Below are 57671 nucleotides of genomic sequence, written 5' to 3' on the forward strand. Positions count from 1 at the left end.
GCGACAATCGCCGGCTTCAGGCGGGCGAAATCGTCGGCGGGCGCGACGGCGGCCGGCGTCGCTGCGGGAGCGGCGGGCGGCTCGGGAAACAGGCGGTTGACGGCGAGGGACATTCCCCGGATGGCAAAGATGAGCAGCAGCAGAAACGCCAGCACAAAGCCCATGCCGAGAAACATCAGGGTGAAGCCTTCGCCTAACAGGATGGCATTGTCAGTCATTTATACATCTCAAATAGGGGCACGATGACGCGCTGTCTGACAAGGTTTCTGGCGTTTCCGGCTAAGGAGCAGGGTGGATTTCCCTCTGCCGCTCCCGGCATGGGACCCTGATTCGTTCTTCACCTGTCAGTTCAACGTGCCATCGTGCGTATGGGTTAAATCATCATGCCGAACACGATGCTGGCGATGACCAGCACAATACCGCCGCCCAAACGGGAGGAGATTTGCGCATAAGAGATAAGGTTCATACGGTTACAGGCAGAGAGAACTTCCAGGTCGCCGGAGCCGCCGCGGTTGGCCATACACAGGCCTGCAGTGATGGCCGATTCTATTGGGAAGAAGCCCATCAGCCAGCCACCGATCGCCGCGCCGAGCACCGCACCGATAACGATAATGGCGGCGATAACAACGTTAGCGAAGGTGATGGCGTTGATAATTTCCTGTAGGTCGGTGTAGCAGACGCCGACCCCGACCATCAGCACCCACAGCAGCTGTTTGGAGAAGAAATCAGACAAGCGTTTAGCACCGGCTTTGATTTCCGGTGAGCACAGCCCGGAGGCGTTCAGCGCGGCGACGATCAGCACCATCCACGCGAAATAGTGAATAGCCACACCGCCAATGCTGGGCAGAATTTTCTTCGCCACGACGTAGGCCAGCAGGAAGCAGGTAGTGGACAGCACCAGACCGACGGCGGTTTCGCGATGGGTGATTTGTCCCGCTTTCTCATCTTCTTCCACTTTGAACGAGGCTTTACGCACCAGTTCCCCTTCGCCGCTCAGCCAGGCGTGTTTTTTGCCGATGATATCGAGGACGGCGGCAAAGACGATGGCGAAGATGTTAGCGATGGTCAGAATAGCGATAGCGGTTGAGTAATACTCTTCGCGAGAACGACCGGTGACGGAGTGGTAAATCTCCGACAGGGGGACCGCGCCCGCGCCGTTGCCGCCACCCATGATCGGCAGGACGTACAGCATCATGATGCGATCCACTGGAATACCGAACACCAGGCCGATAGCGATGCCAAAAATAGACTCGCCGACAATGCCCATCAGGATAGTTGGAATATAGCCGAGCAGTGATTTCAGCAGCAGGCGGCGGTTTACCGACAGAATTGCTCCGGTAATTAATACCGCGATGAATAAGTTAAGGAAGTTACTCTTATCCATAACGTTGCTGATAGCATCGATTTCTTTCTGCGTAAAAATACCGGCATAGACAAAATAAGCCGCCACCAGGAAAATCATCACCGGAGCGCCACCGATATATTTGTTGAATATTGGCAGGCGCTTGCCAATTTCCCCGAATATAGCGCCGATAATAAACATGATGGCAAAGCCGCCGACGATATCGGTGGGTAAAGCGTTATAAAAATGTGAAAGTAATAGTGTAATTAACGCAAATGCGTAAAGGGGGAGCGGCATGCCGAAGATTTTAAATCCCAGCAGATCGCTAACGCCCTTTTTCTCCGTCGCCGGAGCCTGACTCATGTTAGTCATAAACGTTATCCTGTTTATTGATGGAGTAGTAAGACCGGCGCATAGTAATAAATAGATCCAGGGGTAAGGTGTGATTATCTTCACTGAATACTCGTGTTTTTTATTAATTTAATTGTTTTTATGATTCTGAATTAATTAACAACATAAAAACCATAAAGCCAATTAAGCCACGAGAAAAACTGTGGCTTAAATACAAGAATCCATAGCCGAACGCTGGCGAAATACAGTTCGTTTTGAAATGACGAAGCGCTAAAAAATGACACTGATATTAAAACGCGTTCAACTATTAAAAGATAAACCGCGGCGAGAGGCGATCGATCGGTTTCTCCGCCAGCATCAACTGTCGTTAGAGGCCGACTGCGAAATGGCGATTATCGCCGAGTATCAGCAGCGGCTGGTCGGCTGCGGTGCTATCGCCGGCAATGTGCTGAAATGCATCGCCATCGATCCCTCGCTGCAGGGGGAGGGGCTGAGCCTTAAATTACTGACCGAGCTCCTGACGCTGGCCTATGAGCTGGGGCGCAGCGAACTGTTTTTGTTCACTAAACCTTGCAATGCTGCGTTATTTTCCGGCGCCGGCTTCTGGCCGATAGCCCAGGCGGGCGACCGCGCCGTGCTAATGGAAAATAGCCGCGAACGACTGACTCGTTACTGCCGACAGCTGGCGATGTACCGTCAGCCGGGAAGAAAAATCGGCGCTATCGTGATGAACGCCAATCCATTCACCCTCGGCCACCGCTGGTTGGTAGAACAGGCGGCCAGCCAGTGCGACTGGCTGCATCTGTTTGTGGTCAAAGAAGATGCGTCCTGCTTTTCCTATCACGATCGCTTCAAGCTCATTGAACAGGGGATTACCGGCATCGATAAGGTGACGCTGCATCCCGGTTCGGCGTATCTGATCTCGCGGGCGACGTTCCCCGGCTATTTCCTGAAAGAGCAAGGGGTGGTTGATGACTGCCACAGCCAGATTGACCTGCAGCTCTTCCGCGAGCGCCTGGCCCCGGCGCTGCAGATTACCCATCGCTTTGTCGGCACCGAGCCGTTGTGTCCCCTGACCCGTAATTACAACCAGCGCATGAAGTCACTACTGGAAGCGCCAGGCGACGCGCCGCCCATTGAAGTAGTTGAGCTTGCGCGAATCGAAAAAAATGGTGGACCCGTGTCGGCCTCCCGAGTGCGCGAACTCTATCGACAGCGCAACTGGCAGGCGGTCGCGGCGCTGGTGCCGCCGGGGACCCTCTCTTTTCTGATGCAACTGGCGGAAAGCGAACATCAAACCGCCTGATTTTTATGCCCTAACTAAGGATTTTCCCCTATGGAAATGAAGATTGACGCCTTGGCCGGCACGCTGGAGTCCAGCGATGTGATGGTCAGGATTGGACCGGCGGCGCAGCCGGGCATTCAGCTGGAAATCGACAGCATTGTGAAACAACAGTTTGGCGCTGCGATTGAGCAGGTAGTGAGAGAAACGCTGGCTCAGCTTGGCGTGAAACAGGCCAACGTGGTGGTCGATGATAAAGGCGCGCTGGAATGTGTTTTGCGAGCTCGCGTACAGGCCGCGGCGCTGCGCGCGGCGCAACAGACCCAATTACAATGGAGCCAGCTATGAAACCACGTCGCAGTATGTTGTTCATCCCTGGCGCCAATGCCGCCATGTTAAGCACGTCATTCGTCTACGGCGCCGATGCGGTGATGTTCGACCTGGAAGATGCCGTTTCGCTGCGCGAGAAAGATACCGCTCGTCTGCTGGTGTATCAGGCGCTGCAGCATCCACTGTATCAGGATATCGAAACCGTGGTGCGCATTAACCCGCTGAATACGCCGTTCGGTCTTGCCGACCTTGAAGCGGTAGTCCGCGCGGGCGTGGATATGGTGCGTCTGCCGAAAACCGACAGCAAAGAAGATATCCATGAGCTGGAAGCGCATGTTGAGCGGATTGAACGCGAGTGCGGCCGGGAAGTGGGCAGCACCAAGTTAATGGCGGCGATCGAGTCGGCGCTGGGCGTGGTGAACGCGGTGGAAATCGCCCGTGCCAGCCCGCGTCTGGCGGCGATCGCGCTGGCGGCCTTCGATTACGTGATGGATATGGGCACCTCCCGCGGCGACGGTACTGAACTGTTCTACGCCCGCTGCGCTGTACTGCATGCCGCCCGCGTTGCCGGCATCGCCGCCTATGACGTGGTGTGGTCGGATATCAATAATGAAGAGGGCTTCCTGGCGGAAGCGAATCTGGCCAAAAACCTCGGCTTTAACGGCAAATCGTTGGTTAACCCACGACAAATTGAACTCCTGCATCAGGTCTATGCCCCGACGCGCAAAGAGGTCGATCACGCGCTGGAAGTGATTGCCGCGGCGGAAGAAGCCGAAACGCGAGGTCTGGGTGTGGTATCGCTGAACGGCAAGATGATCGATGGACCGATTATCGACCATGCTCGCAAAGTGGTGGCGCTCTCGGCTTCCGGTATTCGTGATTAAGGGGAATAAGATGAAAGAGACAGTAGCAATGCTTAATCAGCAGTACGTGATGCCGAATGGACTGACACCTTATGCCGGCGTAACGGCGAAAAGTCCCTGGCTGGCGAGTGAGAGCGAAAAGCGCCAGCGCAAAATCTGCGATTCGCTGGAAACGGCGATTCGTCGCTCCGGCCTGCAAAACGGCATGACCATCTCGTTTCACCACGCGTTTCGCGGCGGTGACAAAGTCGTCAATATGGTAGTGGCGAAGCTGGCGGAAATGGGTTTTCGCGATCTCACCCTGGCGTCCAGTTCGCTGATCGACGCCCACTGGCCGCTGATCGAGCATATTAAAAATGGCGTGATCCGCCAGATCTACACCTCCGGCCTGCGCGGCAAGTTGGGCGAGGAGATCTCCGCCGGTTTAATGGAAAACCCGGTGCAGATCCACTCCCACGGCGGTCGCGTACAGCTGATTCAAAGCGGCGAGCTGTCGATTGATGTCGCGTTTCTCGGCGTTCCTTGCTGCGATGAGTTTGGCAACGCCAACGGCTTTAGCGGTAAATCACGCTGCGGTTCGCTGGGCTACGCGCGCGTCGATGCCGAGCACGCTAAATGCGTGGTGCTGCTCACCGAAGAGTGGGTGGATTATCCTAACTATCCGGCCAGTATTGCCCAGGATCAGGTGGATCTGATAGTCCAGGTAGATGAAGTCGGCGATCCGCAAAAAATTACCGCGGGTGCCATCCGTCTGACCAGCAACCCGCGCGAGCTGCTGATCGCCCGCCAGGCGGCGAAAGTGGTTGAGCACTCCGGTTACTTTAAAGAGGGTTTCTCGCTGCAGACCGGTACCGGCGGCGCCTCGCTGGCAGTAACTCGCTTCCTTGAAGATAAAATGCGCCGTAACGGCATTACCGCCAGCTTCGGCCTCGGCGGTATCACCGGGACGATGGTCGATTTGCACGAAAAAGGGTTGATCAAAACGCTGCTCGATACCCAGTCCTTCGATGGCGACGCGGCGCGTTCGCTGGCGCAGAACCCGAACCATGTCGAGATCTCCACCAATCAGTATGCCAGCCCGGGCTCCAAAGGCGCCTCCTGCGAGCGCTTAAACGTGGTGATGCTCAGCGCGCTGGAAATTGATATCGACTTTAACGTTAACGTGATGACCGGTTCTAACGGTGTGCTGCGCGGGGCGTCCGGTGGCCATAGCGATACCGCCGCCGGTGCGGATTTGACCATTATTACCGCGCCGTTAGTTCGCGGCCGTATTCCCTGCGTCGTGGAAAAGGTGCTGACCCGCGTCACGCCGGGGGCCAGCGTGGATGTGCTGGTCACTGACCACGGCATTGCGGTCAACCCGGCACGTCAGGACCTGATCGACAATTTGCGCAGCGCAGGCATTCCGCTGATGACCATTGAGGAACTGCAGCAGCGTGCTGAGCTGTTGACTGGCAAGCCGCAGCCGATCGAATTCACCGATCGGGTGGTGGCGGTGGTGCGCTATCGCGACGGTTCGGTCATCGATGTGATTCATCAGGTGAAAAACAGCGACTAAACGCAGAGGGGAAAGGCCATGAGCGACGTGTTAATTAATCCTGCGCGTGTGCGGCGCGTGAAGCCACTGAGTGCCGAAGAGGTGGTCAGCGCGGTAGAGCGCGCGCTGTTGACCGAAGTTCGCCTGACCCCAAAGCCCGGGTTGGTGGATATTCGTAACGCTGGCGCGCACTGGGATATGGATCTGGCCTCGTTTGAGGCCAGCACCGCGGTGGTGGCTCCGTGGATGGAGAAATTTTTCATCATGGGCCACGATACTGCGGCGGTCGCGCCGGAGCAGGTATTGATGATGCTGCGCCCGGTAGGGATGGCCTGTGAGAACGATATGCTGGAGGCCACCGGCGGGGTGAATACCCATCGCGGGGCGATCTTCGCTTTTGGCCTGCTCAGCGCGGCGGCGGGCAGGCTGGTGTCGAAAGGTGAGCCGATAGAGCAGCACCGGCTTTGCGACCAGGTGGCGCGCTTCTGTCGCGGCATGGTTATGCAGGAGTTGTCTTCTGCTGGCGGGGAACGGCTCAGTAAAGGCGAGGCTCATTTTCTGCGCTATGGTCTCTCCGGGGCCCGCGGCGAGGCGGAGAGCGGTTTCCTGACGGTGCGTACCCAGGCCATGCCAGTCTTTACCCGCATGATGGAAGAGACCGGCGACAGTAATCTGGCGCTACTGCAAACCCTGCTGCATCTGATGGCGTNGAATGATGACACCAACCTGGTCTCGCGCGGCGGGCTTGCCGGGCTGAACTTTGTCCAGCAGGAGGCGCAGCGACTGCTGTGGCAGGGCGGCGTGCTGGCGGACGGCGGGCTGGAGGCGCTGCGACAGTTTGACGATGAGCTGATTGCCCGCCATCTCAGCCCTGGCGGCAGCGCCGATCTGTTGGCGGTGACCTGGTTTTTATCCGCGTTTCCCGCCGGCGCGCTTTTCCCGCTGTAACCCACTGCAATACCGCCTTCGCCCGCACTGTACGGGCGAGGGCGCCATCATTAGCCTTCCCGGTTGTCATCCGGTAAACACGGAATCGCGGCACAATCGTATAGTTTTTACTGATATCGTCCGCCGTTTGTCATAAATTTCTAATTATCGGCGTTTTTGAGTAGCGGCCCGCTGACGGGCTGGTTACTCTGAAAACAATTTACGTAATGTTAACAAAAGAGAATAGCTATGCATGATGCACAAATCCGCGTGGCCATCGCCGGCGCGGGCGGCCGGATGGGACGCCAGTTAATTCAGGCTGCATTGCAGATGGAAGGCGTGGCGCTGGGCGCGGCGCTGGAGCGTGAAGGGTCAAGCCTGGTGGGCAGCGACGCCGGCGAGCTGGCGGGCGCCGGCAAAGCGGGCGTCGCGGTGCAGAGCAGCCTGGCGGCGGTAAAAGATGATTTCGACGTGTTGATCGATTTTACCCGCCCGGAAGGCACGCTGAACCATCTGGCGTTTTGCCGCGAGCACGGCAAAGGGATGGTCATCGGCACCACCGGTTTTGACGACGCTGGCAAACAGGCGATTCGCGATGCCGCGCAGGACATTGCCATTGTCTTCGCCGCTAACTTTAGCGTTGGCGTCAACGTCCTGTTGAAGCTGCTGGAGAAGGCGGCGAAGGTGATGGGCGACTATACCGACATCGAAATTATCGAAGCGCACCACCGGCATAAAGTGGATGCGCCGTCAGGCACCGCGCTGGCGATGGGCGAAGCGATCGCCGGGGCATTGAACAAAGATCTTAAGGACTGCGCGGTCTACAGTCGTGAAGGCTACACTGGCGAACGCGTCCCGGGCACCATCGGCTTCGCGACCGTTCGCGCGGGGGATATCGTCGGGGAGCATACGGCAATGTTTGCTGACATCGGTGAGCGTATTGAAATCACCCATAAAGCGTCCAGCCGCATGACCTTTGCAAATGGCGCCGTTCGTTCAGCATTATGGCTGAAAGACAAGAAAAATGGCCTGTTTGATATGCGTGATGTGCTGGATCTGAATAGTTTATAACGATTATTACCCATCGTGATGTGGTTATTGCTATCAATAAGTTATTGATGCAAGGGGCAATATTTTGTTGCCCTTTTTTATTTTTGCGAATTACGGTGTATTTCTTAAGTCTAATGCGTAAAAAATACAATATTAGCGTGTTTTTTAGTGAATTAAATGTAAATTTTGACCATCTGGTCCACTTTTTTGTCGATCATCCCTCTGTTTTACACTCTTCCACATCCGCAAGCGTTTTCTCAGCCAGGTTTGTTGATCTTTTTGGCGTAAAAATCACGTGTTACGCACCAGTGGCGTAAAATGACATTAAAAATATCCGCTTTAAGTTGACTTTTATCCGACATCTCTCCAGAATGCCGCCGTTTGCCAAAAATCTGCGGGCAACAGATTTGCATTGATTCAGATCGTGTTTATGAATTAATATGCAAATAAAGTGAGTGGATATTCTCTGGAGGATGTTTTGATTAAGTCAGCGCTATTGGTTCTGGAAGACGGAACCCAGTTTCACGGTCGGGCCATCGGGGCAACCGGCACGGCGGTTGGGGAAGTCGTTTTCAATACTTCAATGACCGGTTATCAAGAAATCCTCACTGATCCTTCCTATTCCCGCCAAATCGTCACTCTTACTTATCCTCATATTGGTAATGTCGGCACCAACGCCGCCGATGAAGAATCTTCTCAGGTACATGCGCAGGGTCTGGTTATTCGCGACCTGCCGCTGATTGCCAGCAACTTCCGCAGTACTGAAGACCTCTCTTCTTATCTGAAGCGCCATAACATCGTGGCGATTGCCGATATCGATACCCGCAAGCTGACGCGTCTGCTGCGTGAGAAAGGGGCGCAGAACGGCTGCATCATCGCGGGCGACAGCCCGGATGCCCAGCTGGCGCTGGAAAAAGCGAAAGCGTTCCCGGGCCTGAACGGCATGGACTTGGCGAAGGAAGTGACCACCGCAGAAACCTATAGCTGGACGCAAGGCAGCTGGACCCTGGCGGGCGACCTGCCGGAAGCGAAAGCGGAAAGCGAGCTGCCGTTCCACGTTGTGGCATATGACTTCGGCGCGAAACGCAACATCCTGCGCATGCTGGTTGACCGCGGCTGCCGCCTGACGGTGGTGCCGGCGAAGACCTCCGCCGCGGACGTGCTGGCGCTCAATCCGGACGGTATCTTCCTCTCCAACGGCCCTGGCGACCCGGCGCCGTGCGATTACGCTATCGAGGCGATTGAAAAATTCCTTGAGACCGATATTCCGGTATTCGGCATCTGCCTTGGCCATCAGCTACTGGCGCTGGCGAGCGGTGCCAAGACCATTAAGATGAAGTTCGGCCACCACGGCGGCAACCACCCGGTGAAAGATATTGATAACAACGTGGTGATGATCACTGCCCAGAACCATGGTTTCGCCGTAGATGAGGCGACGCTGCCGGCCAACCTGCGCGTGACCCATAAGTCGCTGTTCGACGGCACCCTGCAGGGGATCCATCGTACCGACAAACCGGCGTTCAGCTTCCAGGGGCACCCTGAAGCGAGCCCGGGGCCGCACGATGCCGCGCCGCTGTTCGACCACTTTATCGAGTTAATTGAGCTCTACCGTCAGTCCGCGAAATAATCAGAACCTGTTTATGTTCTGCTGTGCTCGGGAATACGGCGTTAAAAATTTGTTCAAAATGCTCATTTACGTTTTGTAAACTGCGCTTTCTCACAAATTTTTTCCTTGTCTACCCATCGCTCGCGACGACCATAAACAGGTTCTTCGGAGAAGAAAGCAATGCCAAAACGTACAGACATAAAAAGTATCCTGATTCTGGGCGCGGGCCCGATTGTTATCGGTCAGGCGTGTGAGTTTGACTACTCCGGCGCCCAGGCCTGTAAAGCGCTGCGCGAAGAGGGCTACCGCGTTATCCTGGTGAACTCTAACCCGGCGACCATCATGACCGACCCGGAAATGGCCGATGCCACCTACATCGAGCCGATTCACTGGGAAGTGGTGCGTAAAATCATCGAAAAAGAGCGCCCGGATGCGGTGCTGCCGACCATGGGCGGCCAGACGGCGCTGAACTGCGCGCTCGAGCTGGAGCGTCAGGGGGTACTGGCTGAATTCGGCGTGACCATGATTGGTGCCACCGCCGATGCGATTGATAAAGCCGAAGACCGTCGCCGTTTCGATATCGCAATGAAAAAAATCGGCCTCGACACCGCGCGCTCTGGTATCGCCCACACGATGGAAGAGGCGCTGGCGGTTGCCGCCGACGTTGGTTTCCCGTGCATCATCCGTCCGTCCTTCACCATGGGCGGCACCGGCGGCGGTATCGCCTATAACCGCGAAGAGTTCGAAGAAATTTGCGAACGCGGCCTGGATCTCTCTCCGACCAACGAACTGCTGATCGATGAATCGCTGATCGGCTGGAAAGAGTACGAGATGGAAGTGGTGCGCGATAAGAACGATAACTGCATCATCGTCTGCTCCATCGAAAACTTCGACGCCATGGGGATCCACACCGGTGACTCCATCACCGTTGCCCCGGCGCAGACCCTGACCGACAAAGAGTACCAGATCATGCGTAACGCCTCGATGGCGGTGCTGCGTGAAATCGGCGTCGAAACCGGCGGCTCTAACGTGCAGTTCGCGGTTAACCCGAAAAACGGTCGCCTGATCGTTATCGAAATGAACCCGCGCGTCTCCCGCTCCTCGGCGCTGGCCTCTAAGGCCACCGGCTTCCCGATTGCTAAAGTGGCAGCCAAGCTGGCGGTAGGTTATACCCTTGACGAGCTGATGAACGACATCACCGGCGGCCGCACCCCGGCTTCCTTTGAACCGTCCATCGACTACGTGGTCACTAAAATCCCACGCTTTAACTTTGAAAAATTCGCCGGCGCCAACGACCGTCTGACCACCCAGATGAAGTCTGTCGGCGAAGTGATGGCGATTGGCCGTACCCAGCAGGAATCCTTGCAGAAAGCGCTGCGCGGTCTGGAAGTGGGCGCTACCGGCTTCGACCCGAAAGTGAGCCTCGACGATCCGGAAGCGCTGACCAAAATCCGCCGCGAGCTGAAAGATGCCGGCGCTGAGCGTATCTGGTATATCGCTGACGCGTTCCGCGCGGGCCTCTCGGTTGACGGCGTCTTCAACCTGACCAACATCGACCGCTGGTTCCTGGTACAGATTGAAGAGCNGGTCCGTCTGGAAGAGAAAGTGGCGGAAGTGGGCATCAACGGCCTCGACGCTGACTTCCTGCGCACCCTGAAGCGTAAAGGCTTTGCCGATGCGCGTCTGGCGAAGCTGGCGGGCGTGCGGGAAGCGGAAATCCGCAAGCTGCGCGACCAGTATGACCTGCACCCGGTCTACAAGCGCGTGGACACCTGCGCTGCGGAATTTGCTACCGATACCGCCTACATGTACTCCACTTATGAAGAAGAGTGTGAGTCCAACCCGTCCGTTGACCGCGATAAAATTATGGTCCTCGGCGGCGGCCCGAACCGTATCGGGCAGGGTATCGAATTCGACTACTGCTGCGTACACGCCTCGCTGGCGCTGCGCGAGGACGGTTACGAGACCATCATGGTCAACTGTAACCCGGAAACCGTCTCTACCGACTACGACACCTCCGACCGTCTGTATTTTGAGCCGGTGACCCTGGAAGACGTGCTGGAAATCGTGCGCATCGAGAAGCCAAAAGGCGTTATCGTCCAGTACGGCGGCCAGACCCCGCTGAAGCTGGCTCGTGCCCTGGAAGCTGCCGGCGTGCCGGTTATCGGTACCAGTCCGGACGCTATCGACCGGGCGGAAGACCGTGAGCGCTTCCAGCACGCGGTTGACCGTCTGAAGCTGAAGCAGCCGGCGAACGCCACCGTCACCGCCATTGAGCAGGCGGTAGAGAAAGCGAAAGAGATTGGCTACCCGCTGGTGGTGCGTCCGTCTTATGTGCTCGGCGGCCGGGCGATGGAGATCGTCTATGACGAGCAGGATCTGCGCCGCTACTTCCAGACCGCGGTCAGCGTCTCCAACGACGCGCCGGTGCTGCTGGATCGCTTCCTCGACGATGCGATTGAAGTGGATGTCGATGCCATCTGCGATGGCGAAATGGTGCTGATTGGCGGCATCATGGAGCATATCGAGCAGGCAGGCGTCCACTCCGGCGACTCCGCCTGTTCCCTGCCGGCCTACACCCTGAGCAAAGAGATTCAGGATGTGATGCGCGAGCAGGTGCAGAAGCTGGCCTTCGAGCTGCAGGTTCGCGGCCTGATGAACGTCCAGTTCGCGGTGAAAGATAACGAAGTTTATCTGATTGAGGTCAACCCGCGTGCGGCGCGTACCGTACCGTTCGTCTCCAAAGCCACCGGCGTACCGCTGGCGAAAGTGGCGGCGCGCGTGATGGCCGGTAAGACACTGGCGCAGCAGGGCGTGACCAAAGAGATCATCCCGCCGTACTACTCGGTGAAAGAGGTGGTCCTGCCGTTCAATAAATTCCCGGGCGTTGACCCGCTGTTAGGGCCAGAAATGCGCTCCACCGGGGAAGTGATGGGCGTCGGCCGCACCTTTGCCGAAGCGTTCGCCAAAGCGCAGCTGGGCAGCAACTCGACCATGAAGAAACAGGGTCGCGCGCTGCTCTCCGTCCGCGAAGGCGATAAAGAGCGCGTGGTTGACCTGGCGGCGAAGCTGCTGAAGTTTGGCTTCGAACTGGATGCGACTCACGGTACGGCGATTGTGCTGGGTGAAGCGGGCATTAACCCGCGTCTGGTGAACAAGGTGCATGAAGGTCGTCCGCACATTCAGGACCGCATCAAGAATGGCGAATATACCTACATCATCAACACCACCGCAGGTCGCCAGGCGATTGAAGACTCCAAGCTGATTCGCCGCAGCGCGCTGCAGTACAAAGTGCATTACGACACCACCCTGAACGGCGGCTTTGCCACCGCGATGGCGCTGAACGCTGACGCCACCGAGAAGGTGATTTCGGTTCAGGAAATGCACGCGCAAATCACTAAATAAGCTTCCCGGCCTGGCCGGATAGCAACAATCCTGGGCTGACGACATCGTCAGCCTATTTTTTTTGGCCGCAGCCATCTTCAGAGAGTTCTGCTTTTAACCCCCTGTCGGGTCAGGCTAACTATAGTTAGCACCATAACGATACCTATTGATGAAAAGACAGGAGGATACAATGCGGAACAATATTCTGGTGGCATCCGCACTGGCAGCGACGGCAATCATGTTCGTGGCCGGCTGCTCATCGAATCAGTCAATCAAAACCACCGACGGCAAGACCATTGTCACCAGCGGCAAACCGCAGGTGGATGATGACACCGGCCTTGTCTCATACAAAAATGCCGAAACCGGCCGCGTGGAGCAGATTAACCGCGACCAGGTGAAGTCCATGGACGAGCTGGATAACTAAGGCCTGACGTTTACCCTCAGGGCGCGCGTTGCGTAAGCCATCGCGACATAAATCACAGTTATCATTGTAAGCGGTTCGCTTAACTGTCTACACTCTTGCTGATTACGACAAGAGCAAACGCAGGCCAATCAATGATTCTGATAATTTATGCGCATCCTTATCCGCAGCATTCTCATGCGAATAAGCGAATGCTTGAACAGGCAGGGACGCTTGAAGGCGTAGAGATACGCTCCCTCTATCAACTCTATCCCGACTTTAATATCGATGTTGCCGCCGAGCAGGCGGCGCTGGCCCGTGCCGATCTGGTTATCTGGCAGCATCCTATGCAGTGGTATAGCGTACCGCCGCTGCTCAAGCTGTGGATGGACAAGGTGCTGTCGCACGGTTGGGCCTATGGCCATAACGGTATTGCCCTGCGCGGTAAATCGCTGATGTGGGCGGTCACTACCGGCGGCGGTGAAAGCCACTTTGATATCGGTTCGTTTCCCGGTTTCCCGGTGCTGGCGCAGCCTCTGCAGGCAACCGCGCTTTACTGCGGGATGAAGTGGCTGCCGCCGTTCGCTATGCACTGCACCTTTATCTGCGATGATGAAACGCTGCAGGCGCAGGCCCGCCGCTATCGTCAACGCTTAATCGACTGGCAGGAGGCACACCAGAATGGATAGCCATACGCTGATACAGGCGTTGATTTACCTCGGCGCCGCGGCGCTGATTGTGCCCATCGCCGTCCGTCTGGGGCTTGGGTCAGTGCTGGGCTATCTCATCGCTGGCTGTATTATCGGCCCGTGGGCGCTGCGGCTGGTGACCGATGCCGAGGCGATTCTGCACTTTGCCGAGATTGGCGTGGTGCTGATGTTGTTCGTCATTGGTCTGGAGCTCGATCCGCAGCGCTTATGGAAGCTACGCGCCTCGGTGTTTGGCGGCGGCGCACTACAGATGGTGGCCTGCGGGGTGTTGATCGGCCTGTTCTGCATGCTGCTGGGCCTGCGCTGGCAGGTGGCCGAGCTGATTGGTATGACTCTGGCGCTTTCTTCCACAGCCATTGCTATGCAGGCGATGAATGAGCGCAATCTGACGGTGTCGCAGATGGGGCGCAGCGCCTTTGCGGTGCTGCTGTTCCAGGATATCGCCGCGATCCCGCTGGTGGCGATGATCCCGCTGCTGGCGGCCAGCGGCGGCGCCACTTCGCTGATGGCTTTTGCCCTCTCCGCGCTGAAAGTGGCCGCAGCGCTGGCGCTGGTGGTGGTCCTTGGGCGCTATCTGACCCGCCCGCTGCTGCGCTTTGTCGCCCGTTCCGGCCTGCGCGAAGTGTTCAGCGCCGTGGCCCTGTTCCTGGTCTTCGGCTTTGGCTTATTGCTGGAAGAGGTGGGGCTGTCGATGGCGATGGGGGCGTTTCTCGCCGGGGTGCTGCTGGCCAGCTCCGAATATCGTCATGCGCTGGAGAGTGATATTGAGCCGTTCAAAGGGCTGCTGCTGGGGCTGTTCTTTATCGGCGTCGGCATGTCGATTGATTTCGGCACCCTGGTCACCCATCCGCTGCGCATTGTGATTTTGCTGGTCGGTTTCCTGGCGATAAAAATGCTGATGCTGTGGCTTATCGCCAGGCCGCTTGGCGTACCGCGCGCCCAGCGCCGCTGGTTTGCGGTGCTGCTGGGGCAGNGGAGTGAGTTCGCGTTTGTGGTGTTTGGCGCCGCGCGGATGGCGGATGTACTGGACGGCGAATGGGCAAAAGCGTTGACCCTGGCGGTGGCCCTGTCGATGGCGGCAACCCCCATTCTGCTGGTGCTGCTGACCCGTCTGGAGAAATCGTCCAGCGGCCAGGCGCGTGATGCTGACGAGATTGATGAAGAGCAGCCGCGGGTGATTGTTGCCGGCTTTGGCCGCTTCGGGCAGATTGCCGGGCGATTGCTGCTCTCAAGCGGGGTGAAGATGGTGATCCTCGATCATGACCCGGACCATGTCGATACCCTGCGCAAATTTGATATGAAGGTTTTCTACGGCGATGCCACCCGGGTCGATCTGCTGGAATCGGCCGGGGCCGAAAAGGCGGAAGTGCTGATCAATGCCATTGACGATCCGCACGTCAGCCTGGAGCTGGTGGCGAGGGTAAAAGAGCATTTTCCGCATCTGCAGATCATCTCCCGCGCCCGCGATGTCGATCATTACATTCAGCTGCGCCAGGCTGGCGTCGAGGCCCCGGAGCGTGAAACCTTCGAGGCGGCGCTGAAGTCCGGCCGAATGACGCTGGAGGCGCTGGGGCTCGGCGCCTATGAAGCGCGCGAGCGGGCCGATCTGTTCCGTCGATTCAACCTGCAGATGGTCGAAGAGATGGTGGCGATGGCGGAAAACGATGCCGCGTCGCGGGTGGCGGTCTTCAAGCGGACCAGCGATATGCTGACCGGCATCATCAACGAAGATCGTCATCATCTGTCGCTGGTGCAGCGTCATGGCTGGCAGGGTACGGAAGAGGGCAGGCACACCGGGGATATCGCCGATGAGCCGGAAAATAAGCCCTCAGCCTGAGGCTGACCAGTAACATTTTGTTTTCGTTTGGATCCTCTTCTGGCGGCCCACGGTGTGAACGTGGGCTTGCCAGCAAATCAGAAAATTTTCTTATTCTTTACCCTCCGGCCAGTCGACGAAGTTGTACGCTTTCCGTATAGTGGCGACAATTTTTTGCACTCGGGAATGAATGAATGATCAGTCTGATTGCGGCGTTAGCGGTAGATCGCGTCATTGGTATGGAAAACGCCATGCCATGGAACCTGCCTGCCGATCTCGCCTGGTTCAAACGCAACACGTTAAATAAGCCGGTGGTGATGGGGCGTCTGACCTGGGAATCCATTGGGCGCCCATTGCCGGGGCGTAAAAATATCGTGATCAGCAGCAAACCCGGCAGCGACGATCGCGTGCAGTGGGTCTCCTCCGTAGAAGAAGCAATTGCCGCCTGCGGCGATGTGGAAGAGATTATGGTGATCGGCGGCGGCCGGGTGTATGAGCAGTTCCTGCCGAAAGCGCAGAAGCTCTACTTGACCCATATTGATGCGGAAGTGGAAGGCGATACCCATTTCCCGGATTACGATCCGGACGAATGGGAGTCGGTGTTCAGCGAGTTTCATGACGCCGACGCGCAGAACTCCCATAGCTACTGCTTTGAGATCCTCGAACGCCGTTAAGCGGGCAGGATAGCGATAAAAAAACCCCGGTCGAGTCTGGCGTGACCGGGGTTTTCTTTTGCATGAATTGCGCGACGATGGCGCACTCAGTATCTCGTCATGTTTCCCATCGCGGGCTTCGTCTTCCTGGAGCGCTGCCCAAGGCTACAAATGGCAAGGAAATGTAGGTCGGGTAAGGCGTAAGCCGCCACCCGACAAAACGACGCCGCAGGTAGCCCGGATAAGGCGCAACGCGCCGCTATCCGGGAAGAGTCAGGACGCGACGGCTTCGCCTTCGTCGAGGCTTTTCTGCCGGTTTGACGGCTGGGTGAAGTACTGCTTATCTTCCCAGCGCAGGCAGGTGAGTTCCCCGCCCCAGCAGCAGCCGGTATCCAGGGCGTAAATCCCCTCCGGCGTGCCGCGTCCCTCCAGCGAAGCCCAGTGGCCAAAGGCAATGCTGTAGGCATTGCTGACCGGGCCGGGAATGGCAAACCACGGCTTCAGCGGCGCCGGGGCGTCCTCGGGCGCTTCCTTCGAATACATATCCAGCTGGCCGTTCGGGAAACAGTAGCGCATGCGGGTAAAGGCGTTAGAGATAAAGCGCAGGCGCGCCAGGCCGCTCAGCTCGTTGCTCCAGTGGTTCGGCATGTCGCCGTACATGGCATCGAGGAAGAAAGGATAGGAGTCGCTGGAGAGCACTGCTTCAACATCGCGCGCGCACTGCTGGGCGGTCTCCAGATCCCACTGCGGGGTAATGCCGGCGTGGGCCATCACCAGCTTTTTCTCTTCATCCACCTGCAGCAGCGGCTGGCGACGCAGCCAGTTGAGCAGCTCATCGGCATCCGGCGCTTCCAGCAGTGATTTCAGACGATCCTTCGGCTTGTTGCGGCTGATACCGGCAAAGACCGCCAGCAGGTGTAAGTCATGGTTGCCCAGCACCAGTCGTACGCTGTCGCCCAGAGATTTGACATAGCGCAGGACCTCCAGCGATCCCGGGCCTCGGGCCACCAGATCGCCGGTCAGCCACAGCGTATCTCTCCGCGGATCGAATTCAACCTGCGCTAATAATGCGATCAGTTCATCGTAGCAACCGTGAACGTCGCCAATAAGGTATGTTGACATTGTTTTAATGAATGAGCGTTGGAACTGCGAGACGGAAAACAGGGATCTCAATACGGAACGGCGCGCCGTCGATATCGATCATCTCATAATGACCCTGCATGGTTCCCAGCGGCGTTTCAATCACTGCGCCGCTGGTATATTGATATTCACCGCCGGCGGGAATATGCGGTTGCTCGCCGACCACCCCTTCACCCTGAACTTCAGTCTCACGACCGTGGCCGTTAGTGATGAGCCAGTAGCGGCCAAGCAGCTGAACCTGACTCCGCCCCAGGTTGCGAATGGTGACGGTGTAAGCGAAGACGTAGCGCTCTTCTTCCGGGGAAGACTGCGATTCGATATAGACGCTCTGTACCTGGACACACATCCGGGGCGAATGAATCATGGTTAGCTCTCCTTCGTTGGCAGATTGTCAGACAGCCAGTTGGCCATCAGGCAGTACTGCGCCACGGAAATATTTTCGGCGCGCATGGCCGGGTCGATGCCCAGCTCGGTCAGCACTTCCACGCTGAACAGATTGCCGAGACTGTTGCGGATAGTCTTGCGGCGCTGGTTGAACGCTTCGGTGGTGATGCGGCTCAGCACCCGGATCTCTTTGACCGGATACGGCATGGTGCTGTGCGGCACCAGGCGTACCACCGCGGAGTCGACCTTAGGCGGCGGGGTAAACGCGCTCGGCGGCACTTCGAGTACCGGGATCACCTGGCAATAATATTGCGCCATCACGCTTAACCGACCATACGCCTTACTGTTCGGTCCGGCAACCAGACGATTCACCACTTCCTTCTGCAGCATAAAGTGCATATCGGCGATGGCATCAGTATAGCTGAACAGATGGAACATCAGCGGGGTCGAGATATTGTACGGCAGGTTGCCGAAGACGCGCAGCGGCTGGCCCATTTTCTCCGCCAGTTCGCCAAAGTTCATGGTCATCGCATCCTGCTGATAGATGGTCAGCTTTGGACCGAGGAACGGATGCGTCTGCAGGCGAGCCGCCAGATCGCGGTCCAGTTCGATGACGGTCAGCTGGTCAAGGCGTTCGCCGACCGGCTCGGTCAGGGCCGCCAGGCCGGGGCCGATTTCAACCATCGCCTGGCCTTTCTGCGGGTTAATCGCCGAGACGATGCTGTCGATCACAAACTGATCGTTGAGGAAGTTCTGCCCGAAGCGTTTACGGGCTAAATGGCCCTGATGGACTCGATTATTCATTGGGTATTAACAATCATTTTGATGGCGAGATTAAGCGCCGTGATAAAACTGCCGACGTCCGCTTTTCCCTGGCCCGCTAATTCCAGTGCGGTGCCGTGGTCGACGGAGGTACGAATAAAAGGTAAACCGAGCGTAATGTTCACGCCGCGGCCAAAGCCCTGGTATTTTAGCACGGGCAGGCCCTGATCGTGGTACATCGCGAGTACCGCATCGGCATGATCAAGATATTTTGGCTGAAAGAGGGTGTCTGCCGGCAGCGGACCGCTGAGGTTCATCCCCTTTGCGCGCATCTCTTCCAGCACCGGAATGATGGTGTCTATCTCTTCTGTTCCCATATGGCCGCCTTCGCCAGCGTGCGGGTTAAGCCCGCAAACCAGCACATGCGGCTGGGCAATGCCAAATTTCGTGCGCAGGTCGTGATCGAGAATGGTGATGATCTCGCGCAGTAGCTCGGGGGTAATCGCTTCGCTGATGGCTTTCAACGGCAGATGGGTGGTGACCAGCGCCACCCGCAGCTCCTCGGTCGCCAACATCATCACCACTTTGCTGGCCTTCGCGCGCTCTTCAAAGAACTCGGTATGACCGGTAAAGGCGATACCGGCGTCGTTGATGTTGCCTTTATGCACCGGGCCGGTCACTAACGCCGCAAACTCGCCGCTAAGGCAACCGTCGCAGGCGCGCGCCAGCGTCTCCACTACGTAGGCGCCGTTTTGCACATTCAGTACGCCGGGCTCCGCCGGGACGTTTAGCGGCACGTTCAGCAGCGTCAGGGTACCGGCGCGCTGAGGAACAGGAGGTTGCGCGGGATCGTAAGGGAGGAGAGATAAAGGAAGACCGAGCCGCTTGGCTCGGTCAGTTAACAGGGCGCCATCGGCGCAAATCACCAGCTCAGCTGGCCAGTCGCGCTGGGCAAGCTGCACGACCAGGTCAGGGCCAATCCCGGCGGGTTCGCCGGGAGTGATAACAACTTTACGGGTTTCAGGCATCGATATTAGTTGCTCAGAATTTTAACATACGCACTGGCGCGCTGTTCCTGCATCCAGGTTGCCGCTTCTTCAGAGAATTTGCGGTTCATCAGCATGCGGTAAGCACGATCTTTCTGCGCGGCGTCGGTTCTGTCGACCTGACGGCTATCCAGCAGTTCGATCAGATGCCAGCCAAAGGAAGAGTGCACCGGTCCGCTGGTCTGCCCTTTGTTCAGACGCATCAGCGCATCGCGGAACGCCGGGTCAAAGATGTCCGGCGTGGCCCAGCCTAAATCACCGCCCTGGTTTGCCGAACCCGGATCTTCCGAATAGGTTTTCGCCGCTTGAGCAAACGTGATTTTCCCGCTCTTAATCTCGGCTGCGATCTGTTCCAGCTTAGCCTGAGCCTGGGCGTCGTTCATGATCGGCGACGGTTTCAGCAGAATATGACGGGCGTGAACCTCGGTAACGGAGATATTCTGGGTACCACCGCGCAGGTCGTTGACTTTCAGAATGTGGAAACCAACGCCGGAACGAATCGGACCGACGATATCCCCTTTCTTCGCCGTGCTTAACGCCTGAGCGAAAATGCCCGGCAGCTCCTGGATACGGCCCCAGCCCATCTGGCCACCCTTCAGCGCCTGTTGGTCAGCGGAGTAGGTGATCGCCAGTTTGCCGAAGTTGGCGCCGTTGCGCGCCTGCTCAACGATGGAGTTTGCTTGCTCCTGGGCCGCGGCGACTTCATCAGAGGGCGGGTTCTCCGGCAGCGGGATCAGGATGTGGCTCAGGTTGAGCTCGGTGCTGGCGTCGTTCTGGTCGCCGATCTGTTTCGCCAGCGCTTCCACTTCCTGCGGCAGCACGGTGATGCGACGACGCACTTCATTGTTACGCACTTCCGAAATCAGCATCTCTTTACGGATCTGGTTACGGTAGGTGTTGTAGTTGATGCCTTCATAGGCCAGACGGCTGCGCATCTGATCCAAGGTCATATTATTTTGTTTGGCGATGTTGGCGATAGCCTGATCGAGCTGGTCGTCAGAGATCTTCACGCCCATCTTCTGCCCCATCTGTAACACGATCTGGTCCATGATCAGTCTTTCGAGGATTTGATGGCGCAGGGTGGCGTCATCCGGCAGCTGTTGGCCAGCCTGACCAGCATTGAGCTTAACCGATTGCATCAAACCATCGACGTCGCTTTCCAGCACGACGCCATTATTGACGACGGCCGCTACTTTATCGACCACCTGGGGGGCAGCGAAACTGGTATTCGCGATCATGGCGATACCGAGAAGCAGCGTTTTCCAGTTCTTCATACTTTTTCCATTTCGATTAACCGCAAATGCGGATGATGTTGTAAACCAGCCGCATCACAGGGAGCTCTGGTACGGTAAAATGTTCGATCGCAGCATCTGCTGGGTGCCGAGGCCGTAGTTAGAGCTCAGACCGCGCAATTCGATATTGATTCCGAAGGTGTTATCGTATTTGCTCTCGCCGCCGTTGTCGTTGCTGTTCCAGCCGTTGACTTTACGTTCGTAGCCAAGACGGATGGCGTAGCAGCAGGAGTTATACTGCACACCCAACATCTGGTTTGCTGCTTTCCGGGTATTAGTATCGTAGTAGTAGGCCCCGACCACGGACCAGCGATCGACAATCGGCCAACTGGCGGTCATCCCCACCTGCGAAATACCCTGTTTATATTGTGCCGCGGTGGAATATGACGGCAGCGTGGCCTGAATATATTCCGGGCTGGCGTAACGATAGTTAAGCTGTACTAAGCGGTTCTCATCGCGACGGTATTCAATGGTGCCGTTACCAGTGGCAACGTTATCCAGACGCGTATCGTACTGGATCCCTCCGCGCAGACCCCATTCATCGGCAATGCGCCAGTAGGTATCGCCGGCCCAGACCAGTGAACCCGTGGTATCGTTGTTCTCCCAGTTGATGTTGTCATCACCGGTGCGTGACTCGGTGAAATAGTAGATTTGACCAACGGAAATATTAAAACGTTCCACCGCGGCGGCATCATACACGCGCGAGGTGAGCCCGGTGGTGACCTGATTAGCCGACGCGATGCGGTCCAGACCGCTATAGGTACGGTCGCGGAACAGACCGGTGTAATCCGACTGCAACAGCGTGGAGTCGTAGTTGCCGATTTCACTCTGATCGCGGTACGGCACGTACAGATACTGCACGCGCGGTTCCAGCGTTTGGGTGAATCCCTCCTGCAGGTCGCGTTCAAAGACCATTTTGCCGTCGACTTTAAACTGCGGCATTACGCGGCTGACGGACTCTTTATAGTCAGTGCCGTTGGCGGCATTGTACTTATCGAGGTTGCTTTGCTGGTAGTGAGTCGCCAGCAGCTTGGCTTCGGTATTCAGACTGCCCCAACCGTTGGACAGCGGCAGGTTGATCGTCGGTTCGAAGTGAACGCGGGTCGCTTCCGGCATGTTGTTATTCGAGTTAACAAAATGGGCAACCTGTCCATAGAGATGGGTATCGAACGGACCGACATCATTCTGGTAGTAGTTGACGTCGAGCTGCGGCTCAGCCGAATAGGAGTTGCTCGATTCGCGGTCAAAGACCTGGAACTGTTTGGTCGATACCGTGGCGTCAAAGTTCTGGTTGACGTAACCGGCGCTGAATTTCTGCGTCGCATAGCCGTCGGTACTGGAACCATATTTCGAGCTGAAGTCGTTGAAGTAGTCAGGATCGCTGACCTTGGTGTAGTCAGCGTTCAGACGCCATACCTGATCGATAACCCCTGAGTGGTTCCAGTAGAACAGCCAGCGGCGGCTGTTGCTGTCGCTCGAGTGGTCGTCTTCGTAGACTTTATCCGACGGCAGGTAGTCGAATTCAGTTAAGCCGCTGCCGAGCTGGGTCAGATAGCGGAACTCGTTTTCCCACATCACGCCGCCGCGTTTGTTCATATAGTGCGGAGTAATGGTGGCATCGAAGTTTGGCGCGATGTTCCAGTAGTACGGCAGGGAGAATTCCACGCCGTTTTTGGTGCTGTATTTCGCGTTCGGGATCAGGAAGCCCGAACGACGCTTATCGCCCACCGGCAGCTGCAGGTAGGGGCTATAGAAAATCGGCACAGAGCCAAGCTTGAAGCGGGCGTTCCAGATCTCGGCAACCTGCTCTTCGCGATCGTGGATAACTTCGCTGCCGACGACGCTCCAGGTGTCGGAGCCCGGCAGACAGGAGGTAAAGCTGCCGTTTTCGAGAATGGTATAGCGGTTTTCACCGCGCTGTTTCATCAGGTCGGCGGTGCCGCGTCCCTGGCGTCCGACCATTTGATAATCGCCCTGCCAGACGTTGGTATCTTTGGTATTCAGATTCGACCAGGCTTTTGGCCCTTTGAGGATCACTTGGTTATCGTCGTAATGCACGTTGCCCAGCGCGTCCACCGTGCGCACCGGCTGCGCCTGGCCCGCGGCCTGCTGCTGATGCAGCTGAACTTCGTCGGCGCGGAGGCGACTATTCCCCTGGTTAATATCGACGTTGCCGGTAAAGACGGCGTTGTCCGGGTAGTTGCCCTTCGCATGATCGGCGTTAATCGTCACCGGCAGATCGCCAGGACGACCTTCCACGAGCGGACGATCATAGCTTGGCACGCCAAGCATACATTGCGTTGCGAGATCGGCAGCGAGGCCTTGTTGGCTATACAAGGCGCTGGCAATCATCGTAGCCAGGAGGCTGGGAATACGTTTTTTCATACGTTGTATTTATTGTTCCATCATCTTGTGACAGCGGCTTGCAAACGGTCAGAGCCTAACTTACTCAACATTATCACGCTAGTGTTAATCCTGCCCGTTTCGAGCCCGAGCGTTAGGCACCCTGTTGAATGACGAGTATGATAAAGCAAATTATAGGCTATGTCCCACAATTGACCGAGGCGCGAGTGCCGGGTAACGTGCGGTCATATTCGAGCTTAACGGCGATAAACAGTTGGGGAGTCTATGCAGTATTTGGGTAAAGTGATTGGCGTGGCAGTGGCTTTGCTGATGGGTGGTGGGTTCTGGGGCGTGGTGCTTGGCTTTCTGGTCGGCCATATGTTTGACCGGGCGCGCAGCCGCCGGTTAAATCTCTTCGCCAATCAGCAGGAGCGTCAGTCGCTCTTCTTTTCCACCACCTTCGAAGTGATGGGGCACCTGACCAAATCCAAGGGCCGCGTTACCGAAGCGGATATTCATGTCGCCAATGTGCTAATGGATCGCATGAACCTGCATGGCGCCTCGCGCACCGCGGCGCAGCAGGCGTTTCGCGACGGTAAGGCCGACAACTATCCCCTGCGCGAGAAAATGCGTCAGCTGCGCAGCGTCTGCTTTGGCCGTTTCGATCTGATTCGGATGTTTCTGGAAATTCAGCTGCAGGCGGCGTTCGCTGATGGCGAACTGCATCCTAACGAACGTGAAGTGCTGTTCGTCATTGCCGACGAGCTCGGCATCTCCCGCGCCCAGTTCGATCAATTCCTGCGGATGATGCAGGGCGGCGCCCAGTTTGGCGGCGGTTCGCAGCAGCGCTCTTATGGCCAGCATGGCGGCAACGCCGGCTGGCAGCAGGCGCAGCGTGGGCCGACCCTCGAAGATGCCTGCAATGTGCTGGGAGTAAAACCGACCGACGACGCGGCGACGGTGAAGCGCGCCTATCGCAAGCTGATGAACGAACATCATCCGGACAAGCTGGTAGCGAAAGGTCTGCCGCCGGAGATGATGGAGATGGCCAAACAGAAGGCCCAGGAGATCCAGAAGGCCTGGGAGCTGATCAAAGAGCAGCGCGGCTTCTGACGTTTCCAGCCCCTCCCGTCCGGCGAGGGGTTTTAACTTTTGACCTTAGCGCGGCGATACAGCCGCCGCGGATGGCCAATTTTTCCGTACAGCATCTCCACTTCCAGAAAACCGGTCTCAACGCCGTGCTCCAGATAGCGACGGGCGGTGGTTTTGCTAAGCCCGGCGGCGCTGACCACTTCATCAACGGAAAAACAGTGCGCTTCCCGGCCGCTAAACAGTCCCTGCACCAGCGCCAGCGTTTTCTCTTCAATCCCCTTGCTGCCGCTATCCACGCGATAGTTCTTCGCCTGCAGTTGATAGAGGGAATCGACGTTTTGCTGATCGACGATTTTCCACTCCCGTTGCTGATCGTAGAACTGGATAAAGCGCTCCAGCGACTGGCTCAGCCGCTTCCATGATACCGGCTTAAGGATATAGTCGAAGGCGCCGTTGCGGATGGCCTGGCTGCAGGTTTCCATATCGCTGGCGGCGGTGATAAAGATCACCGAGCATTGGCTGGTCGCCAGCGCCGGGTCGGTCATCAGCGTGACGCCTTTGCCGTCCGGTAAATAGTTATCCAGCAGCACCAGCTGCGGCGGCGTGGCGTGAAGCAGCTGCCGCGCCTGGGCGAGGGAGGCCGCCATGCCTGCCAGCCGCAGTCGCGGGTGTTTTTGCACAAGCTCGGCGTGCAGGCGCGCCAGTTCGCTCTCATCTTCAATGATTAGCACATCGACCAGGTCATGATGCATCGTGGGCCTCCGGTTGCGGACAGGCGTGCGCGTCGGCCGGGATAAATAGGGTGAAGATCGTTCCCCGCGGCGCGTTATCGGCGACTTCGATGGTGCCGCCCGCCTGAGTGACATAATGTTCAATAAGATACAGACCAATGCCGTGATCGCCACGGGTTTTGGTGGTGACGCCGCGTTCAAAAATGCGCTCGCGGATATCGGGGCGGATGCCGACGCCGCGGTCGGCCACTTCGATAATCAACTCCCGGGCGTTGAGCTGGATCAGGACTTCCACCGGCTCATGCGGCAGCTCGGCACGCTGCGTGGCTTCGATGGCGTTATCCAGCAGGTTGCCGATGATGGAGATCAGCTCGGATTCCATCAGCGACGGCAGGGGGCGGTCGATGCGGCAGGCCGGGTCGAAGCTCAGCGCCACGCCTTTTTCGCGGGCGCGGGTGGCTTTGCCGAGCAGCAGACCGCATAGCGTCGGCGAGTGGAAGTGCGAGGAGATAAAGTCCAGTAGCTCCTGAGCATGTTCCGACTGGGCCTGAATATAGCGGATCGCTTCGTCATAATGGCCCATATGCAGCAGGCCGGAGAGGGTAGTCATCCGGTTGAGCTGCTCGTGGCGCATGATGCGCAGATTGTCGACATAGCGCTTCACCTGGCTCAGCTGGGCGGTGAGGGCATTGATTTCATTGCGGTCACGGAATGTGATCACCCAGCCCTGCAGGGTATTCTCCAGCATAATGCGCACCCGACTGGCGAGCACGGTCAACTGGTTGAAGCGGCACAGCTCATCGTGGGTATCGCGTTCGAGCATGTCGCCGCTGGCGAAAAAGGGCTGCGGCGAAATGACGCTGTCGATCGACTGACCGCGCAGCTGGCGGGCGGGCTGGCTGAGCCCCAGCAGGCTGCGGGCGGCATGGTTTATCACCTCAATACGCCGCTGGCGATCGATGACGATCACCCCCTCAAAGATCGACTCCATCATCGCCTTTTGCTGGCGAACCAGCAGGCCAATTTCCCGCGGCTCGAGCGAAAAAATCTGCTTCTTGATACTGCGGGTAAAGTACCAGGAGAAGATAAACAGGGCGATGAGCAGCAGGACGGCGGCGATAAAAATATTGATCACTTTAGTCAGAGTAATGCTGTCGAGATAGCTGGTGAGGTAGCCGACGGAGACAATACCGATCACTCGCCCTGCGTCATCAACGATGGGCGTTTTGCTGCGCAGCGAGACCCCGAGGCCGCCTTTGCGAATGGTGGTGATGGATTTTCCTTCCAGTACCGCCTGGTTGTCGCCGCCGACCAGTCGGGTGCCGACCCACTCCGGATGGACGGAATGAAACAGATGAACTCCCTGACGGTCGCCGATGACGATAAAGCTGGCGTCGCTATGGGCGGCGATTTGCTGCATAAACGCCTGAATCGCCTGTGGGTCGTGCCGGCTGACCTGTTGACGTAAATTCGGCATCAGGGCTATCTCTTCGGCCTGTATTTTGGCCCGGGCGCTCATCTCCTGATAAAGCTGGCGGCTGGCGTCAAAATAATAATAAATGCCCAGCGCGATAAAAAGGACCGAGAAAAAAGCGACCAGAGAAATAAACAGCTTATATTGAAAAGATAATTTCATAGGCCCCGGACGACGTATTAACCATACCGGCACTCTATCATTTTTCTGTCACGTGACGTAAATGTTAAGGGAAAGTTGNGATCAGCGGCGCAGGCGCGGGCTGCCGCCAGCGGTCGCGGCGGAAATAGGCGGCCGGTGGGAAATAAAAACCATAAAAACCACAGTCATAAATCAGAGATATATCACTCTCGGGCAGTTCAGCGAATAGAAACCATAAAAACCATAGTGACCATTAAAACTTCTTTTTTAATCTGGGAAGCTTCACATTAACGACGCCGCTGTCCCTTTACGCTGAAAATGAATAATAACGACAGGGCTGAATTTATGAGCACCACAGACAATGCATTCTCTGCAACCCTTGAACCGATCGATACGCCGAAAACCACGCTCAAGCAGCGCTGGTGGCATATCATGGATAACTGGAAGGTGGGGATCGTCCCGCTGCCGCTGTTTCTGCTGGCCGGAGGACTGATTGCCCTCGACTGCCTTGGCGGCAAACTGCCGAGCGATATCGTGGTGATGGTGGCCACCCTGGCTTTCTTTGGCTTCGCCTGCGGCGAGTTTGGTAAACGCCTCCCGGTGCTGGGGAAACTCGGTGCGGCGGCGATCTGCGCCACCTTTATTCCTTCCGCGCTGGTCCACTATGGTCTGCTGCCTGACGTGGTTATTGAATCCACGACCAAATTCTATAAATCCACTAACATTCTCTATCTCTATATCTGCTGCATCATTGTCGGCAGCATCATGAGTATGAACCGCACCACGCTGATTCAGGGCTTTCTGAAGATCTTCTTCCCGATGCTGTGCGGCGAAGTGGTCGGCATGCTGGTGGGCATCGGCGTCGGCACGCTGCTGGGCATGGAGCCGTTCCAGGTGTTCTTCTTTATCGTGCTGCCGATTATGGCCGGCGGCGTGGGAGAGGGGGCGATCCCGCTGTCAATGGGTTATGCCGCGCTGATGCATATGGAGCAGGGCGTGGCCCTGGGCCGGGTATTGCCGATGGTGATGCTTGGCAGCCTGACGGCGATCGTCATCTCCGGCTGCCTCAACCAGCTCGGCAAGCGCTTCCCGCATCTGACCGGCGAAGGGCAACTGATGCCGAACCGCAGCCATGAAACCCGCAGCCTCAGCGAGAGCGAAGGCGTGAGCGGTAAGACCGACGTTGGGACCCTCGCCTCCGGCGCGCTGCTGGCGGTACTGCTGTATATGATGGGGATGCTCGGCCACAAACTGATTGGTCTGCCGGCGCCGGTAGGCATGCTGTTCCTCGCGGTGCTGTTAAAGCTGGCTAACGTGGTGTCTCCGCGTCTGCAGGAGGGGTCGCAGATGGTGTATAAATTCTTCCGCACCGCGGTCACCTACCCGATCCTCTTTGCCGTCGGCGTGGCGATCACCCCGTGGCAGGAACTGGTAAACGCCTTCACTTTAACCAACCTGCTGGTGATCGTCAGTACCGTCTCCGCGCTGGTGGCGACCGGTTTCCTGGTTGGTAAAAAGATAGGGATGCACCCGATCGATGTGGCGATTGTTTCCTGTTGCCAGAGCGGGCAGGGCGGCACCGGCGATGTGGCGATCCTGACCGCCGGCAACCGCATGAGCCTGATGCCGTTCGCGCAGATCGCTACCCGCATCGGCGGGGCGATAAATGTCTCGCTGGGGTTGCTGTTCCTCAGCCACTATCTGGCGTGATATAACGCTACGCTCAGCGATAAATCTGCTATTTTCCGCTACAGAACGCCGAAAATATCTGCGTTCTGTATCCTAAATGCTCCGCATTTAGCGTTACAATCAGCGCGCGATCGGCTATCGCAACCATCATCATGACAGTCCAGGCGCTGTCGTATTTATCATATGTAGGAGAGGAATTAATGTCAGTGGATACTCCCGCCCAGGCGGGCGTCAGCATCGACGCATTGCTGGCGGCGAAAGAGCAGCGTGCAGCCCGCCAGGCCGACTGGTTGGCCCATTATCAGCAGCCTGTTATTTCCCTGACCCTGGTGACCCCGGGGGCGGTGAAGGACAGCATTCGCTATCGCAATATGATGGGCGTTGCCCTCCAGGCCTGCGATCAGCTGCTGTGGAAGCACCGCTGGCAAACGCTGGATCGTCAGGTGCTATGGCTGCCGACCGGGCCAGAAGCGCTGTGGTGCGTAGCGCATCCGGCCAGCGAAATCAAAGCGATGTGCAGTACGCTGGAGCAGAGCCATCCGCTGGGACGCCTGTGGGATATCGATGTAATCTGTCCGCAGAACGGGCTGGTGGGACGCCAGTCGCTGGGCGAATCGCAGCGCCGCTGCCTGCTGTGCGATGAGCCGGCGCACGCCTGTGCGCGCAGCCGTCGTCACGACACCGATCTCGTCGTCGCCCGCGTTGAGCAGATGATTGACGCGTGGTTCGCCCGCGATTAATCGGGATTGTTTTCTGTATCCTCACTAATCCGAGTTGCACGCAGCCAACCCGCATGCAACTCGAAGTATGAGCGTTAAAAGTCGATCGGCGCGCGAAAGGTCATCGCGTTGCCGTAGGCAGGATGGGTGATGGTGAGCGTCTCGGCGTGCAGCAGCAGGCGCGGGGCCATCGCCAGCGCCTCCGGCGTGGCATAGAAGCGGTCGCCAAGGATCGGATGCCCCAGCGCCAGCATATGCACGCGCAGCTGGTGCGACCGTCCGGTAATCGGCTTCAGGCGCACGCGGGCGGTGTTATCCTCTGCGTACTCCAGCACCTCATATTCGGTTTGCGCCGCTTTGCCGGTTTCATAGCACACCTTCTGCATTGGCCGGTTCGGCCAGTCGCAAATCAGCGGTAAATCCACGAGGCCTTCCGCCGGCTGCGGATGGCCCCAGACGCGGGCGACGTACTGCTTCTTCGGCTCGCGCTCGCGGAACTGACGCTTCAGTTCACGCTCGGCGGCTTTATTCAGCGCCACCACAATCACGCCGCTGGTGGCCATATCCAGGCGATGCACCGATTCGGCCTGCGGGAAGTCGCGCTGAATGCGCGTCATCACGCTGTCTTTATGCTCCTCAAGACGACCGGGGACGGACAACAAGCCGCTCGGCTTGTTGACCACCATGATGTGCTCATCCTGATACAGGATCACCAGCCAGGGATCCTGCGGCGGATTGTAGTTTTCCATCGCCATGTTCGCGTTCCGTTACTGGTGAGTGACGACGATCAGACGCAGCGCGTCCAGACGCCATCCGGCCTGCGCCAGCGCATCCATCACCTGCTGACGGTTGCTTTCGATCGCCGCCAGTTCGTCGTCACGGATGTTCGGGTTCACCGCCTTCAGCGCTTCCAGACGCGACAGCTCCGCCGTCAGCTTTTCATCGGCTTCGTTACGCGCCGCGTCGATCAGCCCCTGCGCCGCTTTGGCGATCTGCGCTTCACCCTGCTGCAGAATCGCATGAACGTCCTGCTGCACCGCATTGACCAGCTTGCTACCGGTATGGCGGTTGACCGCGCTCAGCTGGCGGTTGAAGCTTTCGAACTCCACCTGCGCGGCGAGGTTGTTGCCGTTCTTATCCAGCAGCATGCGAACCGGGGTCGCCGGCAGGAAGCGGTTGAGCTGCAGCTGCTTCGGCGCCTGCGCTTCGACGACATAGATCAGCTCCAGTAGCAGGGTGCCGACCGGCAGCGCCTTGTTCTTCAGCAGGGAAATGGTGCTGCTGCCGGTATCGCCGGAAAGGATCAGGTCCAGACCGTTGCGTATCAGCGGGTGTTCCCAGGTAATAAATTGCGCATCTTCACGCGACAGCGCCACGTCACGTTCGAAGGTGATGGTGCAACCGTCTTCCGGCAGGCCCGGGAAATCCGGCACCAGCATATGGTCGGAAGGGGTGAGGACGATCAGGTTTTCGCCGCGGTCGTCCTGGTTGATGCCGACGATATCGAACAGGTTCATCGAGAAAGCGATCAGGCTGGTGTCGTCATCCTGCTCTTCGATGCTCTCCGCCAGGGCCTGGGCTTTCTCGCCGCCGTTGGAGTGGATCTCCAGCAGACGGTCGCGGCCCTGCTCCAGCTGCGCCTTCAGGGCATCATGCTGTTGGCGGCAGGATTTGATCAGATCGTCAAAGCCGTCGGTGGATTCCGGCGCCGCAAGATAGTTGATCAGTTCATCGTGCACGCTGTCGTAGACGGTGCGACCGGTCGGGCAGGTATGTTCGAAGGCGTCGAGCCCTTCGTGATACCAGCGCACCAGCACCGACTGCGCGGTTTTTTCCAGGTACGGAACGTGGATCTGGATATCGTGCGCCTGGCCGATACGGTCGAGACGACCGATACGCTGCTCCAGCAGATCCGGGTTAAACGGCAGGTCGAACATCACCAGGTTGCTGGCGAACTGGAAGTTGCGTCCTTCGGAGCCGATCTCGGAGCACAGCAGCACCTGGGCGCCGGTGTCTTCTTCAGCAAACCACGCCGCGGCGCGGTCGCGTTCGATAATCGACATCCCTTCATGGAACACCGCGGCGCGGATGCCTTCGCGCTCGCGCAGCACCTGTTCCAGCTGCAGGGCGGTGGCGGCCTTAGCGCAGATTACCAGCACCTTCTGCGAGCGATGGCTGGTCAGGTAACCCATCAGCCACTCGACGCGCGGGTCGAAGTTCCACCAGGTACCGGTATCACCTTCAAATTCCTGATAGATCTGCTCCGGATAGAGCATGTCGCGCGCGCGCTCTTCCGCGGTTTTGCGCGCGCCCATAATGCCGGACACTTTGATGGCCGTCTGGTACTGGGTCGGCAGCGGCAGACGAATGGTGTGCAGCTCGCGTTTCGGGAAACCTTTGACGCCGTTACGGGTATTACGGAACAGCACGCGGCTGGTGCCGTGGCGGTCCATCAGCATCGAGATCAGCTCCTGGCGCGCGGCCTGGGCATCTTCGCGATCGCTGTTGGCGGCCTGCAGCAGCGGCTCGATATCCTGCTCGCCGATCAGATCGCCCAGGGTATTGAGTTCGCTATCGCTCAGCTTGTTGCCCGCCAGCAGCAGGGCGACGGCGTCGGCCACCGGACGGTAGTTCTGCTGTTCTTCGACAAACTGTTCAAAATCGTGGAAGCGGTTCGGATCCAACAGACGCAGGCGCGCGAAATGGCTCTCCATTCCCAGCTGTTCCGGCGTCGCGGTCAGCAGCAGGATACCCGGCACGCGCTCAGCCAGCTGTTCAATAGCCTGATATTCACGGCTCGGCGCCTCTTCGCTCCACACCAGGTGGTGCGCTTCGTCGACCACCATCAGGTCCCACTCGGCGTCGCACAGGTGCTCCAGGCGCTGCTTGCTGCGACGCACGAAGTCTAAAGAGCAGATCACCAGCTGTTCGGTTTCGAACGGATTGTAGGCATCGTGCTGCGCTTCGGCGTAGCGCTCGTCGTCGAACAGCGAGAAACGCAGGTTGAAACGGCGCAGCATCTCCACCAGCCACTGGTGCTGGAGGGTTTCCGGGACCACGATCAGCACGCGCTCGGCGGCGCCGGAGAGCAGCTGCTGGTGCAGGATCATCCCGGCTTCAATGGTTTTACCTAAGCCCACTTCATCGGCCAGCAGGACGCGCGGCGCGTGACGACGGCCCACATCGTGGGCAATATGCAGCTGGTGCGGGATCAGGCTGGTGCGCTGGCCGCGCAGGCCGCTCCACGGCATGCGGTACTGTTCGCTCTGGAACTTGCGCGCGCGGTAGCGCAGGGCAAAGCGATCCATGCGGTCGATTTGGCCGGCGAACAGGCGGTCCTGCGGTTTGCTGAATACCAGTTTGCTGTCGAGCAGCACTTCACGCAGGGTGACGTTCGCTTCCTGGGTGTCCAGGCGGGTGCCAGTGTAGGACAGCAGCCCGTTCTCTTCATTCACTTTGTCAACGTGGAGCTGCCAGCCTTCATGGCTGGTGATGGTGTCGCCCGGGTTAAACATTACGCGGGTGATCGGGGAATCGTTGCGAGAGTACAGACGGTTTTCGCCGATGGCGGGGAAAAGGAGAGTGACCATGCGCGCATCCAGCGCTACCACCGTCCCTAATCCTAGTTCGCTCTCTGTGTCGCTAATCCAGCGTTGACCAAGTGTAAAAGGCATATATGTTCGGCTCTTTAGTTCTTTAATTGCAGGCAATAGTTGATCATCTCCATGAACAATCGGAGATGCGTCAAAATTGGGGCCAGGAATGGAAAGGGCGCTATATTACTGGATGGCAGAACGTTCGTCACGTTCTCCTCACGCTTCATTTTTAGGCTTTCGTGCCCGTGGAATGGGTGACAAAAAATCAAAATAGCCCCAACTGTCCTGTCACTATTGTAGCAAAGTCATCGTTGACGAAGGGCAGGATCCCTTCCGCCACCGGCTGCAACTGCTTTGTTAAATAGTGATCGTAATCGAGCGGCGACTGCTGGTAATCCACCGGCTCCGGGCCGCTGGTGGTCCAGACGTATTTGATGGTGCCGCGCTGCTGATACTGCTGCGCCCGCCCAAGCTTCAGGTTGTGTTCATCGGCAAGCCGGGCGGCGCGCACGTGCGGCGGTACGTTGCGCTGATACTCCGCCAGCGGCCGGCGCAGGCGTTTGCGATAAACCAGCTGTTCGTCGAGCTCGCCGTTCATCAGCCTGGCGATAGTCTCCCGCACATAATCCTGATACGGCTGGTTGCGGAAGATGCGCAGGTATAACTCCTGTTGAAACTGCTGGGCCAGCGGCGTCCAGTCGGTACGCACCGTTTCCAGACCCTTAAACACCATGCGCTGGGCATCGCCCTCCTGAATCATCCCGGCATAGCGCTTCTTGCTGCCGGTATCGGCGCCGCGGATCGTCGGCATTAAAAAGCGGCAGAAGTGGGTTTCATACTCCAGCTCCAGGGCGCTGGTAAGCTGGCTTTTGCTAAGCTCCTGCGCCCACCAGGCGTTGACATCGCTGACCAGCTCGCGGCCGATCTCCGCCGCCTGGGCTTCGCTGTGCGGGCGCTTCAGCCAGACGAAGGTGGAGTCGGTATCGCCGTAGATAACGTCATAGCCTTTGGCTTCAATTAACGCTTTGGTCTGGCGCATGATCGCATGGCCGCGCATGGTGATCGACGAGGCGAGACGCGGGTCGAAGAAGCGGCAGGCGCTGGTCCCCAGCACGCCGTAAAAGGCGTTCATAATGATCTTCAGCGCCTGAGAGAGCGGCTTATTGTGCTGGCGTTTGGCTTCATCCCGGCCGTGCCAGATCTGGCTGACAATCCCCGGCAGGCAGTGCTTATCTCGCGAGAAGCGGGCGCCGAGGAAGCCCTCGATACTGTGCTGGTCATCGGGTTGCGCCAGCCCTTCAACCAGGCCGACCGGATCGATTAGAAAGGTACGAATAATCGACGGATACAGGCTTTTATAGTCCAGCACCAGCACCGAGTCATACAGGCCGGGGCGGGAGTCCATCACGTAGCCGCCGGGGCTCGCCTGCGGCGGTACGTCGCCGAGATTCGGCGCCACGTAGCCCAGGCGGTGCATGCGCGGGAAATAGAGATGGCTGAAGGCGGCGACCGAGCCGCCGTGGCGGTCGGCGGGCAGACCGTTGACCGTCGCCCGTTCGAGCAAAAACTGCATGATCTCCGTTTTGTGGAAGATCCGCGTCACCAGCTCGCAATCCTGCAGGTTATAGATGGCCAGCGCCGGTTTGTCTTCATGAAACCGGCGATCGATCTCATCCATCCGATCCCATGGGTTGTCGATGGCTTTGCCTTCTCCCAGCAGCTCGCGGGCCACCGCCTCCAGCGAAAAGGAGGAGAAATTCCAGAACGCCGATTTTAGCGCGTCGATGCCGTCGATAATCAGCCGCCCGTTGGCCTGGGCGAAAAAGACGCCGTTCTTAAAGCCGTGCTCACGCCACTCCAGCTCGCTGTTGCCGCGGCCGAGCCGCAGCGGGATGCGATAGCGTTCGGCGTGCTTTTGCAGAACGCGCAGATCGAACTGCACTACGTTCCAGCCGATCAGCACGTCGGGGTCGTGTTCGGCAAACCAGGCGTTGAGCTTTTCCAGCAGCAGGGGACGGCTGGCGATGAAGACCAGCTCGAAGTCGACGTCTGGCGGCGTTTCCGGTTCGGGGCCCAGCATGTAGACCACCCGCTGGCCGCAGCCTTCCAGACCGATGCAGTACAGCTCGCCGTGGCGGCTGGTTTCGATATCCAGCGACACCCATTTCAGCGGCGGACGATAGTCAGGGTTCGGCTTCATGCGCGCGTTGACCAGCTGCGAGCCGCGCGTTTCGCCTTCCACCCACACCGGGGCGGTGATAAAGCGCTCCATCAGATAGCGCTCCGGCGGGCGGATATCGCCTTCGTAAACGGTGACGCCGCTGTCGCGGAGCATCTTCTCCAGACGCATCAACTGGCGATGGGCGCGGCAGTAGAGGCCAACAATTGGCTGACGGTGGAAATCTTTCAGGGCCAGCGGGGCGAAGCGGAGCCCTTTCTCCCCCTGCAGCAGCCGTTCAGCCTGCGCCCGCTGCGCTTCGGGAATAAAGGCGACGGACTCCTGCGGCGGGAGGGTTACCTGCAGCGGACCGTCGTCGGTGGCCAGCCAGAAGGAGAGCTCGGTGCCCTGCGGAGTGTCCCGCCAGTGACGGGTGAGTAAAAATCCTGCTCGTGGCTGGGTCACGGGTATTCTCGCCGATAAAAAACCAGGCCTGATTATAGCCTGGTTTCATGAGGGATGCTGGGGTTTTATACAGGTGTTCGGCGCTAATGTTGCTCCGGATTGCGGCTTGCGCCTTATCCCGGTTACCAGATGGCGCAGAGCCCTGGCCCTGCTAAGCGCAGCGCGAGCAGGGTGATTATTGGCCGTAGTAGGCTTTGGCCCCATGCTTACGCAGATAGTGCTTATCCAGCAGGGTCTGCTGCATAGCCGGCAGCTGCGGCGCCAGCTGGCGGCAGAAAATCCCCATATAGGCGATCTCTTCCAGCACGATGGCGTTATGCACCGCGTCTTCGGCGTTCTTGCCCCAGGCGAACGGGCCGTGGGAATGGACCAGCACGCCGGGCATCTGCGCCGGGTCGATTCCCTGCTGGCGGAAGGTTTCGACAATCACGTTGCCGGTTTCCCACTCATAGTCGCCGTTGATCTCCGCATCGGTCATTAACCGGGTGCAGGGCACCGGGCCATAAAAGTAGTCGGCATGGGTAGTGCCGGTCGCGGGAATAGATTGCCCGGCCTGCGCCCAGATGGTGGCGTGGCGCGAATGGGTATGCACAATGCCGCCCAGCGTCGGGAAAGCCTGATACAGCAGGCGATGGGTCGGGGTATCCGACGAGGGCTTTTTATTACCCTCTACCACTTCGCCGCTCTCCAGACTGACCACCACCATATCGTCGGCGGTCATCACGCGGTAATCCACACCGGAGGGTTTGATCACGAACACTCCTTTCTCGCGGTCGACGGCGCTGACGTTGCCCCAGGTTAAGGTCACCAGATTATGCTTTGGCAGGGCCAGGTTAGCTTCCAGCACCTGGCGTTTAAGATCTTCTAACATAGTGTGCTCCGAATAGCAGGCGAGTCGGGTATCCCTCACCCCGACCCTCTCCCGGCGGGAGAGGGTGAAAGGCGGCATGGCGCCCGGTCGGTCCCCTCTCCCCAACGGGGAGAGGGGAAGGGTGAGGGGACGGCCTCTTAGCGTTTTGAACCGTAATACACTTCATTCCAGCGCAGCGCGTCCTTGAAGGACGGCAGACGGGTATCGTTGTCGATGACGGTCAGCTCGATATCATGCAGCTCGGCGAACTGGCGCATATCGTCGAGGTTCAGCGCATGGCTGAAGACGGTATGGTGCGCGCCGCCGGCGATGATCCAGGCTTCCGACGCGGTACGCAGATCCGGCTGCGCTTTCCACAGGGCGTTGGCCACCGGCAGCTTCGGCAGATCGTGCGGCGTTGGGACGGTTTCGATGGTATTGACCAGCAGACGGAAGCGGTCTCCCAGGTCGATCAGGCTGGCGACGATCGCCGGGCCGGTTTGAGTATTGAAGATCAGGCGCGCTGGATCCGCTTTGCCGCCGATGCCCAGCGGCTGAACGTCGAGGATCGGTTTCTCGGCGGTGGCGATCGTCGGGCACACTTCCAGCATGTGCGAGCCGAGCACCAGATCGTTACCATTGTCGAAGTGGTAGGTGTAATCCTCCATAAAGGAGGTGCCGCCCTGCAGACCAGTTGACATCACCTTCATGATGCGAAGCAGAGCGGCGGTTTTCCAGTCGCCCTCGCCGGCAAAGCCGTAGCCCTGCTGCATCAGGCGCTGTACGGCGAGACCCGGGAGCTGTTTCAGGCCGTGGAGATCTTCAAAGGTGGTGGTAAAGGCGTGGAAACCGCCCTGTTCGAGGAAGCGTTTCATCCCCAGCTCAATGCGCGCGGCGTCCAGCACGTTCTGGCGCTTCTCGCCGTGAACCTGCGCTGCCGGGGTCAGACGGTAGCTGCTCTCATATTCATCGACCAGGGCGCTGATATCGCCGTCGCTGATGCTGTTCACCACCTGCACCAGATCGCCGACCGCCCAGGTGTTCACCGAGAAGCCAAACTTAATCTGCGCGGCGACTTTATCGCCGTCGGTCACCGCCACTTCGCGCATGTTATCGCCGAAACGGCACACTTTCAGATGACGGGTATCCTGTTTGGAGACCGCCTGACGCATCCAGCCGCCGATACGCTGGTGGGCCTCTTTATCCTGCCAGTGGCCGGTGACCACGCTGTGCTGTTGGCGCATACGGGCGCCGATGAAGCCGAACTCGCGGCCGCCGTGCGCGGTCTGGTTCAGGTTCATAAAGTCCATATCAATGCTGTCCCACGGCAGCGCGGCGTTGTACTGAGTATGGAACTGCAGCAGCGGCTTATTGAGGATGGTCAGGCCGTTGATCCACATTTTTGCCGGCGAGAAGGTATGCAGCCAGACCACTAACCCGGCGCATTTGTCATCGTAGTTGGCGTCGCGGCAGATATGGGTGATCTCGTCCGGGGTGGTGCCCAGCGGCTTAAGGACCAGTTTGCACGGCAGTTTGGCTTCCGCATTCAGGCTGTTCACCACATGTTCGGCATGCTTCGTCACCTGGCGCAGGGCTTCCGGGCCGTACAGATGTTGGCTGCCAATAACGAACCATACTTCATAGTTATCAAAAATCGTCATTTTCGTATCCTTAATGGGTGAGCGCTGCCTGAGATTGCGGGGCTTTTTCCGCCTTTGCAGCCGAAGGGAGATAGTGTTGTTCCGCGCTGACCGACCACTGCTGGTAGCGCTGATAGAGTTGTTCGAAACGCTGTGCCTGCGCCGGACGCGGCTGCAGGGTAGTTTCCACCTGGCTTGCCATCCGCTGTTGGGCGGCTGGAATATCCTCATAGACGCCGGCGGCGACGGCGGCGAAGATAGCCGCCCCCAGCGCGCAGCACTGATCGGAGGCGACAATCTGCAGCGGACGGTTCAGCACGTCGCAGCAGGCCTGCATGATGACCTGGTTTTTCCGCGCGATACCGCCAAGCGCCATGACGTTGTTAACCGGGATCCCCTGCTCGGTGAAGCACTCCATAATGGCGCGAGCGCCGAAGGCGGTGGCGGCGATCAGACCGCCGAACAGCGCCGGCGCGTCGGTGGCCAGGTTAAGGTCGGTGATCACCCCTTTCAGGCGCTGGTTGGCATTCGGCGTGCGGCGGCCGTTGAACCAGTCGAGCACCACCGGCAGATGCTCCAGCGATGGATTGTTGGCCCAGGCTTCGGTGAGCGCCGGCAGTAACTGTTTTTGACTGGCTTTGATTTGCTCGCGCAACGCCGGCTGCTGCTGAGCCAGCTGCTCCAGCGGCCAGCCGAGAATGCGGCCAAACCAGGCGTAAATATCGCCGAAGGCGGACTGGCCTGCCTCCATGCCGATAAAGTGTGGAACCACGCTGCCGTCGACCTGGCCGCAGATGCCTTTGACCGTGCGCTCGCCGACGCTCTCTTTATCGGCGATCAGAATGTCGCAGGTGGAGGTGCCGATGACTTTCACCAGCGCGTTAGGCTGCGCGCCGGCGCCAACGGCGCCCATGTGGCAGTCGAAGGCGCCGCCGGAGATGGCCACACTCTGCGACAGACCCAGGCGCTGGGCCCACTCTGCGCTCAGCGTGCCGACCGGCACATCGGCCGTCCAGGTATCGGTGAACAGCGGCCAGGCCAGATGCTGGTTGATGATGGGATCAAGCTCATCGAAGAAGCTGGCCGGCGGCAGACCGCCCCAGCTCTCATGCCACAGCGATTTATGTCCGGCGCTGCAGCGGCCGCGGCGCAGATCCTGCGGACGCGTAGTACCGGAGAGCAGGGCGGGCACCCAGTCGCAAAGCTCTACCCACGAGGCGGCTGCCTGGGCGACGGCGCTATCTTCGCGGGTGACGTGAAGGATTTTGGCCCAGAACCATTCGCTGGAGTAGATCCCGCCGATATAGCGCGAGTAATCCTCTTTGCCCGGCTGGTGACACAGGCGGGTGATCGCCTCGGCTTCCTCGACCGCGGTGTGATCCTTCCACAGGACAAACATGGCGTTAGGGTTGTCAGCGAATTCTTCGCGCAGCGCCAGCACGTTGCCCTCGGCATCGACGGGAGCCGGAGTTGAGCCGGTGCTGTCGACGCCAATGCCCACGACGTCGGCGCGCTGTTCGGCGCTCAGCGAAGCGAGCACGCTTTTCAGCGCCGCTTCCATGGACTCGATGTAATCTCGCGGGTGATGGCGGAAGCGGTTGTTAGCGCCATCGCAATACTGTCCTTCCCGCCAGCGCGGATACCACTCCACGCTGGTCGCCAGCTCTGCGCCGGACGCGCATTCCACCGCCAGAGCGCGGACTGAGTCACTACCAAAGTCGAGGCCAATCGCAATTGCCATCTTGTTACTCCATGCAGAAATCATTCATGCAGCAACAGTAGATATCCCCGGCAAAATCCGTCAGGCCGGATTCGCTAATCTTATGGATTATTTTGCTGTTACCTTGCAAAGTGTGACGCCGTGCAAATATTCGATGTGGACTTTTCTGCCGTATTTATAGACACTTTTGTTACCCGGCATATCACGGTGGAATGCACGCTACTGGCGCTTTTTTCGCTTGCTGTGCGGGTTTTTCGCCAAATTCCCACCGCCGTCGCAGTCGCGACAGGGCCGAGAGCGATAAAATGATGAATATGGACAATTGGTGCCACTGATACCTTCGGGGAGAACCACGCGTATGGCCGAAACGCAAAACGATCCGCTGCTGCCGGGCTACTCTTTTAACGCTCATCTGGTCACCGGCCTGACGCCGATTGAGGCGCAGGGATACCTGGATTTCTTTATCGACCGCCCGCTGGGTATGAAAGGCTATATTCTCAATCTGACGATCCGCGGCGAGGGGGTGATCAACAACCACGGCGAACAGTTTGTCTGCCGGCCGGGCGATATGCTGCTGTTCCCGCCCGGGGAAATTCATCACTATGGCCGCCATCCCGACGCCAGTGAGTGGTATCACCAGTGGGTCTACTTCCGCCCGCGCGCCTACTGGCACGAGTGGCTCAACTGGCCAACGATTTTTGCCCAGACCGGCTTTTTTCGTCCGGATGAACAGTGGCAGGCGCGCTTTGGCGAGCTGTTCGGCCAGATCGTTGATGCCGGGCAGGGGGCGGGGCGCTATTCCGAACTGCTGGCGATAAACCTGCTGGAACAGCTGCTGCTGCGGCGGATGGAGGCGATCAACGAATCGCTGCATCCGCCGCTGGACAACCGGGTGCGCGACGCCTGCCAGTACATCAGCGACCATCTGGCGGACAGCCATTTTGATATCGCCAGCGTCGCCCAACACGTTTGCCTGTCGCCCTCGCGTCTGTCGCACCTGTTCCGCCAGCAGCTGGGGGTCAGCGTCCTCGGCTGGCGGGAGGATCAGCGCATCAGCCAGGCCAAACTGTTGCTCAGCACCACGCGGATGCCGATCGCCACCGTTGGGCGCAACGTCGGCTTCGAAGATCAGCTCTATTTTTCCCGCGTGTTTAAAAAATGCACCGGGGCCAGCCCGAGCGAATTCCGCGCGGGTTGTGAATAAAAAGTAAAGAAAGTGAAATGATGACCCGCTTAAATGTCACAGCCAGTAAACTATTAAGACAATTGATGGCTTGACGACGGCGCGATGGCTTCGGAGAATCCGGGCTTCGTTTTTTAACCGGGTACATTATGCAAGCATTGCTCGAACACTTTATTACCCAATCCACGGTCTACTCATTGTTAGCCGTGATGCTGGTGGCCTTTCTCGAGTCGCTGGCGCTGGTGGGGCTTATCTTACCCGGCACGGTGATGATGGCTGGCCTTGGGGCGCTCATCGGCGGCGGCGAAGTTAACTTCTGGCAGGCGTGGCTGGCGGGGATTGTCGGCTGCCTGCTGGGCGACTGGATCTCATTCTGGCTCGGCTGGCGCTTTAAGAAGCCGTTGCACCGCTGGTCGTTTATGAAGAAAAACCGCGCCCTGCTGGAGAAAACCGAGCATGCGCTGCATCAGCACAGCATGATCACCATTCTGATTGGCCGCTTTGTCGGACCGACGCGTCCGCTGGTGCCAATGGTCGCCGGGATGCTCGACCTGCCGGTGGCCAAGTTCGTGCTACCGAATATTATCGGCTGCCTGCTCTGGCCGCCGCTCTATTTCCTTCCGGGCATTCTCGCCGGGGCGGCGATTGATATTCCGGCTGATGAAAACAGCGCCAGCTTTAAATGGCTGCTATTGGGGGCGGCGCTGCTGGCCTGGCTGGCGGGATGGCTGTGCTGGCGGCTGTGGCGGAGCGCGAAAACCTCAGGCGATCGGCTGACCCGCTGGCTGCCGCGCGGCCGACTGCTGTGGCTGTCGCCGCTGATGGTCGCGCTGGCGGCTACAGCGTTAACATTTGTCTTCCGCCATCCGCTGATGCCGGTCTATCTGGCGATCCTGCACAAAGTCATCGCGCGCTGATCCCCATCAAATGCGAGGCGCTGCTGTGGCCGCTTAACAGCTCGGCGGTGGCGCCATCCCAGACAATGCGCCCTTCGGCGACCACCATCGAGCGCGGCGCGATGCGCGCGGCGTCCTCTACGCTGTGGGAGACCATCAGCAGGGTGAGCTGCTGCTGCTCGCAGACATCGGCGACCAGGGACAGCATCTCCTGGCGCAGCGCCGGATCGAGCGCCGAGAAGGGTTCATCCAGCAGCAGCACCGGCTGCTGGCGCACCAGACAGCGGGCCAGCGCCGCGCGCTGCCGCTGACCGCCGGAGAGCTCGCCGGGCAGACGTTCCAGCAGCGCATCAATTCCCATCTGTCCAGCTATCGCCGTGACCTGCGCCTGCTGCTCGCGGCTCAGTTTAAGGCCTGGGTGGATCCCGAGGCTGATATTTTGTCGAATGGTCAGATGGTTAAACAGGTTATTCTCCTGAAACAACATCGAGACCGGACGCTGCGCCGGCGGCGTCGCGTTATGCGCCTCGCCGTTAATCAGCAGGCTGCCGCTGGCGGGCGGCAGAAACCCGGCGATTAGATTCAGCAGGGTGCTCTTTCCGGCGCCGCTGGGACCGAGCACCGCGATGCGCTCCCCGCGCGCGACGTCGAGGGTGAAGCGCATCGGCAGATGCTGGTATAGCCAGGTCACATCATTGAGTTTTAGCATCACGCCCCGGAAGTTTTTCAATCAGCGTAAACAACAAGAAACAGAGCAGCAGCAGGAGCAGGGCGGTGACGGCCCCGTCCTGGCTGCGGTAGGCGCCTATCTGCTGGTACAGATAGAAAGGCAGGGTGCGGAACGCCTCGTTGCCGAACAGCGCCACCACGCCGAAATCGCCAATCGACAGTACGCAGGCGAAGGCGAGCGCCTGGGCCAGCGGGCGCCGGAGAGCGCGAAGCTCGACCACCCGCAGCCGGGCAAAGCCTTCAATACCCAGCGACTGGCACAGCATGCTGTAGCGGGCGGCAATGTCGCGCATCGGGTTTTCCAGTACTTTCAGCGCATAGGGGATCGCCATCAGGGCATTAGTGAAGATGACGATGCCGTCGGCGGACTCCGGCAGGCCGATAGTGTTATTGAGCAGCAGGAAGAAGCCGGTCGCCAGCACAATTCCCGGCATCGCAAGGATCAGCATGCCGCTCAGCTCCATTGCCTGCCCGGCCAACGGCCGCTGGCGAGCGCGCAGCTCCCGGCTGCTCCATAACAGCATCATCGTCAGGGTCACGCTCAATAGCCCGGCGGCGATGGCGATGCGTAGAGAGGTGCTCAATGCCTGCCAGAGCGCTGGCTGCGCCAGCACGTCCAGCATATTACGGTTGATCCCGTCGACGATGACCGCCAGCAGCGGCGGGAGCAGCAGCAGCAGGGCGGCGCCGATCAGCAACCCGTCGCTCAGGCGGCTATGCAGGCGATCGTCAGGGTCGCGCCAGCCGCGCACATGGCTGACGCCGATGGCGACGGCTTTACTCAGACGCTGGCTAAGCAGCACCAGCCCAAGGCAGCAGAGCATCTGGATCAGCGCCAGCATTGCCGCTCGCGCCGGATCGTAGTCAAAGCTCAGCGCCTGGTAGATAGCCAACTCGATCGTGGTGGCTTTCGGGCCGCCGCCCAGCGAGAGTACGGTGGCGAAGCTGGCGAAGCAGAGCATAAAAATCAGCGCGGCGACGGCGGGAATGTGCCGGCGCAGCCACGGCCATTCGACGAGGCGGAAGAAGGCATAGCCGCGCATGCCAAGCTGGGCGGCAATTTGCCGCTGCTCGCCGGGAATGTTCTCCAGCGCCTGCAGCAGCAGGCGGGTCGCCATCGGCATATTGAAAAAGACGTGCGCCAGCAGGATGCCCTGCAGACCGTAGGGCGAGAACTCCCATTGCCAGCCGAGCGCGTGAAATAGTGAGGCCAGCCAGCCCTGGCGGCCATAGACGCTGAGGATACCGAACACCGCCACCAGCACCGGCAGGATCAGGGTCATCGCGCACAGGCGCAGCAGCAGCGTACGGCCCGGGAAGCGACGCCGATAAAGCGCGCGGGCGAGAAAGATGGCTGGTCCCACCGAGATCAGCGCTGACAGCGACGCCTGCCAGAAGGAGAAGCGGACCACATGCCACAGGTAGCTATCGCTGAAGACCGATTGCCAGCCCGCGCCGGGGGCGCTAAACCACAGCGCCAGAAACGCCGCCAGCGCGACAGCGCACAGCAGCGTAGCGGCGAACAGGCCCGGCATCAGCCCGCGAAGGTTTAGCGGCTGACGGCGCGTTGCCATGCGCTAATCCAGGTTTGACGCTCGCTAGCGACCTGCTGCGGGGTAAAGGACAGGGTGGTCTGCGGCTTCACCAGGGTATCAAACCCGGCCGGCAGGGTGACCTGGGTCACCGGATACATCCAGTTGCCGGTAGGGATGGCGTTCTGGAAGCCAGGAGATACCATAAATTTGAGGAATTTTTCCGCCAGTTCCGGCTGCTTGCTGGCGGCGGTACGCGCGGCAACTTCGACCTGCAGATAGTGGCCCTCGGCGAAGCTCGCCGCCGCATAGTTGTCTTTCTTCTCTTCAATCATGTGGTAGGCCGGCGAGGTGGTATAGCTCAACACCAGGTCGCTTTCCCCTTTCAGGAACAGGCCATAGGCTTCGCTCCAGCCTTTGGTGACGGTAACGGTTTTCGCGGCCAGCTTCTGCCAGGCCTCGGGCGCTTGATCGCCATAGACCTTTTGCATCCACAGCAGCAGGCCCAGTCCCGGGGTGCTGGTACGCGGATCTTCATAGATGACCCGCCATTTTTGCGGGCCCTCGACCAGCTCTTTCAGGCTCTTCGGTGGATTAGCCAGTTTGTTTTTGTCATAGACGAAGGCGAAATAGCCGTAGTCGTAGGGAACAAAGGTGTCATTATCCCAGCCGCCCGGCACGCTGACCGCGCTGGCGGGTACGTTGCTTTTGGCAAACAGTTTACTCTGCGCCGCGGCTTCCAGCAGGTTGTTATCAAGGCCAAGCACAACGTCGGCCTTGCTGTTTTTGCCTTCCATGCGCAGGCGATTCAGTAGCGAAACGCCATCTTCCAGCGCGACGAACTTCAGCTCGCAGCCGCACTCCGCTTCAAAGGCTTTTTTGACCGCCGGGCCGGGGCCCCAGTCGGCAGAGAAGGAGTCATAGGTATAGACGGTAAGAACAGGCTTAGCCAAAGCGGGCATGGCGACCAGCGCCAGCAGCGGGAGTAATTTTTTCAACACTTTGCACCTCAGAAAAAAGGGGTGGCAAAGGATTTTGAGTGAGCCTCAAATCCCTTCGCCGGCGTTATCCGGATCAGGTTCGACGGGTATTTTCTCAGCCCATGCGCTTCATCCTTCAAGCCGCATCTGCGTTAGCTTCGCGCGTTCACCCCAGTCACATAGTTATCTATGCTCCAGGGGATTCACCCGCTTGCTGCCTTGATGCAACTTGAATGATATTGCGTATGTTTATTAGCACCCCGTTGAGAACGGCCTTAGTGTAATGATTTTGTCAGATGACGGAAAGCGCTTACGGCTCCGGCGGCGCAAACCATGCGGATTTAAAATCGAACCAGCCGAGGGTATTCATCCTCACGCCGCGCATACTGCGCTGACCCTGAATCATCAGCCAGTGGTGGATCAGCGGCACGATATGTTGCCCGGCCAGCAGCCGCTGGCTCCAGGTGGCCGGATTAAACTCTCCTGCTCGCCAGCGGCAGGCGTCTGCCTGCCAGTCAATGGGAATGCAGCGCTGAATCAGCGGGACTTCGTACAGATAGGCGAAGAGCGAAAATTCGATCGGTAAGGTGAAGTTCACGCTGTTGAGCCAGATATCGCTGACCACCTCGCCGCGATGCCAGGCATCGTACTCCAGCTCCTGGATCTCCAGCTTTACCTGATGCGCCGTCAGCAGGTCGCGCATGATCCCGCCGATCACCCGATGTTCGACGTGATCGCGGTAGTAGGTAAGGGTGACTGTCTCCAGCCCCGCCGGCTTCTCGCAGGCGTGGTTGCTGGCGTGATGCCAGCGCGGCAGCAGGCCGTAGGCGGGAAACCAGTTGCCCTGGTAGTGTTCGCCCGCATGGTAGAGCAGGTTGGCGGGCTGAAACAGATAGCTTAGCCAGCGGCGCACCGCGTCGTTGGCCCCCAGCGGGCTTCGCGAGTCGAACAGCAGGTAATAGCAGCCCTCTTCCAGGCGACTCTCCACCGCTTTTTCGCTTTCGGTATTGCCCTGCAGCGTCAGGCCGCCGTTGGGCTCTTCGCTAATCTCCGGCAGCACCCAGACGTTCACCTCATCGATCAGCGCCCGGTAGCCAAAATAGTCCTCAAAGGCATGGATCTTGAGCTGATTCTGGTTGTTACGCACCACGGCATAGGGGCCGGTGCCGACCGGCATGGAGGAAAAGTGGTTCATGGTCTGCCACTCCTGCGGCAGCACCATCGCCGGTACCTGCCCCAGCAGCCAGGGCAGCCAGCGGTCGGGCTGGCGCAGATGAATATCCAGGGTCCAGGCGGTGGGCGATTCGATGCGTTCGATATGTGAATAGAGCGGCAGGGCATTGCTGCGCTGCAGAGAGGCGATCACATCCGCCATCTCCAGCTCACGGCCATGGTGAAAATGGATGCCGGGACGGAGGAAAAAGCGCCAGTGGGTGGGGGTCAGCTGCTGCCAGTGGTGGGCAATATCGGCTTCCAGTTCCCCATTTTCCTCATTTACCCGCGTCAGGGCGCTGAATATTTGCCGGGCAATATGCGTTTCCGAACGCCGCAGCGCGCTACCGGGCAGCAAATTCTTCATCGGACGATAGTAGAGCACGCGCAGGATGTGCCGCCCCTGGCGGAAGCTGCGGCCGAGATGCGAGACCAGCATCTGGCGGACGGCAGCCTTATCGCCGACCAACTGCACCAGCTGATCGATGCGATCCTGCTCAAGGAGATCTTCGGCACGTTGCTGCTGCAGGGCGAGGCCGGTATAGAGAAAGGTTAGCCGCGAACGCTTGCCGCGGCCTGCCTCCGCTTCCCAGGTCAGCCAGCCGCGGGACTCCATCATATTGAGCAGGGTGCGCATATGGCGGCGCGAGCAGCTCAGCATTTCCGCCAGCTCGTTAAGGGTGGTCTCCTGCGACTTGCCGTCGCAGCACTGCCATAGGCGAATGAACTGTTGTTGCAGACGGCCGGAAGACATAAAAGGGGAACTCCTGCGCAAAACTCAGCAATTTATTACTTCCTATATTAAGCCAATAATGAATCCCGATGAAGCGAGGAGGTGAATATGATGAGGTCTACCGCAAAATCGTTCTACCAACGCTACTTTTCTGCGACGCAGGAAGCGTCCTGGCTGGCCCGCCTGATGGCAGGACGACAGCAGGAAATTCTGGGGGAACTGATGCAGTGGGGAGTGACGTCAACGACCTCTGATCATTGACTTGCAGACATCATGTGTGACTGAGTATTGGTGTTATACTCGTCGTTTTTCAAACTGCAGGTGCGCTGCCGATGCTTCCTGGGCCGTATGTTCGGGCTGCGTGATTCGCCTCTACGGGACTCACCTTTTCATGGCCAGCGCGAGCGCGGCGCAAAATGGTTAACCGTTTTGTCCTGCAGCATGAAATCCATAGAGTATAGAATCACCCGCCAGCAGAAAGCCTCTGCTGGCTTTTTTCGTTTTCTTCGCGTGTGTTAAGGACATTCCATGCTGTGGTTGATGACGATGGGACGACGGCTTAACGGCGTCTATGCCGCCTTTATGCTGGTTGCTTTTATGATGGGCGTGGCGGGCGCGTTGCAGGCGCCGACGTTGAGTTTGTTTCTCAGCCGCGAAGTGGGGGCGCAACCGTTCTGGGTGGGCCTGTTCTATACCGTAAACGCCATCGCCGGGATCCTGGTTAGCCTGTGGCTGGCCAAGCGCTCCGATAGCCGCGGCGACCGGCGGCGGTTGATTATGTTCTGCTGTCTGATGGCGGTGGGTAATGCGCTGCTGTTTGCCTTCAACCGCCACTATCTGACGCTGATCACCTGTGGCGTGATGCTGGCATCCATTGCCAACGCGGCCATGCCGCAGCTCTTCGCGCTGGCGCGGGAGTACGCCGACAGCTCGGCGCGGGAAGTGGTGATGTTCAGCTCGGTCATGCGCGCCCAGCTGTCGCTGGCTTGGGTGATTGGCCCGCCGCTGGCCTTTATGCTGGCGCTCAACTATGGCTTCACCACCATGTTCTCCATTGCGGCGGGCATTTTTGTCATTAGCCTCGCTCTGATTGCCATCAAACTGCCTTCGGTTCCGCGTGTGGAACAGCCCTCGGAGGAGGCGGCGGCGCTAGCGCAGGCCGGCGGCTGGCAGGACAAGAACGTGCGTATGCTGTTTATCGCCTCCACCCTGATGTGGACCTGCAACACCATGTACATCATTGATATGCCGCTGTGGATCAGCAGCGATCTCGGGCTTCCCGACAGCCTGGCCGGGATCCTGATGGGCACTGCCGCCGGGCTGGAGATACCGGCGATGATCCTCGCCGGCTACTACGTAAAGCGCTTTGGCAAACGTAAAATGATGGTGGCGGCGGTGGCCGCCGGCGTGCTGTTTTATGCCGGACTGATCCTGTTTCATGGTCGCGCGGCGCTGCTGGCTCTGCAGCTGTTCAATGCCATCTTTATCGGCATTATCGCCGGGATAGGCATGCTGTGGTTCCAGGATTTAATGCCGGGACGGGCGGGAGCGGCGACCACCCTGTTCACCAACAGTATTTCCACCGGCGTGATCCTTGCCGGCGTGATGCAGGGGGCGCTGTCCCAGAGCTATGGTCACGCCAGCGTCTACTGGACGATCGCGGCCATTTCGCTGGTGACGCTGTTTTTGACCAGCAAGGTGAAGGATATCTGACTACTCGCCCCGGCATCGCCGGGGCGACCAGGCCTACTTGAGTTCGATACGCTTAATGTCGCCGATGATAAAAATGTAGGCAATCACCCCAATCAGCGCCGTCAGGCCGACGTAGATCAGCGCGTAAAAGAAATTACCCGTGGCGGAAATAATCATACCAATTATCAGTGGTGCGATAATCGAGGCCATATTGGCACAGAAATTAAATATGCCGCCGGTGAGGCCTGCCATATTTTCCGGGGCAATATCAGAAATTAAGGTCCAGCCCAGACCGACCATCCCCTGGCCAAAAAAAGCCACCGACATGATAATAATTACGGTGCTATTGGCGCTTACCCAATTCGCCGCGATAATACAGCTGGACAGCAATAAACCGGAAATTATTGGTAACTTTCGACTGATGTTGACGGAGCCGGTTCGCTTCAACAACCGGTCGGAGATCCAGCCGCCGAAGAGGATGCCAATCGCGGCGGCAAGGAAGGGCCAGGTGGCGAAGAAGCCGACGTGCAGCCATGGAAGATGGCGCTCGTTGGCGAGGTAGCTGGGAAACCACGTCAGGAAAAAGACCAGTGTGGTGTTGCCGGCGAACTGACCCAGGCTGGCGCCGAGGATCTGGCGACAGCCCAGCAGGCGTCTGGCGTCACGCCAGTTAAATGGAACGTTCTGGATTTTATTGTTAATGCCGTTTGCGCCGATATACTCCAGCTCCGCTTGATTAGCCGTGCGCGATTCATGCGGTTCATGATAAAAACGCCACCACACTAAAGTAAATAAAATACCTAATCCGCCGGTGAGGAAAAAAAGCGTTCTCCAGCCATGATGTTCGAGAATTAAAAATAACAGCGGCGAGAAAGCGGCCAGCCCTATATATTCACCAACTGTATACGTTGCCGTTGCCCGCGCGCGCTCATGCTGAGGGAACCAGGTGCTGACGATGCGGCTGTTGGCCGGAAAGCAGGGCGCTTCGCTGACGCCGAGTCCCAGGCGCAGAAGCAGCAGGGATTTTAGGCCGAGGGTGAAACTTTGCAGCAGGGTAAACAGCGACCAGAAGAAAATTGACAGGGCATAGGTCAGTTTGTTGCCAAAGCGGTCTAAAAACATCCCGCCGGGGATCTGCGCCAGCGCATAAGTCCAGGCGAAGGCGGAGAAGATGATGCCCATCATCGCCGGATCGATATGGATTTCTTTGCTTAACTGTGGCGCTACAATACCCAGGATGGTACGGTCGAGATAATTGATCATCGTTCCGACGGAGAGTAGCAGCAGAATAACTATCCGTACGCGGCTTCTTTTTTTCGCCCCCAATGTGGAAGTGAGGACTTCCTGAGAGTTTGACATACTCATAGCGAGTTCCTTTAAAGTTTAAAATATTTTTGCATATATTCTAATATGNAAAAATATCTCAAGGAGCTATAGGTAGTATCTATGAATGGCAATGCCTTGTGGCACATTCATGCCCTTCGTCAAATAATATTTGATGTAACGCCGATATTTACCCGTTCATGCGCATTATTGGTGGCTTGCATGGTATATTAGCGTCAGTGCATTTATTCTTATATTATACGGGTAAAAATAATGAACCTAAAGCAACTTTATTATTTTAAACGTCTGTCTGAAACTGAGCATTACACCGAAGCCGCCTCCAGTCTGTGCATCACCCAGCCCTCGCTAAGCCACGCGATATCGGAGCTGGAGAAGGAGTTAGGGGTCGCGCTATTCGCCAGACAGGGGCGGAACGTAAAAATTACCCAAAACGGCAAGCGTTTTTTGCCGTATGTTGAAGATGCGCTGGCCTCGCTGGAGAACGGACGCATGATATTGCAAAAAAATGGCGCTGAGAATAAAGAGAATATTCGCATCGCCTTTATTTACACGATGGGGGAGTATGTTGTTCCACAGTTAATTAATAAATATTCTCTTTCACCTGAATGTCACAATGTGACTTTTTCTTTTACTCAAGGGACATCGCTGACGCTGTTGCAGGAGCTTAAGGCCGGAAAAGTCGATCTGGCGATCTGCTCTTATATTGCCGATGAACCCGATATCGATTTTATTCCGGTGATCCAGCAGGAACTGGTGGTGGTCACGGCAAAGGATCATCCGCTGGCCCGGCTATATGAACATGAAGTCGATCTGGTGGAGACGATTCATTATCCGTATATCTATTTTTCAGAAAATAGCGGCTTACGTCCGTTTATCGATAATGTATTTATGCAGCAAAAGCTGGTGCCGGAGATCGCCTGCTATGTGGATGAGGATACGGCGATGGCCGGGCTGGTGAGTATTGACTACGGGATCGCGATTATGCCGCGCATCACCGCGCTCTCCTATTACAACGTCCATATCCTGAAGATTAAAAACACCATCCCCCCCCGCTATATCTATCTGGCGACCATGAAAGACAAGGGGCTCTCTCCGGCGCTGGAGTCATTTAAAAATGTGGTTATCCACGATAGCCAGAAGATCTGTTAACGGATGGCCCGGATGTGACCTCCGGGCCATCCGGATATCAGGAGAGAATATCCATCACTTCACGCAGCTTAGCGATGGCGATCTGCCCCGGCGCGGAGGCCTGACCAACGGTACCGAAGGTCATCGCCGAACCGAACAAGCGCCCGGTGACCCGGCTAACGCCACCGGATTTGCCCATCGACATGGTGATCAGCGGACGCGTCGCATACTTCTCTTTCATGGTCAGCGTGGCGGCGAGCAAGGTGAGTACGTCCTGCGGCGACTGCGGCATCACCGCGATCTTCGGCAGATCGGCCCCCAGATCCTGCATGCGGCGCAGGCGATAGATAATATCTTCCTGAGCGGGGGTCTTATGGAAATCATGATTACTCATGATCACCTTGACGCCCGCGGCATGCGCATCGTCAACCAGCGCGCGGATCTGCGCTTCATCATTGAACAGTTCGATATCGATAACATCAACCAGTCCACTGCGTGCGGCCTCGCGGTTGAGCGCAAAATAGGCTTCGTCGCTGAGCTCGGTTTCGCCACCTTCTTTCTTACTGCGGAAGGTAAACAGCAGCGGAAGCGCTTTCAGCGCGCCACGGATTTCCGCCAGCGCGGCCATCACCTGGGCCATCTCTCTGACCTGGGCAAAGTGGTCAACGCGCCATTCGATAATATCGGCGCCGGCATCGACCAGGCCGTGGGCGTTACCCAGTATCTCATCCAGGGTTTTACCGATCAGCGGTACACAAATGAGGGTTTCCCCTTCCTGAAAGGTGATGTTCTTTACGGTTACTGCATTTGTCATGTAGGTATCCATTATTTTTCGCGTTGTACTTCAGGCGGTGACTGCGGTGCGTGACACTTTTTGCGCCGCCCGAGCCTGCAGTTGACGATAGCCGATGTACAGGGCGATCACAAAGCCGATAACGGCGATCAGAAAATCAAACCACATAATGCTGGCAATACTGATCTGCGAAAGCTTTGCGGTGATCAACGGGATCGTGAAGCTGGCGATACTGCCGGCAGTGTAGAAGATGCCGGTTGCTTTGCCTTTTCCGTTCGGGAAGCTCATCGCCATGATTGTCGCACCCAGCTGCAGCACTCCGCCAGCGGCGGCAAAGCCGATGACAAAAGCAAAGCCGGTCACCATCATCGGCGTCGGGAACAGGCACACCAACAGCAGCGAAATCATCGACAGGCCAGTATAAATAATCATCGCAATGGCCGAGCTAAACACCTCTTTGACGAAGGCGGCAGTTACAAAGACGCAGACCAGCGAGCCGACGGTATAGATGCTAAGCAGTTTAATCGCCGAGGCATAGGGCAGGCCGACGACGAACTGGCCGTACTGCGCCAGCCATTGGCTGACCAGATAGAAGGTCGCCATGCCGATATAACCGTACAGGGTGAAGATCACCATATCCAGCTTATTAGCCTGTGGCTGGACGGCTGTTTCCGCCTGTGCCGTAGGGGCTTCCTCTTTTTTCGCCGCCTGGCTGTCAGGGAACGGCATTTTAAGCAGATAAATCCCGCTCAGTACAAAGAGCGCTGCCGCAATCACGAACGACCAGCCGAACCACAGATTTGCCCATATCAGAAAGCTGATAATGAACGGCAACAGGAACTGCCCTGCAGAGACGAAGGCTTTGATCAGCACGTTGGCCCGGCTGGCAGAGTGCGGGAAAGATTCCATCAGCGCCGGATAGGTACCGGAGTCGAGGAAGCTGTTCGCCAGGCCCGCCATAATGCCGAACACGTAAGCCAGATAGATATTTTTGGTCAGCAGGATGCCGACGAAAAAGATCAGGTAACTCAGGATCCCAAGATAGATAAAGGGCTTGCGACCGAAGCGATCCGACAGGAAGCCGGTCACGATGGTTGCCAGTTTGCCGATACCTAACGAGGAGATCACCACCGATACGCCAGCCGCGTCCGTTCCCCACTGTTCCTGAAGATGGGCCATGTTGAGGGTGATTAACAGCACCCCCATACCGTGGATCAGGTAGTTGAGGTACAGCCCTGCCGCAGTAGGGATGTATTTATTTTTCATCATTCGCCTCTTAGAACAGAATGCTCTTGATGTAATCAACCGGCATCTGTTTGCCCGTCCAGATTTCGAACGCGCGCGCGCCTTGCCACAGCATCATCCCCAGGCCGTTCAGCGTGCGGCAGCCTTTTTTCTCGGCCACTTCCAGCAGGTGGGTTTTGCGCGGGTTGTAGACGACGTCGGAGACGATCAGGTCCGGACGCAGGAAGCTGTCGTCAGGTAGCAGCATCTGGCCTTCGAACGGCTTCATGCCGACCCCGGTGGCATTGGTCAGGATCACGCTGCTGTCAATTTCGGCGCGCAGCTTGTCATGATCGTCGAGATCGAACAGATGGATCTCGCAGTCGGTGTTGTGGCGGATCTTGGCCACGGTTTCTTCTGCGTTAGCGAAGAATTTATCGCGACGGTTAAAGATGGAGATCGCCTTCACGCCATCCAGTGCTGCCTGGACGCAGAGCGCCGTTGCCGCGCCGCCGGCGCCGAGTACGGTCATCTTCTTGCCGATGATATCGATACCGGCTTCGCTAAGGGCGCGCATGTAGCCGGTGCCATCGGTGATATGTCCGGTCAGTACGCCGTCGTCGTTGACCACGGTATTGACCGCCCCGACCAGCTGTGCCGCCGGCGACAGTTTATCGAGATACTGGCAAATCTCGGTTTTGTTCGGCATAGAGACGTTAAAGCCGCGCAGCTTCATCGCCCGGAAGCCCTGCACCACGTCTTTTAGCTCCTGGTTACCGACTTCAAAAGCGAGATAGACGTAGTCCAGCCCGAGATGGGCGAAAGCCTCGTTGTGCATGGTGGGCGACATGCTGTGACGAATCGGGGTGGCGATCAGGCCAATCAGCTCAGTGTGTCCAGTAATACGTTCTGCCATGACAAAAATCCTCAATAAGTTAGAAAGGGAATTCGTTGTGCTTCGCGGCTGCCCAGCGCACCCATGTCTTCCAGTGCATCCAGTACGTTGCGGCCTTCGCGGACGCCATCGATAATGCGTCGCGCCATCACGCTGTCGCCGATGTTCATGATTTTGACGTTATTGGCATTGGCCCAGCGCTCGATCTCGTCGAGACCCGTCCGGTTGGCGCGCATCCCCAGACAGACAAAGCCGTAGTCGAAGGGAATATCGAAGGTTTGCTGTGTATTTTTCACCTGGAAATGGTCGGCAGCGACCGCCATCAGTTGGGTATTCATGTGCTGTTCGACCTGGTGCTCGTCGAGCATGGTCAACATGGCATTTTTGGTAATGATGTCGAGATCGCGGCCGGCGGCGTCCTGCATCTCGATTAGCACCGCCTGTGCGCCGCGAGCGGTAAAGTATTCGATAACGTCAAGGCCAACGGCGCCGGCGCCGACTACGGCGATGCGTTTGCCCTTGATATCGGTAAATTTCGCCAGATTGTCGATCATGCCGGTAATGGAAAAGATCTTGCCGTTCTCGACGTCAATGTTTTCCCGCAAGCCTTCAATGGGCGGCAGCAGCGGCGTTGAGCCGGTGGCGTTGACAATCAGATGCGGACGCAGGGCGGAAACTGAAGCCACGTCGGCCCGCTTGCCGATCTGCAGCATCAGGTTGTCCAGCGAGGCGATACGATTTTTCATAAACTGCGGGAAATCAGCGATGCGTTTTTTCTCCGGCAGGCGGGAGATTTCGCTGGCGAGGCCGCCGACGTGGTTTTTCGCTTCCAGCAGCCAGGTATGGCAACCAACTTCCGCCGCGGTGCAGGCGGCTTCCATCCCGGCGGTGCCGGCGCCGATGACCACCACGTTAGTGTCGCGATTCACGCGCCGCATTTTATAGGCGTCACCGTGAATAATATCCGGGTTAATCGAACAGCGCAGCGGGCGCGAGCGGGCGATGCGATGGTCGGCGCAGCCGATGTTGCAGGAGATACATTTGCGCATCAGACGCTCTTTTCCGCCTTGCACTTTCTGCACCCACTCCGGCTCGGCAATCAGACCGCGGCCAATGGCGATAAGATCGGCATCGCCGCTGGCGAGGATATCTTCGGCTACCTGCGGAGTGCGAATATTGCCGGCGATGACGGTGGGTTTATGGAATTTATCGCGCACCGCGCGGGAGAGATAGCGCTTCCAGCCATCCTCCAGCGACATCTGATCGATTTGCAGATTCAGGTTATCGTTCTGCGCCGCAGAGACGTTGATGATATCGACCTTCTCCTGGCAGAGCTCAAGAATACGCAGGGAATCTTCGAGGGTATTGCCGCCCTTGAGGAAGTCGTCGGCGCTGATGCGCAGGCTGACCGGAAAACGCGGCCCCACGCAGGCGCGCACTTTATCGACAATCAGACTCAATATCCGGGTGCGATTTTCGACGCTGCCGCCAAATTCATCAGTGCGCTTATTAAACAGCGGCGATAAAAACTGGCTAATTAAATAGGAGTGACCGGCATGAATTTCGACGCAGTCAAAACCTGCGCGCCGAACGCGCTCCGCGGCGTCACCAAATTTTTCTACCGCATGATATATTTCCTCATGGGTCATCGGACGCGGAATATTACCGTGCTTCTTCGACGGCGTTGTAGAAGAGGAGAGCGGCGTCTGGCCTTCCAGTCGGTAGGCATAAGCGGAAGCGCCGGCATGATTTAACTGAATGGATACGCAGGCGCCATGTTTATGCAGGGTCTCGGTTAATTTAAACAGCCGTGGAATATATTGATCGTTATCGATGCGCAGTTGGGTGGTGCCGTTGGAGGCGAAGGGGAAATCAATACAAATATTTTCGATGGTGATAAGCCCGGTGCCGCCTTTGGCCCGCAGTTCGTAGTATTCCAGCTGTTCCTGCGACACCTCGCCATTGAGCGTGGCCATATTGGTGCCCATAGGGGGCATAATAATGCGGTTTTTTAACGTCATACCGTTGATGGTCAACGGACTGAAAAGGTGCGGATAGTGGCTCATCTCTTCTCTCCACAGGAGGCCGGGAGGCCGATATGCGGGGCCCAGGCGTGTCCTTAGTTAATATTTCTCTGTGGCAAAAGATAACGAGGGGAAAAATCGAAAAATAATGCTTTTTTTTGTGCATAGCCATAGGGGTTCTCTATGAGATTAACGCTTTCTTCACATTCTTATATTTTTATATTAAACACTCGTGCCTTATTTTTACTTGCAGTGCAGGGAAAATACATAAACAGTGCTGGAGAAGGGGAGGAAAGCGGAATAATTCTTCTTTAGGCGGTAGGGCAGGGTGGCGGTAAGGTCTGACAATCAGCAAATTAAAATTAGTTTTTGTGCGTGAGATCGCAATTTTCTCCGCAATAAAATAAAAAGCCCGATCAAATGACCGGGCCCAAAGGTTAATTCATAAACGCCGGCAGCTTGCGTTCATAGTCGGAGATCGCCGCTTCATGCTGCAGCGTCAGGCCGATGCTATCCAGGCCGTTGAGCATGCAGTGGCGGCGGAAATCGTCGATCTTAAAGCTGTAGGTTTTATCCCCGGCTTTAACTACCTGCGCTTCCAGATCCACTTCAAACGTAATGCCCGGGTTGGCCTGCACCAGCTTGAACAGCTCGTCGACCTGCTCGTCGCTCAGGGTCACCGGCAGCAGCTGGTTATTGAAGCTGTTGCCGTAAAAGATATCGGCAAAGCTCGGGGCGATAACGACCTTAAAACCGTAATCGGTCAGCGCCCACGGCGCGTGCTCGCGCGAGGAGCCGCAGCCGAAGTTTTCCCGCGCCAGCAGTATCGATGCCCCCTGGTACTCAGGAAAATTCAGCACGAACTCCGGGTTCGGCTGTTGACCTTTATCGTCGAGAAAGCGCCAGTCGTTAAACAGGTGCGCGCCAAAGCCGGTGCGGGTGACCTTCTGCAAAAATTGCTTAGGGATGATCGCGTCGGTATCGACGTTTGCAGCATCCAGCGGAACCACCAGGCCGGTATGTTGGGTAAATTTCTCTGCCATGATGGTCTCCTTACTTCAGATTACGGATATCGGCGAAATGGCCGGTAACGGCTGCCGCCGCGGCCATTGCCGGGCTCACCAGGTGCGTGCGTCCGCCGCGGCCCTGACGGCCTTCAAAGTTACGGTTGCTGGTTGAGGCACAGCGTTCGCCCGGATTCAGGCGGTCATTATTCATTGCCAGACACATAGAGCAACCAGGTAAGCGCCACTCAAAGCCGGCTTCGATAAAGATCTTATCCAGACCTTCCGCTTCCGCCTGCGCTTTCACCGGACCAGAACCCGGCACCACCAGCGCCTGGACGCCCGGCGCCACTTTACGCCCTTTAGCAATTTCCGCTGCGGCGCGTAAATCTTCGATGCGCGAGTTGGTGCAGGAGCCGATAAACACTTTATCGATAGCGACTTCCGTCAGCGGGATCCCGGATTTCAGCCCCATATAGGCCAGCGCTTTTTCGGCGCTGGCGCGTTCCACCGGATCGCTGAACGACGCTGGATCGGGGATGTTATCCGTCACCGAGATCACCTGGCCCGGGTTGGTGCCCCAGGTCACCTGCGGGGCAATTTCCGCCGCCTGCAGCGTCACCACGGTATCAAACGTCGCGCCGTCGTCGGTTTTCAGGGTTTTCCAGTACGCTACGGCATCGTCAAAATCTTTGCCTTTCGGCGCATGCAGACGGCCGCGTACGTAATTGAAGGTGGTTTCGTCCGGCGCGACCAGGCCCGCTTTGGCGCCCATCTCGATCGCCATGTTGCACAGGGTCATACGCCCT

Annotated in this window: 47 protein-coding genes (1 of these 47 cut by a window edge); 20 read left to right on the forward strand and 27 right to left on the reverse strand. The window is 57.9% G+C overall.

Annotated features, from left to right (window positions below; genetic code table 11):
- Window positions 1-218 (reverse strand): oxaloacetate decarboxylase subunit gamma (locus VZP09_RS00175; RefSeq protein WP_328794815.1); only part of this gene is annotated, 218 nt, incomplete at its 3' end.
- 155 nt (window positions 219-373) lie between these two features.
- The gene (gene citS, locus VZP09_RS00180) at window positions 374-1714 is read right to left on the reverse strand and encodes a citrate/sodium symporter CitS (protein ID WP_328794816.1); all 1341 of its coding nucleotides are present in this window, start codon (window positions 1712-1714) and stop codon (window positions 374-376) included.
- 256 nt (window positions 1715-1970) lie between these two features.
- Between citS and citC the strand changes: the two genes are divergently transcribed.
- The 12 genes from citC to folA all read left to right on the forward strand — a co-directional run bounded on the left by citC (window position 1971) and on the right by folA (window position 16272).
- The gene (citC, locus tag VZP09_RS00185; protein WP_004222626.1) at window positions 1971-2999 is read left to right on the forward strand and encodes a [citrate (pro-3S)-lyase] ligase; all 1029 of its coding nucleotides are present in this window, start codon (window positions 1971-1973) and stop codon (window positions 2997-2999) included.
- Window positions 3000-3029: 30 nt separating this feature from the next.
- Window positions 3030-3323 carry a citrate lyase acyl carrier protein gene (citD, locus tag VZP09_RS00190; protein ID WP_004151373.1) on the forward strand — a complete coding sequence of 98 codons (294 nt, stop codon included), beginning with the start codon at window positions 3030-3032 and terminating at the stop codon, window positions 3321-3323.
- Window positions 3320-4189: a citrate (pro-3S)-lyase subunit beta gene (gene citE / locus VZP09_RS00195; RefSeq protein WP_004151372.1), complete on the forward strand. Its 870-nt coding sequence runs from the start codon at window positions 3320-3322 to the stop codon at window positions 4187-4189. Before citD ends, citE begins: the two co-directional genes overlap by 4 nt.
- Before the next feature lie 10 nt (window positions 4190-4199).
- Window positions 4200-5726 carry a citrate lyase subunit alpha gene (gene citF / locus VZP09_RS00200; protein ID WP_032410804.1) on the forward strand — a complete coding sequence of 509 codons (1527 nt, stop codon included), beginning with the start codon at window positions 4200-4202 and terminating at the stop codon, window positions 5724-5726.
- A gap of 18 nt (window positions 5727-5744) precedes the next feature.
- Window positions 5745-6653, forward strand: a complete 909-nt coding sequence (gene citG / locus VZP09_RS00205; RefSeq protein ID WP_328794817.1) for a triphosphoribosyl-dephospho-CoA synthase CitG — start codon at window positions 5745-5747, stop codon at window positions 6651-6653.
- A gap of 228 nt (window positions 6654-6881) precedes the next feature.
- Window positions 6882-7703 carry a 4-hydroxy-tetrahydrodipicolinate reductase gene (gene dapB / locus VZP09_RS00210; protein ID WP_004177440.1) on the forward strand — a complete coding sequence of 274 codons (822 nt, stop codon included), beginning with the start codon at window positions 6882-6884 and terminating at the stop codon, window positions 7701-7703.
- Between the two features lie 457 nt (window positions 7704-8160).
- Window positions 8161-9309, forward strand: coding sequence for a glutamine-hydrolyzing carbamoyl-phosphate synthase small subunit (gene carA, locus VZP09_RS00215; protein ID WP_004177433.1), 1149 nt, complete (start codon window positions 8161-8163; stop codon window positions 9307-9309).
- A gap of 159 nt (window positions 9310-9468) precedes the next feature.
- Window positions 9469-12693 (forward strand): carbamoyl-phosphate synthase large subunit, encoded by a 3225-nt coding sequence (gene carB / locus VZP09_RS00220; protein ID WP_328794818.1) that lies wholly within the window; start codon window positions 9469-9471, stop codon window positions 12691-12693.
- 169 nt (window positions 12694-12862) lie between these two features.
- Window positions 12863-13096 carry a YgdI/YgdR family lipoprotein gene (locus tag VZP09_RS00225; RefSeq protein ID WP_002888059.1) on the forward strand — a complete coding sequence of 78 codons (234 nt, stop codon included), beginning with the start codon at window positions 12863-12865 and terminating at the stop codon, window positions 13094-13096.
- A gap of 131 nt (window positions 13097-13227) precedes the next feature.
- Entirely contained in the window at window positions 13228-13761 is a 534-nt protein-coding gene (gene kefF / locus VZP09_RS00230) for a glutathione-regulated potassium-efflux system oxidoreductase KefF (protein WP_002888068.1), read from the forward strand.
- Complete coding sequence (gene kefC, locus VZP09_RS00235) at window positions 13754-15619, forward strand: glutathione-regulated potassium-efflux system protein KefC (protein ID WP_328794819.1); 1866 nt, start codon at window positions 13754-13756, stop codon at window positions 15617-15619. Before kefF ends, kefC begins: the two co-directional genes overlap by 8 nt.
- A 173-nt stretch (window positions 15620-15792) precedes the next feature.
- Window positions 15793-16272: a type 3 dihydrofolate reductase gene (folA, locus tag VZP09_RS00240; RefSeq protein WP_002888320.1), complete on the forward strand. Its 480-nt coding sequence runs from the start codon at window positions 15793-15795 to the stop codon at window positions 16270-16272.
- A 252-nt stretch (window positions 16273-16524) separates the two neighbouring features.
- Here the strand turns inward: folA and apaH are convergent, their stop codons facing one another.
- Genes apaH through lptD form a run of 6 tightly spaced genes read right to left on the reverse strand, consistent with a single transcriptional unit; the run spans window position 16525 to window position 23260 of the window.
- Window positions 16525-17373, reverse strand: a complete 849-nt coding sequence (gene apaH / locus VZP09_RS00245; protein WP_004177431.1) for a bis(5'-nucleosyl)-tetraphosphatase (symmetrical) ApaH — start codon at window positions 17371-17373, stop codon at window positions 16525-16527.
- A 4-nt stretch (window positions 17374-17377) separates the two neighbouring features.
- Window positions 17378-17755, reverse strand: a complete 378-nt coding sequence (gene apaG, locus VZP09_RS00250) for a Co2+/Mg2+ efflux protein ApaG (RefSeq protein ID WP_064277469.1) — start codon at window positions 17753-17755, stop codon at window positions 17378-17380.
- Between the two features lie 2 nt (window positions 17756-17757).
- A complete protein-coding gene (gene rsmA / locus VZP09_RS00255) occupies window positions 17758-18579 on the reverse strand; it encodes a 16S rRNA (adenine(1518)-N(6)/adenine(1519)-N(6))-dimethyltransferase RsmA (RefSeq protein ID WP_002888324.1) in 822 nt (273 codons plus the stop codon).
- Window positions 18576-19565 (reverse strand): 4-hydroxythreonine-4-phosphate dehydrogenase PdxA, encoded by a 990-nt coding sequence (gene pdxA, locus VZP09_RS00260; RefSeq protein WP_009485687.1) that lies wholly within the window; start codon window positions 19563-19565, stop codon window positions 18576-18578. Before pdxA ends, rsmA begins: the two co-directional genes overlap by 4 nt.
- 5 nt (window positions 19566-19570) lie before the next feature.
- Window positions 19571-20857: a peptidylprolyl isomerase SurA gene (gene surA / locus VZP09_RS00265; protein ID WP_328794820.1), complete on the reverse strand. Its 1287-nt coding sequence runs from the start codon at window positions 20855-20857 to the stop codon at window positions 19571-19573.
- A 54-nt stretch (window positions 20858-20911) separates the two neighbouring features.
- Complete coding sequence (gene lptD / locus VZP09_RS00270) at window positions 20912-23260, reverse strand: LPS assembly protein LptD (protein WP_004147026.1); 2349 nt, start codon at window positions 23258-23260, stop codon at window positions 20912-20914.
- A 243-nt stretch (window positions 23261-23503) separates the two neighbouring features.
- On the opposite strand from lptD, the gene djlA reads away from it, so the two are divergent.
- Complete coding sequence (gene djlA, locus VZP09_RS00275; RefSeq protein ID WP_002888332.1) at window positions 23504-24331, forward strand: co-chaperone DjlA; 828 nt, start codon at window positions 23504-23506, stop codon at window positions 24329-24331.
- A gap of 32 nt (window positions 24332-24363) precedes the next feature.
- Here the strand turns inward: djlA and VZP09_RS00280 are convergent, their stop codons facing one another.
- Together VZP09_RS00280 and VZP09_RS00285 are read right to left on the reverse strand one after the other, a co-directional pair.
- Window positions 24364-25062 (reverse strand): response regulator, encoded by a 699-nt coding sequence (locus VZP09_RS00280; protein WP_004182906.1) that lies wholly within the window; start codon window positions 25060-25062, stop codon window positions 24364-24366.
- Window positions 25052-26677 carry an ATP-binding protein gene (locus VZP09_RS00285; RefSeq protein WP_002888340.1) on the reverse strand — a complete coding sequence of 542 codons (1626 nt, stop codon included), beginning with the start codon at window positions 26675-26677 and terminating at the stop codon, window positions 25052-25054. The genes VZP09_RS00280 and VZP09_RS00285 overlap by 11 nt, the downstream gene beginning before the upstream one ends.
- A gap of 324 nt (window positions 26678-27001) precedes the next feature.
- Here VZP09_RS00285 and VZP09_RS00290 point away from each other — a divergent pair, with 324 nt between their 5' ends.
- Both VZP09_RS00290 and citX read left to right on the forward strand, forming a co-directional pair.
- Entirely contained in the window at window positions 27002-28366 is a 1365-nt protein-coding gene (locus VZP09_RS00290; RefSeq protein WP_002888345.1) for a 2-hydroxycarboxylate transporter family protein, read from the forward strand.
- Between the two features lie 179 nt (window positions 28367-28545).
- A complete protein-coding gene (gene citX / locus VZP09_RS00295; RefSeq protein ID WP_002888347.1) occupies window positions 28546-29085 on the forward strand; it encodes a citrate lyase holo-[acyl-carrier protein] synthase in 540 nt (179 codons plus the stop codon).
- Window positions 29086-29159: 74 nt separating this feature from the next.
- On the opposite strand, the gene rluA is transcribed toward citX, so the two are convergent.
- The 6 genes from rluA to araB all read right to left on the reverse strand — a co-directional run bounded on the left by rluA (window position 29160) and on the right by araB (window position 39514).
- Window positions 29160-29819: a bifunctional tRNA pseudouridine(32) synthase/23S rRNA pseudouridine(746) synthase RluA gene (gene rluA, locus VZP09_RS00300; RefSeq protein WP_004145980.1), complete on the reverse strand. Its 660-nt coding sequence runs from the start codon at window positions 29817-29819 to the stop codon at window positions 29160-29162.
- A gap of 12 nt (window positions 29820-29831) precedes the next feature.
- The gene (gene rapA, locus VZP09_RS00305) at window positions 29832-32738 is read right to left on the reverse strand and encodes an RNA polymerase-associated protein RapA (RefSeq protein WP_004178574.1); all 2907 of its coding nucleotides are present in this window, start codon (window positions 32736-32738) and stop codon (window positions 29832-29834) included.
- A 187-nt stretch (window positions 32739-32925) separates the two neighbouring features.
- Window positions 32926-35283, reverse strand: coding sequence for a DNA polymerase II (gene polB / locus VZP09_RS00310; RefSeq protein WP_064277468.1), 2358 nt, complete (start codon window positions 35281-35283; stop codon window positions 32926-32928).
- Between the two features lie 175 nt (window positions 35284-35458).
- Window positions 35459-36154: an L-ribulose-5-phosphate 4-epimerase gene (araD, locus tag VZP09_RS00315; protein ID WP_002888353.1), complete on the reverse strand. Its 696-nt coding sequence runs from the start codon at window positions 36152-36154 to the stop codon at window positions 35459-35461.
- A 137-nt stretch (window positions 36155-36291) separates the two neighbouring features.
- Complete coding sequence (gene araA / locus VZP09_RS00320; RefSeq protein ID WP_004177424.1) at window positions 36292-37794, reverse strand: L-arabinose isomerase; 1503 nt, start codon at window positions 37792-37794, stop codon at window positions 36292-36294.
- A 10-nt stretch (window positions 37795-37804) separates the two neighbouring features.
- A complete protein-coding gene (gene araB / locus VZP09_RS00325; protein ID WP_004177423.1) occupies window positions 37805-39514 on the reverse strand; it encodes a ribulokinase in 1710 nt (569 codons plus the stop codon).
- Between the two features lie 337 nt (window positions 39515-39851).
- On the opposite strand from araB, the gene araC reads away from it, so the two are divergent.
- Window positions 39852-40697 carry an arabinose operon transcriptional regulator AraC gene (gene araC, locus VZP09_RS00330; protein WP_004145972.1) on the forward strand — a complete coding sequence of 282 codons (846 nt, stop codon included), beginning with the start codon at window positions 39852-39854 and terminating at the stop codon, window positions 40695-40697.
- Between the two features lie 128 nt (window positions 40698-40825).
- On the forward strand, window positions 40826-41593 hold the full coding sequence (locus VZP09_RS00335) for a DedA family protein (protein WP_002888373.1): 768 nt from the start codon (window positions 40826-40828) through the stop codon (window positions 41591-41593).
- Here the strand turns inward: VZP09_RS00335 and thiQ are convergent.
- The 4 genes from thiQ to sgrR form a co-directional block, all read right to left on the reverse strand.
- Window positions 41580-42281 (reverse strand): thiamine ABC transporter ATP-binding protein ThiQ, encoded by a 702-nt coding sequence (thiQ, locus tag VZP09_RS00340; RefSeq protein ID WP_004145970.1) that lies wholly within the window; start codon window positions 42279-42281, stop codon window positions 41580-41582. The two genes, VZP09_RS00335 and thiQ, sit on opposite strands and share 14 nt — an antisense overlap.
- Window positions 42265-43875, reverse strand: coding sequence for a thiamine/thiamine pyrophosphate ABC transporter permease ThiP (gene thiP, locus VZP09_RS00345; protein ID WP_004147039.1), 1611 nt, complete (start codon window positions 43873-43875; stop codon window positions 42265-42267). Before thiP ends, thiQ begins: the two co-directional genes overlap by 17 nt.
- On the reverse strand, window positions 43851-44834 hold the full coding sequence (gene thiB / locus VZP09_RS00350; RefSeq protein ID WP_002888444.1) for a thiamine ABC transporter substrate binding subunit: 984 nt from the start codon (window positions 44832-44834) through the stop codon (window positions 43851-43853). Before thiB ends, thiP begins: the two co-directional genes overlap by 25 nt.
- 289 nt (window positions 44835-45123) lie before the next feature.
- A complete protein-coding gene (sgrR, locus tag VZP09_RS00355; protein WP_021441194.1) occupies window positions 45124-46779 on the reverse strand; it encodes an HTH-type transcriptional regulator SgrR in 1656 nt (551 codons plus the stop codon).
- 87 nt (window positions 46780-46866) lie between these two features.
- On the opposite strand from sgrR, the gene sgrT reads away from it, so the two are divergent.
- Window positions 46867-47019 (forward strand): glucose uptake inhibitor SgrT, encoded by a 153-nt coding sequence (gene sgrT, locus VZP09_RS00360; RefSeq protein ID WP_002888448.1) that lies wholly within the window; start codon window positions 46867-46869, stop codon window positions 47017-47019.
- 267 nt (window positions 47020-47286) lie between these two features.
- Window positions 47287-48471: a sugar efflux transporter gene (locus VZP09_RS00365; protein ID WP_004222652.1), complete on the forward strand. Its 1185-nt coding sequence runs from the start codon at window positions 47287-47289 to the stop codon at window positions 48469-48471.
- A 33-nt stretch (window positions 48472-48504) separates the two neighbouring features.
- Here VZP09_RS00365 and VZP09_RS00370 read toward each other — a convergent pair whose 3' ends face one another.
- Entirely contained in the window at window positions 48505-49815 is a 1311-nt protein-coding gene (locus tag VZP09_RS00370) for an MFS transporter (RefSeq protein ID WP_032414511.1), read from the reverse strand.
- A gap of 231 nt (window positions 49816-50046) precedes the next feature.
- On the opposite strand from VZP09_RS00370, the gene VZP09_RS00375 reads away from it, so the two are divergent.
- Window positions 50047-50943, forward strand: a complete 897-nt coding sequence (locus VZP09_RS00375) for a LysR family transcriptional regulator (protein WP_002888455.1) — start codon at window positions 50047-50049, stop codon at window positions 50941-50943.
- Between the two features lie 37 nt (window positions 50944-50980).
- Here VZP09_RS00375 and aroD read toward each other — a convergent pair whose 3' ends face one another.
- The 6 genes from aroD to leuC all read right to left on the reverse strand — a co-directional run.
- Window positions 50981-51736 carry a type I 3-dehydroquinate dehydratase gene (gene aroD / locus VZP09_RS00380; protein ID WP_004177420.1) on the reverse strand — a complete coding sequence of 252 codons (756 nt, stop codon included), beginning with the start codon at window positions 51734-51736 and terminating at the stop codon, window positions 50981-50983.
- A gap of 30 nt (window positions 51737-51766) precedes the next feature.
- Window positions 51767-52981, reverse strand: a complete 1215-nt coding sequence (locus VZP09_RS00385; protein ID WP_004177419.1) for an MFS transporter — start codon at window positions 52979-52981, stop codon at window positions 51767-51769.
- A gap of 10 nt (window positions 52982-52991) precedes the next feature.
- Complete coding sequence (locus tag VZP09_RS00390; protein WP_002888460.1) at window positions 52992-53855, reverse strand: shikimate dehydrogenase; 864 nt, start codon at window positions 53853-53855, stop codon at window positions 52992-52994.
- Window positions 53856-53866: 11 nt separating this feature from the next.
- Complete coding sequence (locus VZP09_RS00395) at window positions 53867-55900, reverse strand: oxidoreductase (RefSeq protein ID WP_004147052.1); 2034 nt, start codon at window positions 55898-55900, stop codon at window positions 53867-53869.
- Window positions 55901-56295: 395 nt separating this feature from the next.
- Window positions 56296-56901 (reverse strand): 3-isopropylmalate dehydratase small subunit, encoded by a 606-nt coding sequence (gene leuD / locus VZP09_RS00400; RefSeq protein WP_002888481.1) that lies wholly within the window; start codon window positions 56899-56901, stop codon window positions 56296-56298.
- 10 nt (window positions 56902-56911) lie between these two features.
- Window positions 56912-57671 carry the 3' portion of a 3-isopropylmalate dehydratase large subunit gene (gene leuC / locus VZP09_RS00405; protein ID WP_004177417.1) on the reverse strand. 641 nt of this gene lie beyond the right edge of the window, so only the last 760 of its 1401 coding nucleotides appear in the window; the start codon falls outside the window, past its right edge — the gene reads right to left on this strand; it ends in the stop codon at window positions 56912-56914.

This window comes from Klebsiella sp. EMBS2024, from assembly GCF_036233805.1.
Lineage (GTDB): Bacteria > Pseudomonadota > Gammaproteobacteria > Enterobacterales > Enterobacteriaceae > Klebsiella > Klebsiella pneumoniae.

What these genes read in the sequence shown, in the direction of transcription:
- folA (WP_002888320.1), top strand. Translation starts at nt 15,793, where the DNA reads ATGATCAGTCTGATTGCGGCGTTAGCGGTAGATCGCGTCATTGGTATG.
- citF (WP_032410804.1), top strand. Translation starts at nt 4,200, where the DNA reads ATGAAAGAGACAGTAGCAATGCTTAATCAGCAGTACGTGATGCCGAAT.
- VZP09_RS00280 (WP_004182906.1), bottom strand. Translation starts at nt 25,062, where the DNA reads ATGCATCATGACCTGGTCGATGTGCTAATCATTGAAGATGAGAGCGAA.
- sgrR (WP_021441194.1), bottom strand. Translation starts at nt 46,779, where the DNA reads ATGTCTTCCGGCCGTCTGCAACAACAGTTCATTCGCCTATGGCAGTGC.
- VZP09_RS00290 (WP_002888345.1), top strand. Translation starts at nt 27,002, where the DNA reads ATGAGCACCACAGACAATGCATTCTCTGCAACCCTTGAACCGATCGAT.
- araA (WP_004177424.1), bottom strand. Translation starts at nt 37,794, where the DNA reads ATGACGATTTTTGATAACTATGAAGTATGGTTCGTTATTGGCAGCCAA.
- VZP09_RS00375 (WP_002888455.1), top strand. Translation starts at nt 50,047, where the DNA reads ATGAACCTAAAGCAACTTTATTATTTTAAACGTCTGTCTGAAACTGAG.
- citS (WP_328794816.1), bottom strand. Translation starts at nt 1,714, where the DNA reads ATGACTAACATGAGTCAGGCTCCGGCGACGGAGAAAAAGGGCGTTAGC.
- citC (WP_004222626.1), top strand. Translation starts at nt 1,971, where the DNA reads ATGACACTGATATTAAAACGCGTTCAACTATTAAAAGATAAACCGCGG.
- apaH (WP_004177431.1), bottom strand. Translation starts at nt 17,373, where the DNA reads ATGTCAACATACCTTATTGGCGACGTTCACGGTTGCTACGATGAACTG.
- dapB (WP_004177440.1), top strand. Translation starts at nt 6,882, where the DNA reads ATGCATGATGCACAAATCCGCGTGGCCATCGCCGGCGCGGGCGGCCGG.
- citX (WP_002888347.1), top strand. Translation starts at nt 28,546, where the DNA reads ATGTCAGTGGATACTCCCGCCCAGGCGGGCGTCAGCATCGACGCATTG.
- citD (WP_004151373.1), top strand. Translation starts at nt 3,030, where the DNA reads ATGGAAATGAAGATTGACGCCTTGGCCGGCACGCTGGAGTCCAGCGAT.
- VZP09_RS00285 (WP_002888340.1), bottom strand. Translation starts at nt 26,677, where the DNA reads ATGAAATTATCTTTTCAATATAAGCTGTTTATTTCTCTGGTCGCTTTT.
- rsmA (WP_002888324.1), bottom strand. Translation starts at nt 18,579, where the DNA reads ATGAATAATCGAGTCCATCAGGGCCATTTAGCCCGTAAACGCTTCGGG.
- surA (WP_328794820.1), bottom strand. Translation starts at nt 20,857, where the DNA reads ATGAAGAACTGGAAAACGCTGCTTCTCGGTATCGCCATGATCGCGAAT.
- VZP09_RS00395 (WP_004147052.1), bottom strand. Translation starts at nt 55,900, where the DNA reads ATGAGCCACTATCCGCACCTTTTCAGTCCGTTGACCATCAACGGTATG.
- VZP09_RS00335 (WP_002888373.1), top strand. Translation starts at nt 40,826, where the DNA reads ATGCAAGCATTGCTCGAACACTTTATTACCCAATCCACGGTCTACTCA.
- citE (WP_004151372.1), top strand. Translation starts at nt 3,320, where the DNA reads ATGAAACCACGTCGCAGTATGTTGTTCATCCCTGGCGCCAATGCCGCC.
- rapA (WP_004178574.1), bottom strand. Translation starts at nt 32,738, where the DNA reads ATGCCTTTTACACTTGGTCAACGCTGGATTAGCGACACAGAGAGCGAA.
- araB (WP_004177423.1), bottom strand. Translation starts at nt 39,514, where the DNA reads ATGGCAATTGCGATTGGCCTCGACTTTGGTAGTGACTCAGTCCGCGCT.
- thiQ (WP_004145970.1), bottom strand. Translation starts at nt 42,281, where the DNA reads ATGCTAAAACTCAATGATGTGACCTGGCTATACCAGCATCTGCCGATG.
- VZP09_RS00390 (WP_002888460.1), bottom strand. Translation starts at nt 53,855, where the DNA reads ATGGCAGAACGTATTACTGGACACACTGAGCTGATTGGCCTGATCGCC.
- djlA (WP_002888332.1), top strand. Translation starts at nt 23,504, where the DNA reads ATGCAGTATTTGGGTAAAGTGATTGGCGTGGCAGTGGCTTTGCTGATG.
- lptD (WP_004147026.1), bottom strand. Translation starts at nt 23,260, where the DNA reads ATGAAAAAACGTATTCCCAGCCTCCTGGCTACGATGATTGCCAGCGCC.
- VZP09_RS00370 (WP_032414511.1), bottom strand. Translation starts at nt 49,815, where the DNA reads ATGAGTATGTCAAACTCTCAGGAAGTCCTCACTTCCACATTGGGGGCG.
- kefF (WP_002888068.1), top strand. Translation starts at nt 13,228, where the DNA reads ATGATTCTGATAATTTATGCGCATCCTTATCCGCAGCATTCTCATGCG.
- VZP09_RS00385 (WP_004177419.1), bottom strand. Translation starts at nt 52,981, where the DNA reads ATGAAAAATAAATACATCCCTACTGCGGCAGGGCTGTACCTCAACTAC.
- aroD (WP_004177420.1), bottom strand. Translation starts at nt 51,736, where the DNA reads ATGACAAATGCAGTAACCGTAAAGAACATCACCTTTCAGGAAGGGGAA.
- VZP09_RS00225 (WP_002888059.1), top strand. Translation starts at nt 12,863, where the DNA reads ATGCGGAACAATATTCTGGTGGCATCCGCACTGGCAGCGACGGCAATC.
- araD (WP_002888353.1), bottom strand. Translation starts at nt 36,154, where the DNA reads ATGTTAGAAGATCTTAAACGCCAGGTGCTGGAAGCTAACCTGGCCCTG.
- sgrT (WP_002888448.1), top strand. Translation starts at nt 46,867, where the DNA reads ATGATGAGGTCTACCGCAAAATCGTTCTACCAACGCTACTTTTCTGCG.
- thiP (WP_004147039.1), bottom strand. Translation starts at nt 43,875, where the DNA reads ATGGCAACGCGCCGTCAGCCGCTAAACCTTCGCGGGCTGATGCCGGGC.
- rluA (WP_004145980.1), bottom strand. Translation starts at nt 29,819, where the DNA reads ATGGCGATGGAAAACTACAATCCGCCGCAGGATCCCTGGCTGGTGATC.
- VZP09_RS00365 (WP_004222652.1), top strand. Translation starts at nt 47,287, where the DNA reads ATGCTGTGGTTGATGACGATGGGACGACGGCTTAACGGCGTCTATGCC.
- araC (WP_004145972.1), top strand. Translation starts at nt 39,852, where the DNA reads ATGGCCGAAACGCAAAACGATCCGCTGCTGCCGGGCTACTCTTTTAAC.
- leuD (WP_002888481.1), bottom strand. Translation starts at nt 56,901, where the DNA reads ATGGCAGAGAAATTTACCCAACATACCGGCCTGGTGGTTCCGCTGGAT.
- apaG (WP_064277469.1), bottom strand. Translation starts at nt 17,755, where the DNA reads ATGATTCATTCGCCCCGGATGTGTGTCCAGGTACAGAGCGTCTATATC.
- pdxA (WP_009485687.1), bottom strand. Translation starts at nt 19,565, where the DNA reads ATGCCTGAAACCCGTAAAGTTGTTATCACTCCCGGCGAACCCGCCGGG.